Source organism: Streptococcus parasanguinis, from assembly GCF_016648925.1.
Classification (GTDB): Bacteria; Bacillota; Bacilli; order Lactobacillales; family Streptococcaceae; genus Streptococcus.
The window spans coordinates 1-57,671 of sequence record NZ_JACLQX010000009.1 but is presented as its reverse complement, the minus strand read 5'-3'; the positions used below and the strand labels follow the sequence as shown (position 1 = coordinate 57,671).

Annotated in this window: 51 protein-coding genes, 4 pseudogenes and 2 riboswitches (1 of these 57 running past the window's edge); of the genes and pseudogenes, 7 read left to right on the top strand and 48 right to left on the bottom strand. The window is 41.8% G+C overall.

Going from position 1 to position 57,671, the window contains the following annotated elements:
• From H7T97_RS10420 to H7T97_RS04710, 6 genes and pseudogenes are all read right to left on the bottom strand, one after another.
• Positions 1-969, bottom strand: a pseudogene (locus tag H7T97_RS10420) (DNA translocase FtsK) (its annotated part extends 561 nt beyond the left edge of the window); the annotation flags it as partial.
• Positions 970-1,043: 74 nt separating this feature from the next.
• Positions 1,044-1,800: pseudogene (locus tag H7T97_RS10415) on the bottom strand (DNA translocase FtsK); the annotation flags it as partial.
• A gap of 275 nt (positions 1,801-2,075) precedes the next feature.
• Entirely contained in the window at positions 2,076-2,456 is a 381-nt protein-coding gene (locus H7T97_RS04725; RefSeq protein WP_260314067.1) for a hypothetical protein, read from the bottom strand.
• Complete coding sequence (locus tag H7T97_RS04720; protein WP_201089566.1) at positions 2,449-3,315, bottom strand: hypothetical protein; 867 nt, start codon at positions 3,313-3,315, stop codon at positions 2,449-2,451. The genes H7T97_RS04725 and H7T97_RS04720 overlap by 8 nt, the downstream gene beginning before the upstream one ends.
• A 69-nt stretch (positions 3,316-3,384) precedes the next feature.
• Positions 3,385-4,149, bottom strand: coding sequence for a hypothetical protein (locus H7T97_RS04715; protein WP_201089564.1), 765 nt, complete (start codon positions 4,147-4,149; stop codon positions 3,385-3,387).
• Between the two features lie 42 nt (positions 4,150-4,191).
• Positions 4,192-5,097 (bottom strand): hypothetical protein, encoded by a 906-nt coding sequence (locus H7T97_RS04710; RefSeq protein WP_201089562.1) that lies wholly within the window; start codon positions 5,095-5,097, stop codon positions 4,192-4,194.
• A gap of 222 nt (positions 5,098-5,319) precedes the next feature.
• On the opposite strand from H7T97_RS04710, the gene H7T97_RS04705 reads away from it, so the two are divergent.
• Positions 5,320-6,165: a peptidylprolyl isomerase gene (locus H7T97_RS04705; RefSeq protein ID WP_201089560.1), complete on the top strand. Its 846-nt coding sequence runs from the start codon at positions 5,320-5,322 to the stop codon at positions 6,163-6,165.
• 311 nt (positions 6,166-6,476) lie between these two features.
• Here H7T97_RS04705 and H7T97_RS04700 read toward each other — a convergent pair whose 3' ends face one another.
• The 8 genes from H7T97_RS04700 to tmk all read right to left on the bottom strand — a co-directional run bounded on the left by H7T97_RS04700 (position 6,477) and on the right by tmk (position 12,532).
• Positions 6,477-8,018: an ABC-F family ATP-binding cassette domain-containing protein gene (locus H7T97_RS04700; RefSeq protein ID WP_049488524.1), complete on the bottom strand. Its 1,542-nt coding sequence runs from the start codon at positions 8,016-8,018 to the stop codon at positions 6,477-6,479.
• A 362-nt stretch (positions 8,019-8,380) separates the two neighbouring features.
• Positions 8,381-8,734, bottom strand: coding sequence for an arsenate reductase family protein (locus tag H7T97_RS04695; protein ID WP_049523248.1), 354 nt, complete (start codon positions 8,732-8,734; stop codon positions 8,381-8,383).
• Positions 8,735-8,739: 5 nt separating this feature from the next.
• A complete protein-coding gene (locus tag H7T97_RS04690; RefSeq protein WP_049523250.1) occupies positions 8,740-9,231 on the bottom strand; it encodes a methylated-DNA--[protein]-cysteine S-methyltransferase in 492 nt (163 codons plus the stop codon).
• Entirely contained in the window at positions 9,215-9,796 is a 582-nt protein-coding gene (locus H7T97_RS04685; RefSeq protein ID WP_049523252.1) for a GNAT family N-acetyltransferase, read from the bottom strand. The genes H7T97_RS04690 and H7T97_RS04685 overlap by 17 nt, the downstream gene beginning before the upstream one ends.
• Positions 9,797-9,813: 17 nt before the next feature.
• Positions 9,814-10,671, bottom strand: a complete 858-nt coding sequence (gene rsmI, locus H7T97_RS04680; protein ID WP_003005580.1) for a 16S rRNA (cytidine(1402)-2'-O)-methyltransferase — start codon at positions 10,669-10,671, stop codon at positions 9,814-9,816.
• 2 nt (positions 10,672-10,673) lie between these two features.
• A complete protein-coding gene (gene yabA, locus H7T97_RS04675; protein ID WP_003005416.1) occupies positions 10,674-10,994 on the bottom strand; it encodes a DNA replication initiation control protein YabA in 321 nt (106 codons plus the stop codon).
• Between the two features lie 9 nt (positions 10,995-11,003).
• On the bottom strand, positions 11,004-11,897 hold the full coding sequence (locus H7T97_RS04670) for a DNA polymerase III subunit delta' (RefSeq protein ID WP_201089558.1): 894 nt from the start codon (positions 11,895-11,897) through the stop codon (positions 11,004-11,006).
• Entirely contained in the window at positions 11,894-12,532 is a 639-nt protein-coding gene (tmk, locus tag H7T97_RS04665; RefSeq protein ID WP_201089556.1) for a dTMP kinase, read from the bottom strand. Before tmk ends, H7T97_RS04670 begins: the two co-directional genes overlap by 4 nt.
• A gap of 149 nt (positions 12,533-12,681) precedes the next feature.
• On the opposite strand from tmk, the gene H7T97_RS04660 reads away from it, so the two are divergent.
• Complete coding sequence (locus H7T97_RS04660; RefSeq protein ID WP_003008268.1) at positions 12,682-13,569, top strand: YitT family protein; 888 nt, start codon at positions 12,682-12,684, stop codon at positions 13,567-13,569.
• Positions 13,570-13,611: 42 nt separating this feature from the next.
• Here H7T97_RS04660 and H7T97_RS04655 read toward each other — a convergent pair whose 3' ends face one another.
• From H7T97_RS04655 to H7T97_RS04585, 15 genes are all read right to left on the bottom strand, one after another.
• Positions 13,612-14,268: a CBS domain-containing protein gene (locus H7T97_RS04655; RefSeq protein WP_003005183.1), complete on the bottom strand. Its 657-nt coding sequence runs from the start codon at positions 14,266-14,268 to the stop codon at positions 13,612-13,614.
• Between the two features lie 150 nt (positions 14,269-14,418).
• Complete coding sequence (locus H7T97_RS04650) at positions 14,419-15,657, bottom strand: MFS transporter (RefSeq protein ID WP_201089554.1); 1,239 nt, start codon at positions 15,655-15,657, stop codon at positions 14,419-14,421.
• Between the two features lie 213 nt (positions 15,658-15,870).
• A complete protein-coding gene (locus H7T97_RS04645) occupies positions 15,871-16,737 on the bottom strand; it encodes an Rgg/GadR/MutR family transcriptional regulator (RefSeq protein ID WP_049497821.1) in 867 nt (288 codons plus the stop codon).
• Positions 16,738-17,179: 442 nt separating this feature from the next.
• Complete coding sequence (locus H7T97_RS04640; RefSeq protein ID WP_003005434.1) at positions 17,180-17,890, bottom strand: ABC transporter ATP-binding protein; 711 nt, start codon at positions 17,888-17,890, stop codon at positions 17,180-17,182.
• Positions 17,890-18,654 carry an ABC transporter ATP-binding protein gene (locus H7T97_RS04635; protein WP_195487790.1) on the bottom strand — a complete coding sequence of 255 codons (765 nt, stop codon included), beginning with the start codon at positions 18,652-18,654 and terminating at the stop codon, positions 17,890-17,892. Before H7T97_RS04635 ends, H7T97_RS04640 begins: the two co-directional genes overlap by 1 nt.
• Positions 18,654-19,601: a branched-chain amino acid ABC transporter permease gene (locus H7T97_RS04630; protein ID WP_003008278.1), complete on the bottom strand. Its 948-nt coding sequence runs from the start codon at positions 19,599-19,601 to the stop codon at positions 18,654-18,656. The genes H7T97_RS04635 and H7T97_RS04630 overlap by 1 nt, the downstream gene beginning before the upstream one ends.
• A gap of 3 nt (positions 19,602-19,604) precedes the next feature.
• Positions 19,605-20,474 (bottom strand): branched-chain amino acid ABC transporter permease, encoded by an 870-nt coding sequence (locus H7T97_RS04625; RefSeq protein WP_021153669.1) that lies wholly within the window; start codon positions 20,472-20,474, stop codon positions 19,605-19,607.
• A gap of 81 nt (positions 20,475-20,555) precedes the next feature.
• Positions 20,556-21,713 (bottom strand): ABC transporter substrate-binding protein, encoded by a 1,158-nt coding sequence (locus H7T97_RS04620; RefSeq protein ID WP_023918808.1) that lies wholly within the window; start codon positions 21,711-21,713, stop codon positions 20,556-20,558.
• Between the two features lie 108 nt (positions 21,714-21,821).
• Positions 21,822-22,100: a DUF2129 domain-containing protein gene (locus H7T97_RS04615; protein ID WP_023918810.1), complete on the bottom strand. Its 279-nt coding sequence runs from the start codon at positions 22,098-22,100 to the stop codon at positions 21,822-21,824.
• Positions 22,101-22,377: 277 nt separating this feature from the next.
• A complete protein-coding gene (locus H7T97_RS04610; protein WP_070662483.1) occupies positions 22,378-22,968 on the bottom strand; it encodes an ATP-dependent Clp protease proteolytic subunit in 591 nt (196 codons plus the stop codon).
• A 129-nt stretch (positions 22,969-23,097) separates the two neighbouring features.
• Positions 23,098-23,727, bottom strand: a complete 630-nt coding sequence (gene upp, locus H7T97_RS04605; RefSeq protein ID WP_003005574.1) for a uracil phosphoribosyltransferase — start codon at positions 23,725-23,727, stop codon at positions 23,098-23,100.
• Between the two features lie 219 nt (positions 23,728-23,946).
• Complete coding sequence (gene mgtA / locus H7T97_RS04600) at positions 23,947-26,607, bottom strand: magnesium-translocating P-type ATPase (RefSeq protein ID WP_201089552.1); 2,661 nt, start codon at positions 26,605-26,607, stop codon at positions 23,947-23,949.
• Positions 26,608-26,814: 207 nt separating this feature from the next.
• Positions 26,815-26,972: riboswitch (M-box (ykoK) riboswitch) on the bottom strand.
• 35 nt (positions 26,973-27,007) lie between these two features.
• Positions 27,008-28,171 carry a MalY/PatB family protein gene (locus H7T97_RS04595; RefSeq protein WP_201089549.1) on the bottom strand — a complete coding sequence of 388 codons (1,164 nt, stop codon included), beginning with the start codon at positions 28,169-28,171 and terminating at the stop codon, positions 27,008-27,010.
• A gap of 1 nt (position 28,172) precedes the next feature.
• Entirely contained in the window at positions 28,173-29,270 is a 1,098-nt protein-coding gene (locus tag H7T97_RS04590; protein WP_070449302.1) for a cystathionine gamma-synthase, read from the bottom strand.
• A 291-nt stretch (positions 29,271-29,561) separates the two neighbouring features.
• On the bottom strand, positions 29,562-31,190 hold the full coding sequence (locus H7T97_RS04585; RefSeq protein WP_201089548.1) for a putative polysaccharide biosynthesis protein: 1,629 nt from the start codon (positions 31,188-31,190) through the stop codon (positions 29,562-29,564).
• Positions 31,191-31,277: 87 nt separating this feature from the next.
• Between H7T97_RS04585 and H7T97_RS04580 the strand changes: the two genes are divergently transcribed.
• A complete protein-coding gene (locus tag H7T97_RS04580) occupies positions 31,278-32,723 on the top strand; it encodes a UDP-N-acetylmuramoyl-L-alanyl-D-glutamate--L-lysine ligase (RefSeq protein ID WP_201089546.1) in 1,446 nt (481 codons plus the stop codon).
• A gap of 39 nt (positions 32,724-32,762) precedes the next feature.
• Here H7T97_RS04580 and H7T97_RS04575 read toward each other — a convergent pair whose 3' ends face one another.
• The 6 genes and pseudogenes from H7T97_RS04575 to H7T97_RS04550 all read right to left on the bottom strand — a co-directional run.
• Complete coding sequence (locus H7T97_RS04575) at positions 32,763-33,413, bottom strand: DUF1803 domain-containing protein (RefSeq protein ID WP_201089544.1); 651 nt, start codon at positions 33,411-33,413, stop codon at positions 32,763-32,765.
• The gene (locus tag H7T97_RS04570) at positions 33,397-33,909 is read right to left on the bottom strand and encodes a YiiX/YebB-like N1pC/P60 family cysteine hydrolase (protein ID WP_201089542.1); all 513 of its coding nucleotides are present in this window, start codon (positions 33,907-33,909) and stop codon (positions 33,397-33,399) included. The genes H7T97_RS04575 and H7T97_RS04570 overlap by 17 nt, the downstream gene beginning before the upstream one ends.
• 63 nt (positions 33,910-33,972) lie before the next feature.
• Positions 33,973-34,908 carry a manganese-dependent inorganic pyrophosphatase gene (locus H7T97_RS04565; protein WP_003005572.1) on the bottom strand — a complete coding sequence of 312 codons (936 nt, stop codon included), beginning with the start codon at positions 34,906-34,908 and terminating at the stop codon, positions 33,973-33,975.
• A 124-nt stretch (positions 34,909-35,032) separates the two neighbouring features.
• Positions 35,033-35,827 (bottom strand): pyruvate formate-lyase-activating protein, encoded by a 795-nt coding sequence (pflA, locus tag H7T97_RS04560; RefSeq protein ID WP_003005017.1) that lies wholly within the window; start codon positions 35,825-35,827, stop codon positions 35,033-35,035.
• A gap of 214 nt (positions 35,828-36,041) precedes the next feature.
• Positions 36,042-38,354 (bottom strand): endonuclease/exonuclease/phosphatase family protein, encoded by a 2,313-nt coding sequence (locus H7T97_RS04555; RefSeq protein ID WP_201089540.1) that lies wholly within the window; start codon positions 38,352-38,354, stop codon positions 36,042-36,044.
• A gap of 129 nt (positions 38,355-38,483) precedes the next feature.
• Positions 38,484-39,236 (bottom strand): annotated as a pseudogene (locus H7T97_RS04550) (alpha-amylase family glycosyl hydrolase); the annotation flags it as partial.
• Between H7T97_RS04550 and treR the strand changes: the two are divergent.
• Positions 39,222-39,800 (top strand): annotated as a pseudogene (treR, locus tag H7T97_RS04545) (trehalose operon repressor); the annotation flags it as partial. The pseudogenes H7T97_RS04550 and treR overlap by 15 nt on opposite strands.
• A 184-nt stretch (positions 39,801-39,984) precedes the next feature.
• On the opposite strand, the gene H7T97_RS04540 reads toward treR, so the two are convergent.
• The 6 genes from H7T97_RS04540 to H7T97_RS04515 form a co-directional block, all read right to left on the bottom strand.
• Positions 39,985-40,788 (bottom strand): ABC transporter ATP-binding protein, encoded by an 804-nt coding sequence (locus tag H7T97_RS04540; RefSeq protein WP_195424107.1) that lies wholly within the window; start codon positions 40,786-40,788, stop codon positions 39,985-39,987.
• A gap of 9 nt (positions 40,789-40,797) precedes the next feature.
• Positions 40,798-41,691, bottom strand: coding sequence for an ABC transporter permease (locus tag H7T97_RS04535; protein WP_195424105.1), 894 nt, complete (start codon positions 41,689-41,691; stop codon positions 40,798-40,800).
• Between the two features lie 10 nt (positions 41,692-41,701).
• Entirely contained in the window at positions 41,702-42,679 is a 978-nt protein-coding gene (locus H7T97_RS04530; RefSeq protein WP_195424103.1) for an ABC transporter substrate-binding protein, read from the bottom strand.
• Between the two features lie 409 nt (positions 42,680-43,088).
• A complete protein-coding gene (locus H7T97_RS04525; protein WP_070449287.1) occupies positions 43,089-44,438 on the bottom strand; it encodes a hemolysin family protein in 1,350 nt (449 codons plus the stop codon).
• A gap of 115 nt (positions 44,439-44,553) precedes the next feature.
• Positions 44,554-46,035 carry a M protein trans-acting positive regulator PRD domain-containing protein gene (locus H7T97_RS04520; protein WP_201089538.1) on the bottom strand — a complete coding sequence of 494 codons (1,482 nt, stop codon included), beginning with the start codon at positions 46,033-46,035 and terminating at the stop codon, positions 44,554-44,556.
• Between the two features lie 135 nt (positions 46,036-46,170).
• The gene (locus H7T97_RS04515) at positions 46,171-47,298 is read right to left on the bottom strand and encodes an AI-2E family transporter (protein ID WP_003008322.1); all 1,128 of its coding nucleotides are present in this window, start codon (positions 47,296-47,298) and stop codon (positions 46,171-46,173) included.
• A 74-nt stretch (positions 47,299-47,372) separates the two neighbouring features.
• Between H7T97_RS04515 and H7T97_RS04510 the strand changes: the two genes are divergently transcribed.
• The gene (locus tag H7T97_RS04510) at positions 47,373-48,164 is read left to right on the top strand and encodes an ABC transporter ATP-binding protein (protein WP_024054785.1); all 792 of its coding nucleotides are present in this window, start codon (positions 47,373-47,375) and stop codon (positions 48,162-48,164) included.
• Between the two features lie 211 nt (positions 48,165-48,375).
• Here the strand turns inward: H7T97_RS04510 and H7T97_RS04505 are convergent, their stop codons facing one another.
• The 7 genes from H7T97_RS04505 to H7T97_RS04475 form a co-directional block, all read right to left on the bottom strand.
• Positions 48,376-50,430 carry a cation:proton antiporter gene (locus tag H7T97_RS04505; protein ID WP_201089536.1) on the bottom strand — a complete coding sequence of 685 codons (2,055 nt, stop codon included), beginning with the start codon at positions 50,428-50,430 and terminating at the stop codon, positions 48,376-48,378.
• Positions 50,431-50,442: 12 nt separating this feature from the next.
• On the bottom strand, positions 50,443-50,697 hold the full coding sequence (locus tag H7T97_RS04500; protein WP_023918874.1) for a hypothetical protein: 255 nt from the start codon (positions 50,695-50,697) through the stop codon (positions 50,443-50,445).
• Complete coding sequence (mnmM, locus tag H7T97_RS04495; RefSeq protein WP_125826897.1) at positions 50,690-51,247, bottom strand: tRNA 5-(aminomethyl)-2-thiouridylate-methyltransferase MnmM; 558 nt, start codon at positions 51,245-51,247, stop codon at positions 50,690-50,692. Before mnmM ends, H7T97_RS04500 begins: the two co-directional genes overlap by 8 nt.
• Entirely contained in the window at positions 51,231-52,190 is a 960-nt protein-coding gene (gene mnmL / locus H7T97_RS04490; protein ID WP_195623401.1) for a tRNA modification radical SAM protein MnmL/YtqA, read from the bottom strand. Before mnmL ends, mnmM begins: the two co-directional genes overlap by 17 nt.
• Positions 52,191-52,247: 57 nt before the next feature.
• Positions 52,248-52,898, bottom strand: a complete 651-nt coding sequence (locus tag H7T97_RS04485; RefSeq protein ID WP_201089534.1) for a phosphatase PAP2 family protein — start codon at positions 52,896-52,898, stop codon at positions 52,248-52,250.
• Positions 52,888-53,460 (bottom strand): ECF transporter S component, encoded by a 573-nt coding sequence (locus tag H7T97_RS04480; RefSeq protein ID WP_324252899.1) that lies wholly within the window; start codon positions 53,458-53,460, stop codon positions 52,888-52,890. The genes H7T97_RS04485 and H7T97_RS04480 overlap by 11 nt, the downstream gene beginning before the upstream one ends.
• A gap of 202 nt (positions 53,461-53,662) precedes the next feature.
• A riboswitch (FMN riboswitch) is annotated at positions 53,663-53,812 on the bottom strand.
• Positions 53,813-53,892: 80 nt separating this feature from the next.
• Positions 53,893-54,435 carry a tRNA (cytidine(34)-2'-O)-methyltransferase gene (locus tag H7T97_RS04475; RefSeq protein WP_024055209.1) on the bottom strand — a complete coding sequence of 181 codons (543 nt, stop codon included), beginning with the start codon at positions 54,433-54,435 and terminating at the stop codon, positions 53,893-53,895.
• Positions 54,436-54,768: 333 nt separating this feature from the next.
• Here H7T97_RS04475 and trkA point away from each other — a divergent pair, with 333 nt between their 5' ends.
• Together trkA and H7T97_RS04465 are read left to right on the top strand one after the other, a co-directional pair.
• Complete coding sequence (gene trkA, locus H7T97_RS04470) at positions 54,769-56,124, top strand: Trk system potassium transporter TrkA (protein WP_201089532.1); 1,356 nt, start codon at positions 54,769-54,771, stop codon at positions 56,122-56,124.
• Between the two features lie 5 nt (positions 56,125-56,129).
• Positions 56,130-57,569 carry a TrkH family potassium uptake protein gene (locus H7T97_RS04465; RefSeq protein WP_201089530.1) on the top strand — a complete coding sequence of 480 codons (1,440 nt, stop codon included), beginning with the start codon at positions 56,130-56,132 and terminating at the stop codon, positions 57,567-57,569.
• The last annotated feature ends 102 nt before the right edge of the window (positions 57,570-57,671 follow it).

The following is a 57,671-nucleotide window of genomic DNA, read 5'->3' as shown; positions in this document are numbered from 1 at the left end:
AAGACGAATAATGGCATCTTCTACTTCTTTACTTGCGACCATCATCAAGTCTGCCAACTCATCGACAATGACCACAATCAATGGAAGTGGTACTTGCTTCATCTCAGACTGGGCATTGTACTCCGCAACCTTGGCATTAAAGCCAGCAATATTCCGAGCCCCCACTTTCGAGAAGAGCTCATAGCGATTTTCCATCTCATCGACAACCTTCTGCAGGGCTCGACTGGCCTTGCGTGGATTGGTCACCACTGGAATCAAGAGGTGAGGAATATCATTGTAAACAGAAAGCTCCACCATCTTAGGATCGACCATCATAAATTTGACTTCGTCCGGGCGGGCCTTCATCAAGATACTCGAAATAATCCCATTAACCGCTACTGATTTACCAGATCCGGTCGAACCCGCTACCAAGAGGTGGGGCATCCGGGCCAAATCAAAGGTCCGAGCCGAGCCATCTACGGCCTTCCCAAGAGGAATCTCAAGGAGTTTAGCCGGATCTGTTTTGGACTGCTCCCACAATTCACGGAAGGAGACCGTCGCAATCTCTGAGTTGGGCACTTCAATCCCGACCAGAGACTTCCCTGGAATCGGCGCTTCGATCCGCACATCCTTGGCTGCTAGGGCCAAGGCCAAATCATCTGCTAGATTCGAAATGCGGTTGACCCGCACACCGACAGCCGGTTTAACTTCATACTTGGTGACAGAGGGGCCGATTTCCGCTCGCTCCACTGTCGCCTTGATGTTAAAGCTTGCAAAGGTCTCTTCCAAAATGCGGATGTTCTGGCGAACGATGTTTTTCTCTTTGGATTGATTTTTGGGCTTGTCAGGTGCGAAGAGATCAATCGTTGGAAGTTTGTATTGAAGGAGTTCCTTAGGCGTGAAGTCCACCTGAACTTCCTCCCCATCGTCTTCGAATTCATCAGCTACCGGAAGCTCTTCATATTCTTCAGGCTCTTCCGGCCATTCTTCATCTGGCAGGTAGATCTCTGGTGTTACTGGTGCAACAATCTCAGCTTCTGGGAAGGGCTCTGTGAACGGCTCTTCCGCCAACACCTCTCCTGTTTCAGGATCTACAGGGTGCCCTTCCATTGAAAGGGGAGTTGGAAGAACAGCTCTTGCTTCTTCTTGCTCTCTTTCAGCTGCAGCAGCTTCCTCGGCAACTCTTGCTTCTTTTTCAAGGAATTTCTGTTCGCGACGCTCTTTACGTTTTTCCATAGAAGCATGGAAGGCTTCGGACCCCTTTTCAAACAAATCATAGATGGAGTAAGGGCTCATCAAGAGGATCCCCAATCCGATAAAGAGAAGACCGATAAAATAAGAGCCAATATTTGAAAACAGGAAGGAAATCGGAGCATAAAGAAGGGCACCGATCATACCACCACCCGCAAAACTCTCCACCCGCAGATGAATCAAGTCTGCCATGATTCTTGAAAAAGTGACCTTGATTCCATCATTGTCTAAATGAAGGGAGGATACAAAGAAAGCCTGAAACATCAGGAGAACCCCAGCAAAGAAACTTAGGAATCCTGAAATCACCCCTTCGTGTTTATCCAGCCATTTAAAGGCATAAAGGTAGAAAAAGGTCGCTAAAATAGCTAAGTAAGCCAAACTCCCAACAAAGAGTCGGATCAAATTGTAGGCTAAGACCCCTACTGCCCCCAATTTCAAGGCCGCAAAAATTAAGACCAGACTAATCAGAATGGTCGCAATCATGCGATGAATTGCTTTTTTTCTTTCTAATTCTGCTTTGGACAGTCGTCTTGTCGACCGTGTTTTTTTTGATTGATTATTGTTTGCCATAACCTTTATTATATCACATTTTCAAGCTAGTTCTCTAGTAAAATCACTTCCACAAATTTGTAGCAGAAAGCAGAAAAACAGCACCGAGTGGGCACTGTTCTTTAGAGCTGTTTAGAACGATATTCAATGATGTTCAAATTCCAAAATGGATCTTACTCAGATTTTTTATCCTCCGGTGTGATGGTATCTAGAACTTGATCGACTTTTTGCTCTCTTTCCAATTCGTTATCCATTTGAATGATATCGATTTGATCTTGTACATTTGTTTGTTGGACTTAAGGTTTGAATGACGAGGCAAATCCTACTCCAATCACCAAGAGACTCGCTCCAAGGACACAAAGCCTTTTGACATGCCAAGCCATTGGCAAAGGAATTTTCGCTCGGAAACCTGATTTCTTGACCCAATCCGGATGGTCTAACATCACGCGATTTGCTGCTATCAGAGGCTTCATGTAGCCAAAGAGCGCAATGACCGTTGTCAAACCAATACCCCGAAAACGATTCTGATTCGATGGAGAAACATGGTTCACTTCCATCAGAACCATACCCGTAATCACTAAATTAATGACCAGTAATAAGCCCAAAGATCTCCATAGACCTTCTCTACGGTAGCATTTCAATTCATCAAACGACATCTCTTCAAAATGTTTATTCATGTTTCAAGTACTCCTGGTGTTTCTTCAAATACTTTTTGCCATACCATTCTTCCAGCGATTTCCCTTCGAACTCGCGATATTCCTCTGAATATTTATTTCGATAATAACCATACAGTGAATAGGGTAACATCATCACAACTTCCATACTCAAAACAATAATATTTGCAAAAAATACCATTCCTATAAATGAGATGGTTCCTAAAAAATCACCTTTTACTTCTCCAATTTTGGGGAAAAGAAATTTCAGAACCATCCAACCTGCTACAATTATTCCACCTAGTCCAGCAATGACTTCTATGATCTTTTGCTGTCTAGCAGTTACACTAGGATCCTGCACTCCATAAAGACGAATTTTTAGCGATTTCATTCTAAATTGGACAATCATAAACAATATGATTCCGGTAAGAACATAGAAAAAAACCAAACCCAAAATCGTAAGGTATCTACCTATGACGGTGATAAAAAACAAATTCAGAGCAAGCACCATCCAAATCAGATACAGATTCAAATTCAAGATACTAGTATAAGGAATCTTTGCATCATATTTTCTACGCAGATTTTTTCTACAAACAAGAAACCATAAAAACCAACACAAGAAAAACAGCCAGAGTGGATAGAAATTGATCCCCCAGGTTTCAACTGGTGCATCTGGATCAGGGTGATGAGTTTGCGACTCCATTAATGCAGAAAATCCAAACATGAACAGTATCCCCATAAATGAAAATAGTTTCCTCGCAATACTAAATGGCTTTGTGTAGATTTTTCGGCTATTTGTGTCCTTGACCATATAATCGATAAAGCCATCATGACGCAAACGACGGCTCTCATAAAAATTGGCCCTAAAGATTGATTTTTTCATTCTTATCTTCCAATAACTCCTTATATTTTTTCAGGCTCTTTCAATTAATGTCTATTTCGATTGTAGGACTTACAGATGACTGAATTCATCCTTCAAGTATCGTTTAGCCTTTCGAACGATATAGAGCGACTCATCTTCTGAAACCAACTTGCGAAAGAGCTCTTCAGCTCTAGACTGATCTCCTTTGAGAGCAGCATTCAAGGCTTGGTAGTAGATGATTTCCAACTGCTGGTACTTGAAGTCATTGCTTAAGTCTTCGAAATAATCATTGCTTTGGTGCGCAATGGTTAAATCATAAAGAGCGAGACAGACCTCTTTTGTTTTCTCAGCCAGTGTAGGGTCTGTAATGGTCAATTCATTTAACTGAGCCTCTAGCTCTTCTCTAGTCAAATCAGGATCTGTCAGGACAGTCGATCGCATGAGGTAACTCTCAAAAAAGTTCTTATATTTCTGCGGTAGTTCCTTCTGACTAAGTGCCTCCCTAGCTTCCTCTATAACAGCATCGAAATCTCCCATCATAAAAGAATAGGCGACCGATGTTAGCTTCATATCTATCTGTAAAATGGGCTTTTTCACATTCTTGTTCAACTGAAGGTATTGCTGCCAAAAAGCTAAATCTAAGTCTACATGGAGAATGGTGTTACACTTGTTGGTGTAGCTCTTCTTGAGCAAGTGGATGAATAAAAACAAGCCTGCAAGGACCAATAAGAGGCCCGCAGTCTGAAGAAGGGGATCTCTGACCAATAATCCTATACAAACAATCAGAAGCATTGCCAACAAGCCAGCAGATCTAATATAGAGTCTATAGTTTTTGCGCATTTGACCATAATTCATACACATCACTCTTTTCTATTCCTGTTTTCAATGTGGCTAGATTCAATCCTGTAATTCGCCATCTTTTCCATTGTAGTATTGTTTAAACTCTTCATAAGAATGGATTTCATGCTCCTGTCCATCTTTTGAGTAGTAAGCATCTATCTTTACTCCAGAGATTCGATCTTGACCGATATAAGCAAACCAGTGAAGTAGTTGGTCAAAATATTCCGCATTAGACATAGAGTCTTGACGTGGGTATAAGATGTAACCTTCCTTTGAAAGCTTTTCTTTCAATTCAGGATGTTCTTTAAAAATATTTAGATTTACGCTATTCTTATCTCTATACTCATTAAGCTCTATTCTTGACCCAATACGATACCCTGAATTTTTCACTACCAAACCACCTAAATTAGTATAGGAAGTAAGGATTGCGTCAATAGTTGACACTTCTGTATCTATACTTTCGGATTCAATAAATTCATGATGATCTAAATCATAAAATAATTCATATGATTTTTCTGAATCCTTTGACTCATAATAGCGAAACCATACAAGACTTTGACCTTTATTATTTATCACATCGAAATTTTTCGAGTAAGCCTTTGGAAATTTTTTTCGAATATCTTTTATGAAATCAACTTTCGTTTCTGCCATATCTCTACTTATATCATAATATCGAAATCCAGTATATTCTTTCTGTAAATTGTTTTTGTCTTGTTTTTCATTATAATTAAAACTGACCAAATAACGATTCCCTACAAAATAAAAATCTTTAGCTAGAATATACTCGTTATGATCGCCCCAGTATGATACATTCTTAATATCCCCTGCTTCTACATATGTTGAAGCAGATTCAGTTTTCTTGTGATGATTCGATTTTGGATAAATCAATACGAGTACACACCCAAAAATAAGTAGCAAACTAAATATCACTCCTGCCATCTTACTCTTTAAACATTTTTTCATTCTTTTCCTCTACAAAACCTATCGTTTTTTTCTTAAACCAATCAACTTATCTCCCATCATACCGAATTTTCTATCTCAACGCAACTTCCTTTTTAACTAGTGATTTATCAACCCTTGTCAATCTTGAAATAACTCTAGTGAATAGAGATTTCCATCTAAATTTGAAAGTATCGCAAAATTAAGGTACAATAGAGAAAGACAACTATGTTGGAAAGGAAGAATATGAAAAAATTAATCGCACTACTATTATTTTCCGGCTTGGCTTTAACAGCTTGTTCGTCCAATAAGACAGACGCTAACTCTTCAAGCTCAAGCAAAGAAAAGACAGAGCAGACAGCAACTTCTAGCTCTAGTGAAAAAGATCAAAAGAAAATTGAAGAAGATCAAAAGAAATTAGAACAACTGCGCAAAGATTTTAACGACGCCATGACCAATGAAAATGCCGTCTTCCCACAACTTTCAACTGACGTGGCTGAAGACGAAGCGGAGGTTAAAATCACAACGACAGAAGGCGACATCACTGTGAAGCTCTTCCCTAAATATGCCCCACTTGCAGTTGAAAACTTCTTGACCCATGCAAAAGAAGGCTACTACAATGGCTTACTTTTCCATCGTGTCATTAACAACTTTATGATCCAAACTGGGGATCCTAAGGGAGATGGTACTGGTGGTGAATCCATCTGGAAGGGCAAAGACAAATCCAAAGATTCAGGTACTGGTTTTGAGAATGAGTATTCTCCATACCTTTACAACCTTCGTGGAGCCCTAGCCATGGCCAATTCTGGTCCAAATACCAACGGTAGTCAATTCTATATCAACCAAAATAAGGAAGATATTTCTAGCAAGCTCCCGACTGATCGCTTCCCAGCTAAGATTATCGATGCTTATAAAAATGGTGGAAATCCAACCCTTGATGGTGGCAACTACACTGTCTTTGGGCAAGTCATCGATGGCATGGATGTGGTGGATAAAATTGCGTCTGCCGAAACTGATGATAAGGACAAACCAAAAACAGACATCAAGATTGAAAAAATCGAGATTTTAAAAGACTATAATTTCAAAAAATAATGAAAAGAGAACCGCACGGTTCTCTTTTTAAAATATTGATAAACATTTTACATAAAATTACCTAATAGATTCATTGGTAAATAAAATGAATTCTAATTATTTAAGACATTCATCTACTGAAACTTTCCGCTGTGAGAAAAGTGCCTGAAACAATACAGTTTCAGGCACTCGGAATTATTGAGACCTTAGGCTCAATAATTAGTCATGGAACTTCTACGAAGTTCGCTGACGTCCGTCCTCACCTAAGGAAAGTTTCTAAGAAGTATGTAACGTCAATCTAAAAAGAGAACCGCATGGTTCTCTTTTTGTGTTTACGTTAATTCATTAAAGTCCCAGATTTGGTCCATCCAGCCTTCATAGAAGTCTGGCTCGTGGCAAACCATGAGGATCGATCCCTTGTATTCTTTCAGAGCCCGTTTCAATTCATCTTTGGCATCCACATCCAAGTGGTTGGTTGGCTCGTCTAGTACCAAGACATTATTTTCACGATTCATCAAGAGACAGAAGCGTACCTTGGCTTGCTCCCCACCGGATAACACCTGAATTTGGCTCTCGATATGCTTGGTGGTCAAGCCACAGCGGGCAAGGGCTGCACGGACCTCTGCTTGGTTGAGAGCTGGAAAGGCATTCCAGACTGCTTCAAGCGGCGTCTGACGATTGCCTCCTTCGACCTCTTGCTCGAAATAGCCAAGTTCTAGGTAATCTCCACGCTCTACTTCTCCAGCGATCGGTGGGATGATTCCTAGCAAGCTCTTCAAGAGAGTGGTTTTCCCGATCCCATTGGCCCCGATGATGGCAACTTTTTGATTGCGTTCAAAGGTTAGGTTCAAAGGCTTGGTCAAAGGACGGTCATAGCCAATCTGGAGATCCTTGGCCTGGAAGATAAAGCGACCAGGAGTCCGGGCATTTTTAAATTCAAAGGATGGCTTTGGTTTCTCACTTTGCAACTCAATGAGTTCCATCTTGTCCAGCTTCTTCTGACGAGACATGGCCATGTTCCGTGTAGCCACACGCGCCTTATTGCGGGCTACGAAATCTTTCAAATCAGCAATCTCTTTTTGCTGACGCTCATAAGCCGCTTCCAATTGCGATTTCTTCATTTCATAGACTTCAAGGAATTGGTAGTAGTCACCTGAATAGCGGGTTAACTGCTGATTTTCCACATGGTAGACGATATTGATCACATCGTTCAAGAAAGGAATGTCGTGGGAAATGAGGACAAAGGCATTTTCATAATTCTGCAAATAGCGTTTGAGCCAATCGATGTGCTCTGCATCCAAGTAGTTGGTTGGCTCGTCTAGTAGCAAGATATCTGGTTTTTCTAGCAAGAGTTTGGCCAAGAGGACCTTGGTCCGTTGCCCACCTGACAAGGAGGTCACATCCGTGTCCATGCCAAAGTCCATGACCCCAAGAGCACGCGCCACTTCATCGATCTTGGCATCCAAGGTATAAAAATCACGACTTTCTAGACGCTCTTGGAGTTCTCCTACTTCTTCCATCAAAGCATCGACATCGGCTCCCTCTTCCGCCATGGCCATATAGAGGTCATTGATGCGAGCTTCAGCTGTGAACAACTCATCAAAAGCTGTCCGTAAAACATCGCGAACTGTTTGTCCTTCTTCTAATACCGAATGCTGGTCCAGATAACCTGCCGTCACATACTTAGACCACTCCACCTTTCCTTCGTCAGGTTGCATCTTACCAGTCACGATGCTCATGAAGGTCGATTTCCCCTCACCATTGGCCCCGACAAGACCAATATGCTCTCCCTTTAGCAAACGGAAAGACACATCCTCAAAAATCGCCCGGTCCCCAAAACCGTGGCTTAAATTTTTCACTTCTAAAATACTCATGCTTGACTCTCTTTCATTGATTTCACTCGTATGATTATATCATCTTCACTGCAAAATGAAAAGGGAGCCCAACTCCCTTTAGAATATATATAAATAAATTATAAGTAAGATAGGTTACGCGATTTTGTCAAGAAATCAAAATAAGTTCTAACTTATGAATTTCATAAAGAATATACCGAAACTTTCCGCCGTGAGAAAAGCGCTTGAACTATTAAATTTCAAGCGCTCGGGAGTTTTGAGACCTCAGGCTCAAAACTAAGTCATGGAACTTCGTAGAAGTTCGCTGACGTCCGTACTCACCTAAGGAAAGCTTCTGGCATACTTTTATTATAGATCTGAAGAAAATCCAACTCCCTTTTCTTTTACAAACCTAAGTCTGCGTACGGTTTTCGGTAGCCAACTTGAACTACTTTTCCGTCTTTGACAAGCAGAGGGCGTTTGATCAGCATACCATCTGAAGCAAGGAGATCCGCCGCTTCTTTCACTGTCAGTTGATCCACCTTATCTTTCAAACCGAGTTCACGGTATTTCATCCCGCTAGTATTGAAGAAAGACTTGATCGGTAGGCCAGACGCTGCTATCCAGTCTTGCAATTCTTGGCTAGTCGGTGTTTCTGTGACGATGTTTTGGCTTTGAAAGTCATATTGGAGACCGTCCAATTCTGATTTAGCCTTTCGACAAGTCGAACATTTTGGGTATTCAATAAAGGTATACATCGATTTTATTTCTCCTTCCAGGTAATTCCTTCATGGTGTAAGAGCCAGCGTTTGCGATCGAGTCCAGACGCGTAGCCCGTCAGTTGTCCATCTTTTCCCATCACGCGGTGGCAAGGGACTAAGATCGTCAAGGGATTGCGTCCAACAGCCTGTCCCACGGCTTGAGCTGAACCGCAAGAAAGATCCTGGGCCAGCTGGCCATAGGTCTTGGTCTCACCATATGGGATCTCTCGCAATAACTGCCACACCCGCTCTTGAAAGGCTGTCCCTTGCGGTGCTAGTGGAAAGCTGATAGCGATTGGCTCCCCAGCAAAATAGTGATCCAACCACTCCTTCACCTTCTCATGGTAGGGATGGACCTGCTCCAGCGCCCCATAGGGATCAGGCGCCTCCTCTTTCGGATCATAAAAATCAAGTTCTACAAGGCCTTCCTCACTGACAATGATCGAAAGAAGCCCCATAGGGCTTTCATAAAATTGTTTAAGATAGAGAGTCATTGTAGGCCGCTTCTGCTCTTTGATCCCAGCGGTCTTCTTCTGAGACCACTTGGAATAAACTGGTTTCTGCTTTTCGCTTGATCTTTTGATAAGCCAGGCGGACGCCATCAATAGGGACCTTTCCACAATAATGGTAGCCCAATTTTTCAAGTAAATGCTGCATCACCACATTATCCGGGTGCGTATCGCAACGGAAATCTGGCCCTTTTTCCCCTTCGATTAAACCTTGAAGGAAGGTCTGAGCCACCCCTTTGCCAGCAGCTTCTTTGGCTACAGCGACACGGTGAAAAGTGACATACTTATAATTATCATGCTCCCACTTGCCATCGTAAATCTCATTATAGGCCGCTTCATTTCCCTTGTGAACGGCTGCATAGGCGACAACTTCCTGATCTTCAACTGCCACATAGCCACGACTTTCTAGAATATCCTCAAAAATGATCTCTTCATCTGGATAGCCATCCTGCCACTGGTCGACCTGTCTTTGAGCCAGGCTTTCCTTGGCGTCTTGGATGATTTCCATAATTCGCTTAATCTCGTTGGGATAAGCCATTCTAATTTCCATCCTGCTTTCAACCTTTCCTAGTCTTGATGGTAACGAGCATAGAGCTCACTCTTTTGCAGGCCGTATTGTTTTGCGACCTGTTTAATTGCTTGATTTTTCTTCATGCCCTCTTGGACCAAGGTATCGATCTCTTGGATCAAGTCGACCTCTTCTAGGTCTAGCTCTTCTTCCTTGGCTCCTTCGACGATCAAGAGACACTCCCCTTTGAGGGGATTTTCTTCAAGAAATGCGACTAACTCAGAAATACTGCCGCGAGTATATTCCTCGTAGATTTTGGTTAATTCACGAACCAGGACGACAGGACGATCCCCATAGACAGCCAACATATTCTCTAAGGTTGCCTTCACTCGATGGGGAGACTCATAAAAGATCTGAGTCTCAGGATAGGCCACTTTTTCTTGGAAAAAGGCCTTCTGTTGCCCCTCTTTGCGAGGCAGAAATCCATAAAAAATATGAGGTTGAGGGGCTAGACCACTGGCAATCAAACCCGTTATACCCGCACTAGGACCAGGCACAGCTACGACAGGAATCTCTCGTTCAATCGCTGCCTTGACCAAATCATGACCGGGGTCAGAAATACTAGGGAGTCCTGCATCTGAGACTTGTGCCACATCCTTTCCTGATTCTAAATGGGCGATCAGATCTGGAATTTTCTCCATGGCATTGTGCTCATGAAAGCTAGTCTGGGGTGTCGCAATCTCAAAATGCTTGAGCAAGAGGCCTGTATTTCTAGTATCCTCAGCTGCGATCAAGTCGACATCCTTTAAGGTCTGGACCATGCGGTAACTCATATCCTCCCGGTTACCAATCGGTGTTGGAACCAGGTAGAGCACTCCAGTTTTCTTTTCCCCTTTAAAACTTCGTTGGATCTGCATGCTTACTCCCTAAATAACAACTCGTCACAAAACATACACTCTTCATCGTTCTCACGGCGCTGACCGTAGGAATAAGTGCAGATATGAAAACCGTCGTTGTAAATACGTTGCAAATTTTCACGACCATGGTGTTGTGACTTTGCGGATGAAGTCTTCTCAACTTCCCCCAAACGCTCTCTCAATTTATCATTTTCTAAGCGAAGAGCTGTATTTTCTTCGATGACTTGTTTCAAATTTTTCTTGATGGCTTCGACTTCAGCCAAGGTGACCAACAAATTCTGAGAAAAGCCGTCTAAAGCATCAAATAATTCTTTTTTATTCATTCTGACTCCTTAACTTTCTAAGCTCAACACCATATATTCTAGAGCATTTTGAAAAGAAACATTGGCCTTCCACATCCTGCGAGCATGACTCAATTTCTCAAGCAACTGCTGGGATCGACTTAAGCGCAACTGCTCTTCTAAAGCCAACTCCATCAAACGAAAGGCCTGGCTTTGTTTTTCCTTATCATCTGCTAAACTCACCAAGCGTGTCACTTCCAAATAGGCGCGATTCAAATTGGATTGACAACGTTCGATGAACTGATCACAAACTTTTGCCAGTTCAAAAAACGTAGCATTCTTTTTTTGTTGTTCTGCTTCTTCGAGACTAAAACTAAAACGAGCTACTAAATTTGCCTGTGACTTGATCAAGCCTTCTTTTTCTAGCAGTTCCGTTAGGTAGGCTTGCTTTTTAGGAAAATGAACCTGCTGGGCCCGACTCTTGATAGTCGGTAAGATCAAGTTTTCATCGGATGTCAACAAGAAGAGATAGATCTCACTCTGGGGGTCTTCCATGACTTTTAAAAGAGAGTTGGCCGCATTGGTATGCATCTTATCCGCATCTTGGACGATAAAGACCTGCCGACTTCCTTCAAACCCTGATTGAGAAAAGTCTTGAACGAGCGAGCGAATACGGTCCGTCTTAATGATCTGGTTGACCGGACGCACGATCTTTACATCTGAGAATTCTTCTTCTGCAATCAAGCGGCAGGAACGGCATTTGCCACAAGGCCAGACTCCCTGCAAATCTTCGCAAAATTGACTCTGAGCTAGCAAGAGAGCCATCTCAAAACTGGCAAAAGAACCCGTAAAGAGATAAGCATGACTGAGCTGTTTGTGTTCTAAGATCTGGGTGAAGCGCTCCACCAATTCTGGCTGGAGCTGTTGGATCTCTTCTAGCTTCATTTCAATATCCCCAAGCGATTTTCTAAAACAGCCAAGACATCTGCAAAGACTGCTTCAAAGGATTGACTGGCATCGATTTTCACAATGCGCTCTGGTTCCTTTTCATACAAGGCCAAATAACCTTGTCTGACTTTTTGGTGAAGCTCCAAACCTTCCAAATCCAAACGATTGACTTCCCGCTCTTGGTTTTTCGCAATTCGAGCGAGCCCTTCTTCGACATCCAGATCAAAGTAAAGGGTGAGATCTGGTTTAAGACCATCTGTCGCGAATTGATTGAGCCACTCGATATCTTCCACACTCAGGCCGCGGCCATACCCTTGATAAGCCACCGAGCTGTCAATAAAGCGGTCCATCAAGACAACCTTCCCAGCTGAAAGGGCTGGCAAGACACGTTCCACCAAATGCTGGCGGCGACTAGCAATATAGAGCAACAACTCGGTCTTGGCATCCATACTAGTATGGTTTGGATCTAAAATGACTTGGCGGATCTTTTCTGCAATGTCTACACCGCCTGGTTCACGGGTTGTAATAAAAGGAATTCCTTTTTCTTCAAGTAGAGGCAAAACGGCTTCTAGGACCGATGATTTCCCCGCTCCTTCTGGACCTTCAAATGAAATTAATGTACCGTTTACCATAGTATCCTCTTTCTAGTTTTCTTCTTTTTATTTTACCAAAAATAAGGGTAAAAATCTTGTATTTTAGGAGAGAAAATTTTTCAAAGTCATTTTCATTTTTTCACTTTTTTGTTACAATGTTCTTATAAAGTTTTAGGAGACAACCTATCATGTTTAAATTTAAAGATATTCTGGCTATCATCTTGGGGGCCGGCATTTTTTCATTTGGGATCTATTTTTTGGTCATTCCCTTTCACTTCTATGAAGGAGGAGCGACAGGGATTACCTTGATCACCTATTACCTCTTAAAAGTCCCCGTATCCCTGATGAACTTGCTGATCAATATCCCTCTCTTCGTTCTGGCTTGGAAACTGCTGGGCAAAAAATCTCTTTATCTGAGCTTACTTGGGACTTTCTCGGTTTCGGCTTGGATGGCGATTTTTGAAGCCATGCCCCTCAGCCACCACTACCATCACTTTATCTTTACAGCCTTTAAAGGAGATATTCTGCTTGCCTGTATCGCCTCAGGGGTTGTGCTTGGTTTGGGGCTAGGGATCATCTTCAATGCTGGTGGAACTACTGGAGGAACAGATATCCTCGCTCGCATCTTTAACAAATACACTTCCCTCAGTATGGGAAAACTCATGTTGATTGTAGATGCCATTGTTCTGATAACTGTTGTCGTTGTCTTCCAAGATGTCCGTACGGCTATGTATACCCTCTTCTTTATCCTGATTGACACCCTTGTGATCGACTTGATTGGAGAAGGTGGTTTTGCTGGAAAAGGCTTCCTTATCGTCACATCTAAACCAGAAGAAATTGCCCAAAAAGTATCCGACGATCTGGGTCGCGGGATTACCTTTATCCGCGGGATGGGCTATTACAGCCGTAAGGACCTGGATATCGTCTACTGTGTCGTTTCACGGAATGAGATGAAACAAATGAAAGACATCATCAATCAGATCGATCCATTCGCCTTCATCACCATTTCTGAAGCCCATGAAATTCTCGGCGAAGGCTTTACTTTAGATAAAGAAAAACAACCCATTACCCGTTAATAGAAAAAATCAGACTGGATTCTCATCTAGCCTGATTTTTTATTAAATAGCTTTTGCAGTTGTTCGAGTGATTTCATCGACTTTCAAACCGTTAGCTTCAAATTTACTACGGATTCCTTCTAGATCTGTCACCCCATCAATTTGGACTTCGATAACCACACGATCGTCTTTTGTTGGGATATTGACTGTATTGGCGATGTTATATCCTTCTTCTACAATCAAGTGAATGATTTGTTCTAGAACGCCAACCTTATCTTCTGTCACAAAGCGAACACGAACTCCTTCTTCTCCATAACCGGATACTTCAAGGAAAGCACGGAAAATATCACGGTCTGTGATGACACCGGATACTTGGTCATTGTCCACGACTGGAAGAATTCCCACCTTGTTCTTATACATGAGGTAGGTCGCATCTTCTAAGCTGGCAAATTTAGAGACGGTAATGACATCGCGAAGCATGACATCTTTAACCTTAGTCTTGTTCAACAGATAGTTCATCTCGAAAATAGACAAGCTTGTTGCTTTAGATGGACTTGCTTCTGCAATCGTACCTTCTGTCACCAAACCAACCAATTTATCGTTTTCAATGACTGGCAAACGGTGCAAACCTTGTTCGCGCATCAAATCTGCCGCGTGGGCAATTGTAGTATCTGGACTAATGTAAACCACTTTACGTGTCATAAAATCTTTAACAGCCATAACAAGTTCTCCTATGCTTTTATTAGTTTTATTATACTTGATTTTAAGAATGATTTCAAACGCTTTCAGCAGTTTTCTCTTGTTTTCAAAATTTAGAAAAATCAAACACACGTACCTTTTTATGCAACATTTAAATCTTGCAAACTAATCTTAGTCACTAGTAACCGATTTATTAGAAGATAAGGAAAGTACAAATACCACAATGGATAATAATAAGAATACACCCCAAGCAAACTGAGAGTTCCACATAGATAAACTTGTAAACAAAATAGTTGCTATTGGCATTGATAATACTGATATAACCTTAAAAAAACTACTAGTTTGTGCAAGAATATCCGGTGGAAGTTTTGCCATTAAGAGACTATTTAATTTGGGATTTACCTTACTACTAAGATACATCATGAATGCCAACACACTAAAAGAAATTATTTCCAAACCATTTATCCAACCACATATTCCTATTACTATTAATAATCCACTATCTATTTGAAGTATTTTAATAAGTGAAAGTTTAGAAAAATAATCATTAGGGGTCATTCCACCAATTAGGGCTGAAACAAATAATATTGTTTGAAGTAAAAACACCGACTGAGCAAAAGATAAACCAAAAGGAGTTATTTCTGTAAATTTCAAATTGTACATTATTAAAATAGCACTGCCTAGCGAATTTAATCCTAAAATTGAAAAAATCATTAGACCAAAACGTACTTTCTCTTGATATTTAAATATACTTTTACTATTTTTGTAAAGGTTCTTAAGTTGTGAGATAAACCCATTTTCTGGTGAATAATTAACTTCTGGATGTGTCAATTGTCTTTGGATTTTGAGCAATACCATCGATGATAATAAGAAACTAATAGCATTTATCGTAGCTAAAAAGAAGAAATTATTATGAGAAATCGTTAGTAACCAAACTCCCAAAGTTTGACCAGAAATCAAAGTTATTTGACTAATTACTTGATCAAAAGAGTACGCTTCCATCAGGTCTTCTTCGGGAATGTGTGACTGAAACATAGGTAATACTAGGCCTCTTCTGTACTCTGCAATACAATCTGATAGGATGTTTATGAAACATACAATCGAGAAAACTAGCCATGAATTTTCTTTCGATAAGAACGCAACCATAATAAATAATACTGCTTGTATATATCCTAATAATAGCAACCACAATTTCTTATTCTTTGTTTTATCAGCCTGCATTGCAATAAAAAGAGAACAAATCGTTGGAATATATTGTATAAAACTTGCTACACCAACCGCCAATTTACTATTCGCCATACTTGCTGCAAATACTACAAAAACAAGATTATAAATAGTTGATCCTAAATCATCGAAGAAACTAGACAAGACCAGATTCCTAAAAAAAATATTTCTTAAAAAAACTTTCATCTGCTATACCTTTCTAATAGAAACTTGATAGACATAACTTCATTCAAATAAAAAATATTTTTAAGTTTTTCAGAATTACTTTTTCTTTTATATGAATTAACAAAATATCGAAGTATTTAATTGTTATATCTAAATATAGTTTACTACTAAATTTTAAATATTTAACAGAGTTTCAAATATGAAATATCCTGTCTCATACATCTGATCTTTTGCCTAATTTATATGTATCCCAAACTGGTCCAATTTTACCTCTAAAATATTAATCAGTTGACTATCACCAACAACCCGAAGAGACTCTATAAATTGTTTAATTTCCTTTTTAGAATTTTTTGACTTTAAGTAACCATTTACTAATTTTAAAAATTTTAACAACATGATTTCTAGCATATCATATGGGAAAAGAAGCTTTTCTAGCTCGAGTATAAACAATGGAACTTGAGTATCAATTTTTCTTAAAATTAATTCGCCAATTAAATTTATGTACGTTAATTTTAAAGAACTTAAATTGTGTTTAAGAAAATTATAGTCTTTAGTCCTTTCCGCAAGCTGTTCTCCAAAAAATAATAGATCTTCATCTGAAATTAAAGTCATTGTATTTCCAAATACATATAATTCAAACCATGTCCAAGATTCAATTGAAAATAGATAATCTACCAATACTTTTCTATCTTCTATATTTATTTCATAGTTTTGATCTAATGAATGAATCGCATTTTCAATAATAAATGACTGAATTCTTTGATATTGATCCGTCTCTTCACTCTGTAATACTTCAGTTAATAGATACTCTAATCCTTTAATATCCTGTTTCAAAAATAAAGTGGATATCTTCTTACCTAAAATAATATCTTTAGGTAATTCATAATTATTTAATTTATGGCCAAACTCTTCAAAAGTCATGTGGATTGATTCTATCGCTATTAATAATTTATCAGCACTTAACATCGTTTGCCCATTTTCAAATTTAGACAATTGTGCTATGCTTAATCCTTTTCTAGCAACATCCTTTTGTTTTAAGCCTCTGGCAATTCTTAGTTCCTTATATAATTCACCCAATTGAATTTTTCGATCTATATGCATAACTTATAATCCATTTCAGTCATTAGTAATTACGTTTATTTTACCAAATTAATAAAGGAAATTATATATTTTAAATTATTTTACTAAGAAAAAATCTTAGCCAGTAAAAATGAAAAAAGAAAGGTCTTCAGGACCTTTCTTTCGAACATATTCAAACTGTTTTTCCTATAAAATGAGATTAATGTTTCTTCATAATAGAAATTATGCTATTTTTTGAATCATTTGGGAGTATAATGAAACTTTCCGCCGTGAGAAAAGTGCTTGAAACAAGACTGTTTCAAGCACTCGGGAGTTTTGAGACCTTAGGCTCAAAACTAAGTCATGGAACTTCGTAGAAGTTCGCTGACGTCCGCACTCACCTAAGGAAAGTTTCTAAATTTTCTTTGTCATCAATTCGAAGAAAGGTTTAGCTACCTTTCTTTTCTAACATACTTTAAAAATCTTATCCACCAAGGTAGGCCTTGCGGACTTCTTCTGAGGCTAAGAGTTCTTTTCCTGTTCCGGTAAGAACGACTTTCCCTGTTTCCAAAACATAACCGCGGTCTGCGATGGCAAGGGCCTTGTTGGCATTTTGTTCAATCAAGAGAACAGTTGTTCCTTGTTTTTGGATATCTTGGATGATATCAAAGATTTCTTGGATAAAGATTGGGGCCAATCCCATAGAAGGTTCATCCAGGAGCAAAAGTTTTGGCGTCGACATGAGGGCACGACCCATTGCAAGCATTTGTTGCTCCCCACCAGATAGGGTGGCTGCATCTTGGTTCTTCCGTTCTTCCAAACGTGGGAAACGGGAGAAGACTTTCTTCAAGTTAGCTTGATTTTCTTCTCGATCTTTCTTCAAGAAAGCTCCCATTTCCAAGTTTTCCATAACGGTCAAGCCTGGAAAGACGTGACGGCCTTCTGGAACTTGGGAGAGTCCTGCTGCTACAATCTTTTGAGCTGGAACCTTTTGAATCTCCTGACCCAAAAACTCAATTTTCCCAGCACTTGGACGCACCAAACCTGAAATGGTACGAAGAATAGATGTTTTCCCAGCACCGTTAGCACCGATAAGAGAAACAACTTCTCCTTCATTTACCTCGAAACTGACATCACGGACAGCCTGGATCATGCCATAGTGTACAGAAAGATTTTCAACTTTTAACATAGACATTAGGCTTCACCTCCTAGATAGGCTTCGATTACACGTTTGTTGTTCTTGATTTCATCTGGCGTACCATGGGCAATCAAGCGGCCATATTCCAATACATAAATCCGTTCTGTTACTTCCATAACCAAACTCATATCATGCTCGATCAACATGATCGTAATATTAAATTCTTTTTGAATGCGACGGATCAGTTGGGTTAATTCTGATGTTTCTTGAGGGTTCATCCCTGCAGCAGGTTCATCCAAGAAGAGGATTTTTGGCTCTGTAGCAAGGGCACGAACGATCTCCAAGTGACGTTGTTGTCCGTAAGCTAAGTTTTTGGCCAAGGTATCTGCTTCTTTTTCCAAACCAAAAATCGCTAACAATTCAAGGGCTTTTGCTTTCAAAGCTTCTTCATTCTTGTAATAGCTTGGCAAGCGGAAAAGACTCGCAAAGACATGTGGTTTATGGTGATTAGCAAAGGCAATCAAGACATTGTCCAAAACGCTCAAATCTTTAAAGAGACGAATATTTTGGAAAGTACGTCCCAGACCACCTGCAGCGATTTTATAAGGTGCTTTACCATTTAGTAGCTGGCCATCTAAGGTAATGGTCCCTTCACTTGGTTCATATACCCCTGTTAGGAGGTTGAAGAGGGTTGTTTTACCGGCACCGTTGGGTCCGATCAAACCAACCAATTCCCCTTCATTGAGTTCCATGGTCACATCTCCAACGGCTGTCAAACCACCAAAGTTTTTTGTTAAATTTTTTACTTCAAGAAGTGCCATTAGTTAGCCTCCTTTTTTGAGAGTAGTTTTTTCAAGCTGAATTCCCATGTTCCAAGAAGACCACCTGGACGGAAGATCATCACGAGAATCAAAGCCAATGAGTAAATGATCATACGTACACTTGAGAAGTCTTGAAGCACCATATTCAAGATACCCAAGACGATGGCTGCCACAACTGTTCCTGACATTGATCCCAAACCACCAAATACGACAATGATCAAGACATTAATGGTATTGGTGAAAGAGTAATCTTTAGGAACAACAGAGCCGATAAAGCCAGCTTGGAGAGATCCAGCAATCGCCGCTGTGATCGCACCAAATACAAAGGCGATGACTTTGACTTTGGTCGTATTGATCCCAACAGATTCTGCTGCGATTTCATCTTCACGAACAGAAAGGGTAGAGCGTCCAATTGGACTGCGTAAGAAGTTAATCGTAAAGATCGTTGTAATGACAACAAAGAGGTAAACCAATTGCCAAGTTGTAAAGGCTGGCAAACCAAGGATCCCAGCAGCACCATTTGTTAGAGTACCACCATTGACGATCAAGATCCGAATGATTTCAGAAACCCCAAGTGTCGCAATCGCGAGGTAGTCCCCTTTCAAACGAAGGGTTGGAACCCCAACGATCAAGGCAACGACACCAGCAATCAAAGCACCTAAAACCATCGCACCAAAGAAAGCCCCATAGGTTGGTGATTTAGAACCGAGAATAGCTGCAGAGTAGGCACCAATCGCCATAAATCCGGCATGCCCAAGTGAGAATTGACCTGAGAAACCAACAATGAGGTTCAAGCCAACTGCAAGGATAATATTAATTCCGATTTGTTCTAAAATTTGGATATAGAAGAGGTTGAGCACACCCGCTGCAACCAAGACTTGGATCAAGGCAAAACCTGCGACCAAAAGACCAAGCCAGACTAAATTCACTTTTAAATTTTGTTTCATGGCTTACACCTTCTCTTTCACATTTTTACCGAGGATACCTGCTGGACGGATGAGCAAGATCACAATCAAGATGGCATACACAATGGCATCACGGAAGTCTGAAAGACCGATCGCTGTAGCGAAGGTTTCCAACAAACCGATCACAAATCCACCTAGGGCAGCACCTGGAATGATTCCGATTCCTCCAAGAACGGCTGCGACAAAGGCTTTGATCCCTGGTGTCATCCCCATCAAAGGCTCGATCGAGTTGTAATACAAACCAATCAAGACACCACCAGCACCTGCCAAGGCTGATCCCAAAGCAAAGGTAAAGCTGATGGTCCGGTTGACGTTAATCCCCATCAATTGAGCGGCATCACTATCGACAGATACAGCCCGCATGGCTTTCCCCATCTTTGTCTTTTGAATAATAAATTGAAGAGCGACCATCAAGAAAACAGACACTCCCAAGATCATCAACTGAATATTGGAGATTGAAATAGGACCGAAGTTGTAACGAACCGTTTTAATCACTTGCGGGAAGGAACGGGTATTGGCACCGACGAAGAAGACCATCCCATATTCGAGCAAGAAGGAAACCCCGATGGCTGTGATCAAGGCTGCAATCCGAGTCGAATGACGAAGCGGACGATAAGCCAGGTATTCAATTACAACCCCTAAAATAGCTGTCCCAACCATGGCTAGGAGCAAGGCTACAAAGAAGTTCACTTTCCATGAGTTCAATAAGAAATATCCCATAAAGGCACCTACCATGTAGATATCCCCATGGGCAAAGTTGATCAATTTGATAATTCCATACACCATGGTATAACCAAGGGCCAAGAGTGCATAGACACTTCCCAAGATTAGACCGTTCACTAATTGCTGGAGCATTTGAACCATCCTTTCTAACAATAAAGAGCGAGGCCAGGAATTTTCATTCTCCCAGCCTCTTGTACAAACAACAAATGATAATTATGGTTTAACAGACTCAACTGATTTGACTTTACCATCTTTCAAGCCAATCATAAGAGCTGATTTAACCGGGTTGTGGTTCTTGTCAATTGACATTGTACCAGTCACACCTTCCAAGTCTTTCAACTTCGCAAGGTTATCTTTCAATTCGACAGAGTTCTTAGCACCTTTAGATGCTTCTGCAACCATGTAAACTGAATCATAAGCCAAAGCTGCGAACATTGAAGGTTCTTCATTGTATTTCGCTTTGTATGCTTCTACGAATTTCTTGGCTTTATCAGTCATTTCACCTTCAGTAGAGAATCCAGCTACGTAGTAGATATCTGTAGCTGCAGCAGGTGTTGCTTGTTCAACAAATTTAGCATCGCTAAATCCATCCCCACCAATGATTGGTTGTTTGATTCCCATACCACGCGCTTGGTTTACGATCTTACCAGTTTCTGTGTAGTAACCTGGAAGAACAATCGCATCGAAGTCTTTATCTTTGATTTTTGTAAGGGCAGCTTGGAAGTCTGTATCCTTAGATTGGAAGGTTTCTGTTGCTACGATTTCACCTTTGTAAGATTTCTTGAAGGCTTCAGCAATCCCTTTCGCATAGTCAGATGAGTTATCGTAGTATAGAACGACTTTCTTCGCTTTCAAGTTATCAGTTGTGTATTTAGCAATGATTTTTCCTTGGAAGCTATCGATGAAGGTTGCACGGAAAAGGTAATCTTGACCTTTTGTCAAATCATCTTGAGTTGCTGATGGTGTAACCAATGGCACACCTGCTTTACCAGCATTGGCAACCGCTGCTGCAGTAGCACCTGAAGTCGCAGGTCCTACAAGAGCGTTCACTTTTGATTGAGTGACAAGGTTTGTAGTGACTGTAGCTGCTTCAGCTGTTTCAGATTTGTTATCTTTATCTGTGACAACAATCTTCTTACCGTCAGCTCCACCCTTAGCGTTGATTTCATCAACGGCCAATTGAGCACCTTTTTGTTCAGCGCTACCGTAGGCTGCTACTTCACCAGTTTTTTCAAAGTTAAAACCGACTTTTAGTTCTTTGCCGATTTCGTTACCAGTTGTGTTTGAACCTGAAGTAGAAACTTCACCACAAGCAGCAAGAAGAGCGACACTTGCAATGGTTAAAAATGAAAGAGCAAATTTTTTCTTCATTTGTAATGATCTCCTTAAATGAATCTTAAATTAAATACATTAAGAATATACCGAATTATCTGACAATTGTCAATAAAAAAAGCGCAATCCATCAAATGATTGCGTTTTCTAAACTTCTGTGACCACAGATGGGGTCTCCAATCGTTGCAAACTCCCCACAAAATCTGTATCTAAATCTTTGAGATGGCAAGGCAAGACCTTTTTGACATAACGTTCTTTCTTTAAGTCTTCCATGACTTGATCGGCCTTGTCACTGTCTACATACAATTGGACATAACGGCATTTCTTAGAATGGTACAAGACATCTCCGACAGATTGTAATTTTTTCCCGTCTCGATTGTAATACAATTTAACAATCAAGCCTGTTCTTTCTTGTTTCTCAAACATGGTCAATCCCTTTCTCGTTCTGTTACTAGTATATCAAATTTCAAGAAAAAGAACTACTCTTTTATGAGAGCAAAAAAGAGAGTGGGATAGAAATCGGTAATTCGTTAGAATTCGATTTCGTCGTCCCACCTCCGCACAGTTGAGTAGGGCTGTAAAAGCTGATGAAATCAGCGTAGTATAGCCCACTCAACCACTGCGTTTTGCTCGACAATCCAAAAATAATTGAGAGGCTAGGACTTTTGTCCCAGCCTCTTGACGGGCCTTCCTACAGGATGGTTTAACCCAATTTATTATTGGCCATGATTTCATCAATAAAGCCATATTCAAGTGTTTCTTGCGCGCTCATCCAATTGTCACGTTCCGCATCAGCATGCACTTTTTCGATCGGTTGACCTGAATTTTCCGCAAGGATTTTTTCCAAGTTATTCCGTGTTTTGAGCAAGTGTTCTGCTGCGATCGCCATATCGGTTTGTTGGGTACCACCACCAGTACCACCCATTGGTTGGTGAATCATGTACTCGGCATTTGGCAACATGAAGCGTTTGCCCTTCGCACCACTTGAAGCAATGATAGTTCCCATAGATGCTGCCATCCCCATAACAATGGTTTGGACATCTGACTTGATAAAGTTCATAGTATCTACGATGGCAAGACCTGCTGAGACAGAGCCACCTGGGGTATTGATATACATATAGATATCTTTTGTATTATCTTGGGCATCCAAGAAGAGCAATTGAGCGATAATGGAGTTAGCCATTTGGTCCTCAACTGGTCCTGTTACCATGATAATTCGATCTTTCAACAGACGGGAATAAATATCGTAAGAACGTTCTCCACGACTGGTTTGTTCAATAACTACTGGAATCATCTATTCTTCTCCTTTAGTATCCATTCATTCTCACGATTCGTGAGGTTCAAAGTATATGTGCTATTATAAACCAATGGTCAAAAAAGGTCAAATCTTAAGCACCTTTCGAACTTATAATGAATGGTTTCTTTATTTGGTACCGAATAAACGGTCACCTGCATCTCCAAGACCAGGAACAATGTAGCCATGTTCATTCAAATGATCATCGAGGGCTGCTGTAAAGATATCAACATCTGGGTGAGCTTCTTGAAGAGCTTTCACCCCTTCTGGCGCTGATACCAAGCAGACAAACTTGATATGGCTAGCGCCACGTTTTTTCAAGGAATCAATAGCTAGAATAGCAGATCCACCCGTAGCAAGCATCGGGTCTACTACAAAGATACGACGTTGATCAATATCTTCTGGCAATTTCACCAAGTATTCAACTGGTTTCAAGGTTTCTTCATCACGGTACATCCCGATATGGCCAACCTTAGCAGCTGGTACCAAGCTCAATAGACCATCGACCATCCCAATCCCTGCACGAAGAATTGGGACAATAGCCAATTTCTTCCCTGCGATTTGCTTTTGAACGGTTTTAGTAATAGGAGTTTCAATCTCAACATCTTCAAGAGGCAATTCACGCAACACTTCGTAGCCCATCAACATAGCAATTTCATCTACCAATTCACGAAAGGCCTTCGTAGAGGTATCCGTGCGACGGAGAATAGACAATTTGTGTTGAATCAGTGGATGTGTAATAACTTCTAATTTTCCCATTTTGAGATCCTTCTTTCTAAGCTGTTATTATTCAAAAAAGAGCTATGATAAAAGCGGAGTCAAGCTCTACTCTTTCTTTCAGTCCCTCTTTGATACTCACAGCACATGGAAATCTTCATTTCCAACTTTACATTCTTCTTATTATACCAAATTTTACCAAAAAAAGAGAGCCCTTACACTTAATTTTTTAAGTTCGGACTCACTCTTTCTATCAATCAATTACAACCATTCTTTGTACTTCTTAATATAGATACGTTTGACAACCGTCACACTCAGCATATAAAGGACGATAATCGCAAACAATAGAACAAAGTACAATCCATTTAGTTGGCTCAACTTCAAGATAGAAGCCAAAGGACTATATGGAAGGGAGGTTACAAAGAAGGCTGCTGCTAGAGTCGTCACCACGACTGAGAAGGCTGGACGACTTTGGATAAATGGCAGTTTTGGTGAACGCAACATATGGATAACCATGGTTTGAGACCACATGGATTCGATAAACCATCCAGTTTGGAACACCATGATAAAGGCTGCTGCATCTGCTGCTCCATGGTTGTAGCCATGACCTAAAATCATAGGAACAACAAGGAAGTAAAGAAGCATGTAAGTAATAATGTCAAATACAGATGAAATTGGACCGATCCAAGCCATGAAGCGCATGATGGAGTTTGCTTCCCAGATACGAGGTTTCTTGAGGAATTCCTTGTCGACATTGTCAAAAGGAAGGGCGATACAAGAAAGATCATAGATAAGATTGAGCACAATCAAATGAACGGGAGCCATTGGAAGGAAGGGCAAAAAGATGCTGGCAAAGAGCAGAGAGAAGATGTTCCCGAAGTTAGAAGAGACCGTCATCTTGATGTATTTGGTCATATTGGCATAGACCTTGCGGCCTTCAACCAAACCTTTTTCAAGGACCATCAAGTCCTTATCTAGAAGGATGACATCTGCCGTTTCTTTGGCAATATCCACAGCGGTATCCACGGAGATCCCAACGTCTGAGACCTTCATGGATGGAGCATCGTTAATCCCATCTCCCATGTAACCAACCTTGTGGCCATTGTTCTTGAGACAGAGGATGATCCGCGCTTTTTGATCGGGTGATAATTTGGCAAAGACCGTTGTTGTTTCCACAACTTGTGCTAACTCTTGGTCAGTCATCGTATCGATTTCGCTTCCTAAAAGAATCCGCTCGACATCTAGTCCTACTTTTTCACAGACAGCTTGGGTGACCTTTTCATTGTCTCCAGTTAAGATCTTAGTGGTTACCCCATATTCTGCAAGAGCTTTGATCGCTGGAGCTGCAGAAGGTTTTGGTGGATCAAGAAAGGCAAGGTAACCGGTTAGGATCATGTCTCGTTCATCTTCAACACTAAAGATGTCATTTTCGTCCAAGTCGGTTTTGTAGCTGACGCCCAAAACACGAAGACCTTGTTCATTTAACTGAGCAACTTCAGCGAGGACCTCTTGACGGACTTCATCTGTCAGGCGTTTAATCTCACCCTTGTACTCAACATAAGTCGATACAGAAAGCATTTCTTCCAAGGCACCCTTGGTCACCATGCTGACCACACCGTCTTCGTCTTTGACAATGACACTCATGCGACGACGTTCAAAATCAAAGGGCAATTCATCAATCTTATGGAAGGTTTGATCCAGGTCGCGAACAATTTCATGTTTCTTGGCTTCTTTCTGGGTCCGATTGATAATCGCTCGGTCCATCAAATTTTTTAGCCCGGTTTGGAAATAGGAATTCAAGTAAGCCCGGCGAAGGACTGATAGATCCAAATCGCCATGGATATCAAGCGGATACTCCAAAACGATTTCATCTTGGGTCAAGGTTCCTGTCTTATCTGTACACAAAATATCAATAGCCCCGAGGTCTTGAATGGCATTGAGTTTTTTGATAACGACTTTTTCCTTGGCCATGATGATGGATCCCTTAGCAAGACTCGCTGTAATAATCATCGGCAGCATTTCAGGAGTCAAACCAACCCCAACGCTGAGGGCAAAGACACCCGCTTCTAACCAGTCACCGTCTGTGAGGCCATTGATCACAAAGACGACGGGCACCATCACTAACATGAGCCGAATCAAGAGCCAAGAGATGGTATTCATTTCTCTCTCAAATGAGGTTGGTTCGTCATAGGTGTTGATGGTTTGCTCAATAGCGCCCATCATGGTTTCATCCCCCACGACCAAGACCAAGGCTGTCGCCCGCCCTGAGATGACATTGGTCCCCATAAAGGCCAAGCTTTCACTCTCCAAGAGACTATCTAAATTTTGACTGTCGGCTTTTCTGAGACAAACCTTTTCAACAGCATCACTTTCCCCTGTGAGGCCAGATTGTTGGACAAAAAAGTCACGAGAATCAATCAAGACCACATCTGCTGGGATCATATCGCCGGCACTCAGTTTGATCACATCTCCGACAACGATTTCATCGATCGGAATTTCTTGTTCTGATCCATCACGAAGAACGGTCGCTGTATTGACAATCATACGTGATAAGTTGCTGGCAGCTTTGTCGCTCCGCAATTCTTGAATGAAGCGGATCCCACCAGAGATCAAGACCAAGGTCACAATGATGATAGAGGTCGTTGGATCCTGTTCACCTGGTTTTGCTAGCCAGACATTAGTGATGAAGGAAACCAGCGCAATGACCAACAAAATCACCGTAAAAGGATTGATGATCGATTCGTAGATCTTTTTGATCATGGAATCTTCTTGACCTTTTGTGATGACATTTTCGCCATAAGCATCGCGGTTTTCTTCTACTTGATCGTCAACTAGACCAAGGGCACTGGTTTGGTAGTTGGCAAAGGTGCTTTCAAGTGGTTCTTGAAGAGCGTTAATAAGTCTTTCTTTATTTGTTTGCATTGGTATCTCCTTTTTCAATCAGGAGCCAATCACTTTTGGAGTCCCTACGACACAAATCAGCGATTGGCTGGTTCGGTGCGGTTCGGGATGATCGTCGATTTGTATCATAGCTCTCTCCTTTCTCTTTTCTAGGTAAGGCATAAAAAAGAGTCCTACCCTCGATCGGTAGGACTCATGAAACTCGTCATTTATTTTTCAATCAAAACTCTCAAAAAACTGACCGTCCAAGCTTTAGCTCCACAAGGCAATGAAATGAGCTTAGTCTTGACCTTTGCGATCAGGACTGTTGACCAACGAGTAGTGTCTCCACTGCTTTGCGGTAGTCATCCGTATCCTTGTGGTAGCCTCACCTACCGTATTTCGAGTTTATTGTACTCCTTCACTTACAGAAAGTCAACACTTATTTGTGAAAAGTTTCCACCAAGCGTTTGGTAATTTCTTCAATGAGGGTGAAAGGGGCAGCTACATTAAGGCGGGCATGCAAGGTTCCTTCTTTTCCGAAATCTGTTCCACGGTTCAAAATCAATTTGGCTTGGTCATGGATTTTAGCATGCAGCTCATCATCGGTATATGGATAGGCTGAAAAGTCCAACCAAAGAAGATAGGTTCCTTGGGGTTTCATCACTCGGATATGGGTCTTTTCATGCAGTTCATCTATAACATAGTCAATGTGTTTTTCAAAGACTTGTTTGAGCTCAGTCAACCAAGATTTACCATAACGATAAGCCGCTTCTGTTGCAATATAGCCCAAGCCTGAGATTTCATGTTGGTTATTGGCCAATTGTCGTTGTTTAAAAGCCGTACGAAGCTTAGGATTTTCAATGACCACATAGGAATTTTTTGTTCCTGCAATATTGAAGGTCTTGGTTGCACTGGTTAAGATCAAACTGAAGTCTTTAAAGCTGGGATCAACTGTGTTAAAGCTGGTATGACGGTTTCCATACAAGGCCAAATCTTGGTGGATCTCATCTGAAACGAGAAGGACACCATGTTTTTGACAGAGGTGGCCGATTTTTTCCAAGACTTCACGATCCCATACACGTCCTCCAGGATTGTGCGGATTGCACAAAACATAGAGTTTAACGTCTTGCTCCACAATGTCTTTTTCTAGCTGATCAAAATCAATTTGGAAAAGACCGTCTTTTTCGACTAACGAATTTTCGATCAATTTTCGACGATTGAGTTTGACACTTCGGGCAAATGGAGGATAGACCGGTGTATTGATTAAGACCGCATCCCCTTCCTTGGTGAAGGCTTGAATAGCTGTTGAAATAGCTGGAACAACGCCTTCGATAAAGACGACAGCTTCCTTGTCAAAGGAATAGCCATGCTCTTCTTTTTCCCAATCAAGGATAGACTGGTAGAGGCTATCCGATGCATAGGTGTAGCCATAGACCATTTGGTCTGCATAGCCGATAACAGCTTCTCGTACTTCTGGAATGACATTAAAATCCATGTCCGCGATCCAAGCTGGAATGATTTCTGGATCTGTCTCAGTTTCTTTCCACTTGTAGGTATGGTGGGTCAATCGATTCGGTAAAGTCGTGAAATCATATTTGGTCATCTTAAGCCTCCAATGCTTGTTTCAAATCGTCAATCAAATCATCCGCATCTTCGATTCCGATGGACAACCGAAGCAGATCATCTGTCAAACCGTATGAATGGCGAACTTCTGCAGGGATGTCCGCATGAGTCTGAGTGGTAGGATAAGTGATCAAGCTTTCAACTCCGCCAAGGCTTTCTGCAAAGGTAAAGACTTGAAGGGAATTCAACAAGTTAGGAATTTTTTTCTCATCTTGAATTTTAAAGGAGACCATTCCACCTTTTCCAGTGTAGAGGACTTCTTTGACCTGAGGGGAGGTTTTCAAAAACTCGACTACCTTGCGGGCATTCTCAGTGGAGCGCTCCATCCGGATAGAGAGTGTCTTGAGACCACGGATCAACAGATAGCTGTCAAATGGGGAAAGAACAGCACCTGTCGTGTTCAAATTGTAAAAGAGTTTGTCATACAGATCTGCATCATTTGTCACGACAACACCAGCCAAGACATCGTTGTGACCAGCCAGGTACTTGGTTGCTGAATGTAGGACAATATCTGCTCCCTCTTCAATCGGACGTTGATAGATTGGGCTATAGAAAGTATTGTCCACCACGACTTTGGCACCTTTTGCATGGGCCAATTTGGCTAAATGAGCAATATCAAATTCCAACATCAATGGATTGGTTGGTGTTTCAATATAGAGGACATCCACCGGATCATGATCTAGATGGTGGATCAGTTCTTCTTCTGTATTGGCATAGGTGAAAGAGAAACGACCTTCTTGCTCTTGTTGGTTAAACCAGCGGAAAGAACCTCCATACAGGTCACGAACGGCTAAGACTTTTGAACCAACAGGGAAAATGCTAAAAGCAAGCACAATAGCTGACATTCCAGAGCTTGTCGCCAAAGCATAGTCTGCACTTTCGATAGCTGCCAAAGTCTTCTCAGCCGTTGCGCGTGTTGGATTTTTCGTACGGGTATAGTCAAAACCTGTAGACTGACCAAATTCTGGGTGTTGGTAAGTCGTAGAGAAATGCAAAGGAGTCGTCAAAGCTCCCGTTGCTTTATCCGACTTGATTCCTGCCTGTGCCAAGATAGTATTGATATTGCGTTTTTTACTCATATTGCCCTCCGATAAACATTCAATCTAACTGCTTACTATTTTATCACTATTATGAGGAGAGCGGTTTTCCCATTTTCAAGACCTAGCTATAGTTTCAAACTATAAGAAAAGAGAGTGGGACAGAAATCGTTAATTCGTTAGAATTCGATTTCGTCGTCCCACCTCCGCACAGTTGAGTAGGGCTGTAAAAGCTGATGAAATCAGCGTAGTAGAGCCCACTCAACCACTGCGTCTTGCTCGACAATCCAAAAATAATTGAGAGGCTAGGACTTCTGTCCCAGCCTCTCAGGTTTATTTAATCCGAAATTTTTGTCTAAGACGTGCAGCTTGACCTCCGATAAAGCGGTCAAAATACCGTAGCCATAATCCTAAGGCTCCATAGATAACAACTCCTAATCCGCCAATGACGATGATATAAATCATGCTCGATACACGGCCATTTGGTGGAAAAATCCAGCCCAAAATCAAGCCGGCGATCAAGACTCCAAGTAGCATCACCACAGTCAGGATAGAACCAAGTAAGGTCCGCTTGAAGATGATGGTTCGATTAAACTGAGTAATGGTTTGGATCTCCCGATACATGAGAACGATTGGCACCATTAACGCAATGGTCGTTGACAAAAGCGGCCCATAAGAACGAAAGACTAAAATAAATGGAATTTGTAGGACCAATTTCACCACTACTCCATAGAGGAAGTAGCGAATAGCTTTGCGGTTTTGGAAGAGAGCTTGAATCATTGGGGACAAGACTGTGTAAAGACCCAAAATCACCGTCTGCAACATCGCTACGATAAAGAGTCCCAAAGCCAAGCCATCTGGTTGTCCATAAAATACTGTATAAAGTGGTTTTGCGACTGCAACTGCACCAAAGGTAGCTGGAAGCAAGAAAGCTAGCAACATGGTCAAGTTATCCTGTACAAGCTTGCCTGCAGCTTTTAAGTCGCCCTTGACATAATTCTCAGTCAACAGAGGAATCCCAACTCCCCCAATCGAAGTCGCTACTGCGATCAAGATCATGGTGATTTTGTTTGGATTAGCAGAGAAATAACTAAACATGACCAACAGCTGTTTCTGACTATAATCTGTAAACCAAGACATGACATTGATAAAGGTCATCTGGTCGACAATTTGGAAGAGCTGAATGGCGGAACCTGTGATGATAAAAGGAATGGCCTCACGGATAGTATCCATGAGAAGCGCACGAGTATCGATTCCTTCACTTCCCTCTTGCTTTCTCAAAATAGATGAGAGCAAGCCTGTTTTTGCAAGGTAATAAAAGAGAACCAGAAGGCTCGCTCCCATCCCGATAAAGGCAGCAAAGGTCGACTGCGTAACAGCCTGCACATAATCTCCTGAGCCAATCTTCATAATGAAGAAGGTCGTAAGCAACATCCAGATGACCCGGATGACTTGCTCTGCAATCTGGCTAATGGCGTAAGGTTTCATGTTGTTAAAACCTTGGAAAAATCCACGAATGACACTCATCGAAGGAAAGATCAAGACAGCCCAAGAAAGGCTCTGCATGATCGGAATCAACTCTTTTCCCCCACCTGAAAGGCTCGCAAAGACAGGAGATAAAAGATACATGAGAATGGCAAATCCAAGGCCTAGAATTCCCATGAATTTCAAGAAGCCCCGAATCAAAGCAAAGCTATGATCGGCTTGGTCCCGGGTATTGTATTTGGCTACTTGCTTGGCAACAGCTACAGGTACCCCAGCTGTTGAAATCAAGAGAAACCAAGCGTAGATATTGTATCCCATTGTAAAAAGACCATTGGCTTGTGGCCCATATTTTCCCATCCAAATATACCAAGGAATAATATAAGCGGCTCCTAGCAAACGGCTGATAAAATTGCTGGCTGTCATCCAGGCAGTCCCGCGTAGCATCTGGGCTTGCTGGTCATTTTGTTCGTGACTCATAAACGTCCTCTTTCGTTTCTTCTTCTCTTCATTATAAACTTTTCCATGTTACTTGTAAAATTCAGACTTTCGGTTTACAATAGTTTTATGATTACAATTGAACAAACCCTCAACATTTTAAAACATGACCAAAATTTCCGAGAAGTTCTAATGAATGGTGAATACCATTACCATCTAGAAGGAACAAGTTTTGATGCCATTAGCTATGATAGCCGTAAGGTGTCTGCTAGCACCCTCTTTTTTGTCAAAGGGGCCAATTTCAAAAAAGAATACCTGGAACAGGCTATTTCTAATGGGCTCGGCTTTTATGTCTCTGAAAAAGATTATGAAGTTGGTATCCCTGCCATTCTTGTCAATGATATCAAGCAAGCCATGAGCTTAATTGCCATGGAGTTTTATGGGCACCCTGAGAAACAATTAAAATTATTAGCTTTCACAGGGACCAAGGGAAAGACAACAGCGGCCTACTTTGCTTACCATATTTTGGAACAAAGCTACCGACCAGCTATGCTGTCTACCATGAATACGACACTGGATGGTAAAAACTTCTTTAAATCAGCCCTGACAACACCAGAGAGTTTGGATCTTTTTGCTATGATGGCTCAGGCAGTAGCGAATGATCGGACCCACCTCATTATGGAAGTTTCCAGTCAAGCTTATCTGGTGAAACGGGTTTACGGTCTTACTTTTGATGTTGGTGTTTTCCTCAACATCAGCCCTGACCATATTGGACCGATTGAACATCCAACTTTTGAGGATTATTTCTACCACAAACGTCTCCTCATGAAGAATAGCCAAGCTGTTGTCATCAATAGCGATATGGATCATTTCTCTGTCTTGAAAGAACAAGTCGAGGGCCAGGAGCACGACTTCTATGGTAGCCAGTCTGAGTATCAAATTGAAAACTCCAAAGCTTTCAGCTTCTCAGCTACTGGTAAATTAGCTGGAGACTATGATATCCAACTCATTGGTCGCTTCAACCAAGAAAATGCTGTGGCTGCAGGTCTCGCCTGCCTTCGTCTAGGGGCGAGTCTCGAAGACATCCAAAAAGGAATTTCCAAGACGCGCGTTCCTGGCCGAATGGAAGTCTTGACTCAAAAGAATGGGGCCAAGGTCTTCATCGACTATGCCCATAATGGAGATAGCTTGAAAAAACTGCTCTCAGTTGTCGAAACCCATCAAACCGGAACCATTTCGCTGGTCCTTGGATCAACCGGTAATAAAGGAGAGAGCCGCCGCAAGGACTTTGGCTTGCTCTTAGAAGACCATCCTGAGATCCAAGTCTTCCTCACAGCGGATGACCCTAACTATGAAGATCCTTTGGCCATCGCAGAAGAGATTAGCAGTTTTATCACGCGCCCTGTCGAGAAAATCGCAGATCGCGAGCAAGCCATTCAACTGGCTATGGCGACAACCAGCAAGCCTGAAGATGCTGTTATTATCGCTGGAAAAGGAGCAGACTGCTACCAAATCGTCAATGGCGTAAAAGAAGAGTATCCAGGTGACGCCGCCATCGCTGAACGTTATCTATAATCAAAAAAAACAAGGCTAGGAAGTTTTCCTAGCCTCTTTCTATTGTTTGATAAACATCAGTCTTTCCTTATCCAAGTCCACTGCTAATTCATATTTGCCTTCATCATTTTTGCGGATATAACCTAAGACTTCTAAACTATCGACAAAGATGTCCTTGCGCTTTTGCTGGACTTCTTCTTTTTTGAGAAATTTGAGCAAAAAGCTGGTCATATACTTAAGAGCATACTCAGGATTGACATCTCCCAAGATGGCATAGAGCTTTTCTTGATCCTCCGTCAATGGATATTGGTGAGCTACCTTATAAAAGTAATTGGAAAGGGTCTGTGCATGTCGCGCAAAGTCCGTCTCCTCTATGAGAATCGCTGCATTGGTCGTATTGCGGAGTTCCGTTTGGAAGACCTTGGCTTTTAATTCTTGATAAACTGCACTGTCCTCTCGAACAAAGACCTCCTGATCCAAGTCAACAAGATCAGCTGACTTCAAGAAGGGCAGGTTGAGGGTGTAGCGTTTATTTTCTCGAAGGATGAAGCCCACTTTGATATATTCCTCCATCAGCTTATCCACTGGTTGATCTGGAAATTGGGCCTTGATTTGCCGCAGGATCACATCGTCGTGCTGATCCAAAAAGTTGATCAAGTCCTTGAAAAATGGCTGACGTGTCAAACGTGTGGGATTAATGATTGTAATCATCCAAATACCTTTCTTTAAACTGTAGCTGTGGTGATTGGGCTAACTGACTAGGATTGGTCCCAGGCTGATCTAAAGGAACCGCTAGACCAAGCCCTCTGTAGTAATCTTCCCAAAACGAACTAATCTCTTGGTCTCCTTTCCCAAACTTCATGGGAATGGTCTCAAAAATAGGAAGTAGTTCAGCAATGAACTGGGAACAGTAATAACCATCTCCATCCGAGTAAAAGGAAGCATTGTAGGGAGCCCCTAAAAGACTTTCTACCCGCTTTTTGACCTCTGGACAATCAATCGCCACATAGCGATAAAGGTCATAGACTTTCCCAGCTTCAAAGAAGTCCTTAGGGGACTGGGAAAGGACGCCACCTTCTACCGTGGCATGATAAATGGAACCGTCCAAAAAGATGGCCACATGGCTATAGTTTCCAGTAGATGCCTGGATGGCCTGTCCCATTTCTGTATTTTCACTGACAAAAATCAAATCGCCCGTCTCTAACATGATCTTCTCCTAGCAAAAAAGGAGCCGAAACTCCTTTTTAACGATGGGTTCCCCCATTTATCATTATGCATTAAAGCTTTCTGTCAATTGAGGCACCACTTGTTTCTTACGTGAAACAGCACCTGGGAGGAAAGCGTGGTTGTTTTCAAGTTTGAAGTTGAAAGCTGCTTCTACCTTGTCCATGTTGGCACCAAGAGCCAAGATTTCTGAGTTTGAGTTAACGATGTCTGTAATCATCAAAACAAAGTCAGAGTATCCGTTAGCTGCATTTGCTGCTTGGATGGCTGCTTCGATTTCAGCTTGGCGTTCCAAGACTTCCGCAATATCAACTGTGTTCACTTGAGCCACACGAACATTGTTTCCGTTCAATTCAAAAGTCTTGGCATCGATGTCGATCAATTCTTCTGCTGATTTGCTTGCCAAGTTGGTACCAGCCTTGAGCATGGCAAGACCGTATTCTTCCAAGTTGACACCAGCCAATTCAGCCAATTCAGGCGCAATGACTTTATCAGATGGGTGGGTAGTTGGAGATTTCAAAAGAAGAGTATCTGAAATCAAACCTGAAAGCATCAAACCTGCCAATTCTTTTGGCACTGCTACACCGTGTTCTTTGAACATGCGGTAAACGATAGAAGATGCTGATCCTACTGGTTCCAAACGCATGTAAAGTGGGCTAGCAGTTTCAAAGTTAGCCACACGGTGGTGATCCACCACACCGTAAACTTCTACTTCAGCGATATCTGAAACAGATTGTTGGAATTCATTGTGGTCCGTCAAGATAACTTGCTCTGCACCTTCTGCTTTAGCTGATGTGATGACGCGTGGTGCTTCCACACCAAAATAGTCCAATACGAAAGCTGTTTCTTCATTCGGAGTTCCAAGAGCCACTGCTTCTGTATCCAAACCATATGCTTCTTTTGCAAGATAAGCAAAAGCTACAGATGAGCCGATAGCATCTGAGTCAGGATTTTGGTGACCAAAAACGAGAATTTTTGACATGTTTCTACCTCTTTATTTCATTTATAGATTCACTCTATTTTAGCACGTTTTGCCATTTAAAGAAAGGGAATAGTTGTGCATTTCAATAGAAAAGACAGCTGGAAGGCCCAACTGTCTATACTTTTTATCCTTTGACCCGTTTCAGGTAATCTTGGTAACTTTCTGTTTCCATCAAATCTTTTGCATTTTGGACCCGTTCTTTTGTCGGTGGTTTCACACCCTCCAATTTGTACGGAATTCCCAATTCACGCCATTTGAATTCCCCCATCGTATGGTAAGGAAGGATCTCAAATTTATCAACATTTTTAAGGGTTTTAACAAATTTTCCAAGCTCGATCAAGTCGTCATCTCGGTCTGTAAGCCCAGGTACCAAAACGTGACGAATCCAGACTGGTTTTCCAATATCAGATAAGTACTTGGCACAAGCTAAAATCGTTTTATTGGTATGGCTGGTCACAATTTTGTGTCGTTCATCATTGATTTCCTTGATATCCAGAAGCACCAAGTCTGTCACCGCCATCAAGCGGTCGAATTTTTCCAAATAACGAGGTGTATTCCGGAAAGGAAGGGCACAGGTATCCAAGGTACAATGAATGCCCAACTCTTGAGCCTTGGTGAAGAGGGCAATCAAAAAGTCAATCTGCAAGAGGGCTTCTCCACCACTGACAGTGATTCCCCCTTTTTCGCCCCAAAATCCACGATAACGGAGGGCTTCTTCTAGGACATCATCCACGGTCCGTTCACGGGACTTGTTGGTTTCCATTGCCCAAGTATCTGGATTGTGGCAGTATTGACACCGCATTTGACAGCCTTGAAGGAAGACAATAAAGCGGATCCCAGGCCCGTCTACTGCCCCAAAACTTTCTGTTGAGTGTACCATTCCTGTTACTTTTCCATAGTCAACTGTTTCATTTTCCATTGAGGAACCTCTTCTCTTGAAAACGTTTTATGGTTTTATTATAACACGATTCCATCTATTTTAAAGAGTTTAAGCTTCTTTTTGAAAAGAAACTGTTCTTTTCAGTGTTTTTCATTGTCCTAGTACAGTTTCTAATTTGGCACTATCTGTCCTGTATTTTAGGAGAAAAAAAGGAGCCAGCGACTCCTTTTTTAGATCTTTCTTATGAAACACGTTAGTGAGTAGTCCTTTTCTTCTTATACCAGACAAGACTCATCGTAGCTACTGCCACTCCAAAAAGGGCTAGATAGCTTGTTTCTTGTCCAGTTGATGGAAGGATTTTCCGCTTGCCTGGTGTCTTGGTTTGTGTTGTTGCCTCTTCCTTGTCATCTTGCTTCTCATCTTCGTTCTTGCCCTTCTCTTTGCTTTCAGATGTTGAACTCTTTTGTTCATTAGCTTGGGCCTGATGAGGGACTAGTTGAGATCCTGTATTCGATGAAGAAGGGCTAGTTTGATCCGTTGCTTGACCTGTATTTCCTTGTTGATCATCCGTCGGCGTTCCTGGAGTTTGTGCTCCACTAAAGTCGATTTGGACCAAGACAGGATCATGGTCTGATGCACGACCGTGTTCCTTCATAAAGGAAGCATTGATATGGACTGGTTCAAACCTTGCTTTAGCTGCCATGTTGTTTGAGATAAAAATGTTATCCAAAACCTGATTGCTTCCACGGTAGAAATAAGAATAGCGATCGCCTGCATCATGTTGGGCCATTAAGTTTGTTAGTTCGTTGCCAGCAAGGATCTGCGCCGTGGTTGAGAAATCGTAGTCATTAAAATCACCCGTCAAAACAAAGGTGGTCTTCGGATTTTGCTTCAAGCCTTCTTGAACGAATTGATGGATGACACTAGCTTGTGCTTCACGAGTTGGCAAGGTGTGTTCCACTGCTGGTTGGCTTGCCCCATAAATAGCATCATCTCCGATTTTTGATTTCAAGTGATTAGCAATCACCACAACTGGTTGACCTTTGAATTCAAATTCAACAGCTAAGGACTTGCGAGTATGATCAAACGATGGGTCATTAGGGGCAATCCGAGCTGGATTTTTAACCAGGTGTCCCTTGTCAAATTGCGCTGCCTCGTTGCTAGTTGCTGCCTCTTTTTTGGCTAAGGTTACGCGTTCTGGATTGTAGAGGATTCCCAAACGAATATTGGAACCAGGCTTTCCTCCGTCAGCGCCATCTACTGGAGCAACCTCCGTATACTCATAGCTCTTGCCACCCAATTCCTTGATCCGATTGGCTAGTTTGCGTCCACTTTCAACACCACTGGTCGTTCCGTCATCCACACTACCATTATTGTCCTGCACTTCGATCAAAGTAATGATGTCTGGATTGTGAATTTCATGGATAAAGGAATTGGCAATCAGCGTCACCTTATCCTCTGGGGTTTCATTTTTGGCATTGTTGGCCGAGAAATTTTCAATATTGTAGGAAGCGATGGTCAGCTTGTCCTCACTTGGTTGGGTTTGAGCTGCTTGACGCTGCAAACCACCATCTTGGACTGTCAACTGTTGAGTAGGTTCTAACTTATAAAAGCTATTCCGATACGTTACCACTCCTGTTACGTCTTCTGTAAAGTAATCCTTGGCTTTTGCGACAAATTGATTCCCAACATAAATCGGGATCGTCGCTGTATTTTGCGCATGTGGCCGTAGATTCAGACCTCCAATATTGTTTAAAGGAAGACCTGTGAAATCTTCTCCCAAGACATAGATATCTCCTTTGTACTGGGGACCAAGGACATGCGGTTTCTTCACCACCGTGAGCATTCCTTCCAGGCTTTCCCAATAATCGAGGGCATCGGTTTCTGGAGCATAAGCAGTCGGATTAGGCTTCACCTCTGCTGGCATCTCCGCAGTGATATTCACAGCTTCTGGAAGAGGGGCTGACCCATCTTTGGTGATCCAAGTGTCAACCAACATGGTCACCGTTAAACTATTCGTCGGTTCCTTAAAGGTCTTCCCGGCTCCCAAAGTGACTTCCTCCATATAGCCTTCCTTGACGGTACCGGTGATTTTCACCTTATCGCCGACTTTCACCTTGTATTTGGAAACAACATAAATCCCATCTGAAGTACGGCTATTGCCATCCGATTCAATATCTTGGGCATAAAAACCATAGCGGTCTGTCTTAGTCACCACTGCATTTTTGATGGCTACCTTTTGGCCTTCCAGTGGAGAGCGTTGCGCTTCCCCTTGAATGTCCCCGATCTTAACCGTTTTCTCCTCAGCAGCGTCTGAGGAACTGCTAGATGTCTCTTCTTTATCACTCGAAGCTCTCGTCGTAGCGTCTGTAGTTGTTGTTGTAGCAGAAGTCGAACTATTTGTCGAGCTTTCCTCGCTGCTAGTGTTCGTCACAAGCGCTGGCTCTGAAGTCGAAGCTGTGGTCTCGTCTGCAACTACCGTGAGGGCACTGCTAAAGACCCCCAACTGACTAGCCAATAAGGTGGCTACTCCCAGTAGGCGAATCTTTTTACCGTTTTTTCTCATGCGTTTCTCCATCCCTAAAAAGTTTTCCTCTTTTATTATAAGGGAATGACTTTGTATTTTCAAGCGCTTTCAAAAATATTTTTCAAAAAGAAAAACACTTCGACCCAAAAAGATCGAAGTGTGAAATACTTAAACTAATATCGCCAGTGTCTGATATGGTTTCAGAATTACTTTTTCAGAAAGCTCTACCTTCTCATAGTTGGATAAAAGCACGCGCCCTGTTTGGTAGTCTTCTGGAATCGCTACTTCAACTTCACTGCCATAGAAATGATTGAGTACCAAGAGTTTTTGACCATCTAAGTGACGTTCAAAGGCATAGACTTCTTTACTATCCTCCATTGCTGGCAGATAGCTTCCTTCTGAAATGATCCGCATTTCTTTACGCAGGCGAATCAATTCTTTATAAAATATAAAGATTGGTCCATCCATTTCCTTTTCAACATTGATGTCTTTATAGGACTTCCCAACCTTCAACCATGGTGTGCCTGTTGAAAAACCTGCATTTTCATAAGCATCCCATTGCATGGGTGTACGAGAATTATCACGTGATTTGGCTTGAATAATCTTAAAGGCTTGCTCAGGAGACTGACCTTGATCCAAAAGCATCTGGTAAGCATTGATGGACTCGACATCCACATAATCTGCCATCGAATCATAGTCTGGATCAATCATGCCGATCTCTTCGCCCATGTAGATATAAGGTGTACCACGTGACAAGTGAATGCTAGCAGCGAGCATGGTCGCTCCTTCATTGCGGAAGTTCTTGATACCTACAAAGCGATTCAAAGCACGAGGTTGGTCATGATTATTCCAGAAGAGGGCACTCCAACCACCTCGTTCACTCATTTCCTTGCCCCAGGTATGGTAGAGACGCTCAAGCTCTTGCAGGAAGAAGGCTTTATTGAGACTGTTCAAGGAATGGGGTCGCAAGTTTCTAGACAAGCACACTTTGACTTCCCCGTTTCCCAATTAACCAGCTACCAAGAAATCGTCAAAGCTTCTGGTCTTCACTCAGAAACCAATGTCATTCGTTTGGAAAAGATCAGTATCGATGAAAAAGGCGCTAAAAAGACAGGTTTCCCCCTTCACCGATTGGTTTGGAAAGTAACCCGGCAACGGGTGGTGGATGGTGTCGCTTCTGTCTTAGATATTGATTACCTAGACAGAGAGCTCATCCCTGGCCTGACCAAGGAAATTGCCCAGCACTCTATCTACCAATATATAGAAGAAGACCTGAAATTGCAGATTGGCTATGCTAAAAAAGAAATTTTGATTTCACCAATCGATAATCGTGACAAGATCTTACTGGATCTCGGAAAAGACAAACACGTGGTGACAGTCCGTTCCCAAGTTCACCTAGCAGACGGACGGCAATTCCAATTCACAGAAAGCCGGCACAAATTAGACAAGTTCCATTTTGTGGACTATGCAGAGCGGAGGAAATAAAAAAGGCCGGGACAAAAGTCCTAGCCTCTCAATTATTTTTGGATTGTCGAGCAAGACGCAGTGGTTGAGTGGGCTCTACTACGCTGATTTCATCAGCTTTTACAGCCCTACTCAACTGTGCGGAGGTGGGACGACGAAATCGAATTCTAACGAATGACCGATTTCTGTCCCACTCTCTTTTATTTTATCCTAATACCAATTCATCACTAACCAGGGTTTCACCACTGTTTTGTTGGAAGAGGCGCATCAAATCTTCAACCGTTAGGTTTTTCTTTTCTTCTCCTTTGACGTCGACAACGATCTTGCCTTGGTAGAGCATGATCAAGCGGTTGCCGTATTCGATAGCATGGTTCATATCATGCGTAATCATCAAGGTTGTCAAATCATGGCTTTCCACGATCTTTTGTGTCAATTCCATGACCATTTCACTGGTCTTGGGATCAAGCGCTGCGGTATGTTCATCCAGAAGCAAGAGTTTGGGTTTAACCAAGGCTGCCATGACCAAAGTCAAAGCTTGACGTTGCCCACCAGATAGATATTGAGTATCGACTTTGAGACGGTTCTCTAAACCAATGTTCAATTCCTTCAAGGCTTCACGGAAACATTCGCGATCCTTCTCCCGAACTCCCCAGCCCAACCCACGAGATTTTCCACGACGTTGGGCAATGGCCATATTTTCTTCAATGGTCAAACGAGAAGCTGTCCCCATTTTAGGATCTTGGAAGACACGCGCAATATCTTTCGCACGCTTACGAACACTCGTATTTTTGATGGAGTTACCCTCTAGCAAGATATCCCCTTCATCCACGACTAGATTTCCTGCCAAGATGTTCATCAAGGTTGATTTCCCAGCTCCATTTCCACCGATGACCGAAATGAAGTCCCCTTCTTCTACTTGGAGATCCAATCCTTTTAAGACGTGGTTTTCATTAACCGTTCCTGCTTCAAATGTCTTATGAATGCCTTCAATTGATAATAATGTTGCCATACTTTTCTCCTACTTATTTCCTAACTTCAATCCGCGAACACGAAGCCGTTTTTGCGCCTCAGGAGCGAACAAGACAATTGCGAGCAAGATCGCATTGAAGAGACGAACCATATTTTGATCGAGATTTGGGATCTCGTATATATTTAAGATAATCAAACGATAAACAATGGCTCCAACCCCGATTGAAAGCAAGCGCCAACCAATGGTCAATTCGTGGATCAAAACCTCAGCGATAATCACCGCACTCAAGCCAACCACGATCGTCCCTGTCCCAGAAGTCACATCTGAGAAACCATCATTTTGAGCAAACATAGCGCCACAAAGGGCAATCAAGCCATTTGAAATCATGTAGCCCAACATCTTCATGTTGTCCACATTGACCCCATTAGCCTCACTCATCGGAATGTTATCACCTGTCGAGCGCAGAACCAAGCCAAGTTGCGTCTTCATTAAGAGGGTCAACAAGATACATACGATGATCAAGCAGGAAATACTAATCAAAAAGACAGCTTCTTCATTAGAAAGTCCAAATTTCATGACACTCTTGAAAATGGTACCTGCATCTCCAATAGAAAGGTTAGGAACCCCTCCCATAATTTTGATATTGATAGAGTAGAGCCCCGTCAAAGTGACAATCCCTGTCAAGAGGGCTGGAATTTTCATTTTTGTATGGAGAACCCCAGAAACCAAGCCTGCAATCATCCCTGCTAAAAAGCCCAACAAGGTTGCAACCCAAGGGTTTCTTCCCGCTTGAATTTGTGAGGCTACAACTGCTGCCCCAAGTGGAAAGGCTCCTTCTGCCGTCATATCGGCAATATCTAAAATTCGAAATGTTAAGTAAACACCGATCGCCATGATCGACCACAATAAACCTTCTGATAAACTTGATAAAACGAAATTCATCTCAAACCTCCTATTTTTCTACCTTCAACGAGCTAATATCAATTCCAAGCTCTTTAGCCATCTCTTTATTGGTATGCAATTCTAATTTTTCAGGTGTTTCAACTGCGACTTTTCCAGTTTTCTCACCCTTCATGATGCGAACAGCCATCCGAGCAGCTTGTCTTCCCAATTCCTCATAATCGGTACCAAAGTTGTACAAACCACCAGTAGCCACCATCTCAGCAGACCCACCAAAAACTGGCACCTTATGGCTGATAGAAACCTGTTTGACAGTGTCCATTGTAGAAGAGATAATATTGTCCGTCGGAACAAAGACGATATCTGCCTCTGACATGATACTGTCTGCTGCAGCTTTCACATTGTTACTATCAAGAATTGTTTTTTCAACCACTTGATAGCCTTTAGCTTCTAAGATCTTCTTCGCATTGTCTTTTTGGACGACGGAGTTAGGCTCACTTTGCGTATAGAGAATCCCAACTGTTTTCGCCGTTGGAAGCACTTGCTTAATCATGTCTACCTGTGTAGCGATCGCATCTTCTGACTGGTCACTTGTCCCTGTGATATTGCCACCTGGTTCTTTCAAGTTTTTCACCAATTTCGCTGCCAATGGGTCGGTCACAGCTGAGAAGACAATAGGTGTTGATTTAGTGGTATTAGCCAAACTTTGTGCAGAAGGAGTTGCAATCGCAAAGACTAGATCACTTTCTTCTGCCAATTGTTTAGAAATATTTTTCAGATTTCGTTGCTCCCCTTGAGCATTTTGGAAATCGATCTGAATATTTTTCCCATCTACATAGCCCTCTTTCTTCAACTCCTCGATAAAGCCTTTTCGTGTCGCATCGAGCGACTTATGGGTGATGTACTGGGAAATCCCAATTCGAAAGACATTGTCTTTTTTAGTATCTTTTAGGTTATGTAAGGTCACCAATGATGTTAACAGAAGTCCTACAACCAGGACAGGTGCTAGCAATTTTTTCACTACTTTCATTTATTGACTCCTTTTCTGCAAAAAAAACAAAAAATCCGCTTAGATGATACTCTAAACGGATGCTTGAAATTCTCCAACAAGTTACAAAACCTCGGTCCATTTAGATACTAGCTCTATGGACCATCATCAAAAATCTTAGCCACATAGATACAAACAAATTGCTTGGGTTGTTTGCATCCATGAGATCATGTCTACAAACACTATCTAAAGTAGCTAAAGTAAAATTTTTGAGTTGAAATGGCTTGTTGCTTCATGTTTATTTTCTGCTTTCTTTTTTTATGGGTATTATCTTACCTTAATTTTTTTTGGCTGTCAAGACTATTTCAGAAATTTTTGAAATTTTTTGAAAATTCAACTGTTCCTGACAAGAAAAAAAACAGAGGCTGGAACACGTCCAAGCCTCTATTTTTTAATCTTCTTTTGATTTTGTTTCTTCATCTTCCTCGACGATTTCAGAAATTTCAACTTTCACCTTGGTCACACGACCATTTTTTACTTTGTCATTTGTCAAAATGAGGTGTTTCTTTTGACTATCGACTTCACAGCTGAGTCGCTCTTTCAAGGTTGGAATTCGCCCAACCTCTGTCAGATAATACCCTGCAATGGTATCCACATCATCACTTTGCAACTCAACATCAAAATATTCGTTAAAGTCATTTAGTGACATGGCTCCTTGTACGACATAGGTATTGTCCGCAATTTCAAAGACATCAATTTCTGCTTTGTCAGTCTCATCGTCAATTTCACCGACGATTTCTTCCAAGAGGTCTTCAAGAGTAACCAAACCAGACATCCCACCATATTCATCAAGCAGAATAGCCATTTGATTTTGGGTATTGCGCAATTCCTTCAAAAGATCATCCACAAAAATAGTCTCTGGAACAAACAAAGGTTCTTGTAAAATCTTTCTTAAGACAATATTATCAAAGCCATTGATAAATCCTTCGTTCAAGAGACGTTTGGTATGGATGAGACCGATGACATTGTCCTTGTCATCATCATAGACAGGAATCCGTGAAAAGTTTTGCTTAAGGATACTTTCAATGATTTCTTTGGTATCATCATTGATATCAACCATGAAGGCATCCGTCCGTGGCACCATGACTTCACGCGCTACCATTTCATCTAATGAAAAGATCCCTTGGAGCATCTCAATCTCGTCCGCATCTAGTGTTGCTTCACTATTGGTCAGCATATACTCGATTTCATCCCGCGTCATCTTTTCATCCGGATCATCGAATTCCATTGGCGTGATACGGCTCAAAAGGTTGGTCGACGCTGAAAGCAACCAAACAAAGGGGCTAACAATTTTTCCTAATAAAATGACAATCGGAGCCGTTCGAACAGCTAACTCATCTTTCAGGTTCATAGCGATTCGTTTCGGATAGAGTTCCCCAAATACGATCGAAATATAAGTCAAAAACGCTAGAGATAAAAAGCTTCCAGCTGCAACAGCCGTTTTAGTATTGCCCATCCATCCAGCAATGACATGACCAAGGCTATCTGCAAGACTCGCCCCAGATAAGATGGTAATCAAGGTGATCCCCACCTGAATAGTGGATAAAAAATGGTTGGGCTGTTCCAAAACGCTAAGAAGACGAATGTATTTTTTATCCCCTTCTTCTGCTTTTTGCACTACACGAGAACGATTCAACGATACCATTGACATTTCGGTTGCCGAGAAAAAGGCGTTCAATAATGTCAAAACAATCAATAAAATAAATTCCAATAAAATTTCCTGACTGCCAGGGTCTTCCATGGATACTTTCCTCCAGTATATAATATTGTATATTATACCACAAAATATGAGAGCCTGCATTCTTCTATGTCATTTTCTTTTTTCACCATCAAAAAATCAGGACCAGGTCCTGATTTTAGTGCTCTGCACTGGTAAAATCATAAAAGAAGGCATTGAGTTTTTCAACCAGCTCTAGCGATGAGAGACTACTTGTACAGATAAAAGGTTTTTTCTTTAATTCCGGCATCATAAAGTTGGCCACCACGACATCTGCATCTGAAGCTTCAATATCATCCACTGTTAGATTGTACTTGATCATCTGCGTAAATTCAAAGTTATCCGTACAGTAGAAATCTAGAAAATCGATCATGGATTTGGCATGGTGATCGTCAAAACGACTGATAATCAAGACCTTAATAGACTTCCGACGGCGCAACAACTGCGGTAAGAGACGTTCCCAGTGAGTGTAGACCGTGTAGATCATGTGCTTGATGATCTCTTCGTTCAGATCATGCTTCATGGTCTTCATATAAGTAATGATATGCTCCTTCAAATCATCATAGAAGGCTGGGAAGATGCTCATGAAATCTTCGTTGGTATTGGTCTTGGTATCAAATAAGAGGAACTCCGAGAACAATTCCTTCCGACCTAAGTGAGCCGTATTGTGAACGTGCATCAACATCTCATCAAGATTTTCAATGTCTAAATCATAGGTATAGCATAGATCCTTGAACATATCTCTGATGAGCGTCGTTGATTCTTTGGCATAAGGATCCGTTTCTACAGCTTCGATCAAGCTTTCTGGACTGAAATAGAAATTCTCTTGAATAAAGATAATAAAGAACTGTTCCAGCACTTTTTCATTCAACTCGACACCCAACTGCAAGCTAAAGTAGCGCAACATCTCCTCGACATTGGTCACCCCTTGATACTGGTCCTTATACACATCATAGTTCGTTGGCATGTCGATGAAGTAACCTTGCTTAATCCGTGACAAGTAGACTGTCAAGAGAACTTTATAAGACCTGAGTACAGAGAAGGTCAATGGATAGCCATAGAGCTTGAAGAAGAAGGTGATCAAATCGGTCACCGCCTCTTCCTTAAATTCTGGGAAAGGCCACTCCATGTAGTAATAACGCTCTGCAAAATATTGGGCATAAAAGAAACGAACGTCAATCTCATCCCCGACAAGATTCAAGGGTTTCAAATCAATCTTTACATTGTATTTGGTTTGAAGCTTCTGATTAATCGTCCGAATCAAGCGGTAGAAAGATTGGTAACTCAAATCAAACTTTCTGCAAATATATTCATTGGAAACATCCTTGTTGAAAAAGAGATATTCAATCAAAGCAAAGGCTTGTGATTCTTTAAAAAAGTGATGGTAAATCACCTCAAGCCCAACCGAATCCTCATAACTGATCTTGATCCCATTGGTAGATGATTCAATTAAAAAGTCATCAAATGTACTACGAAGATTAGACAAATCTTCTTTTAACGAACGTTCTGTACAATCCAAACGCTTGGCCAACTCTTTCAAGTGGAACCATCTTTTTTCCTTAATCAGGATTTCCAACAATTGCAATTGGCGTCTCTGTTTTTTCGATAAGAGCAGTCTCATCTTTTCCTACCTTTTCATATTTTCTTTCAAAATCACTTATATTTTAACACATTTCATAGCACTTGTTGACTTTTTTCCAGCATTTTTCAAAAAAATGTACAAAAAAGACTCTAAGGCCCATATAGGCGCTAGAGTCTATGATTTATTAATGATACCAAATTCTTCTTTTTTCTTCTGTTCCTTAGCAGCACGGTGGTTATCATAAAGATTCACCAAGAATTTTACAATTTCTTTTCCAATCGAATAGACTGGAATCGCAACGACCATCCCGATAATGCCGTAAATATTACTTGAGAGCAATAAGAGAACCATAATGGTAATCGGGTGAACCTTCATCACGCCTCCAACGATACGCGGATAAAGAATATTCCCATCGATCTGCTGGATAATCAACATGTAAATGACTGCTTTGATCATCATATCCATATCTGTGAAGGCATAGGTGATGATCATCGGAATCAACCCGATGGTTGGTCCTACATATGGAATGAGGTTGGCTAATCCAGAAAAAATGGCAAAGACCAAAGCGTACTTCAATCCAATAAAACTATAGCCAATGTAGGCTAGGGTTCCAATGATAAAGGCATCGATCGAAATCCCACTAATATAGCGAGAGACCGTTTCATTCAAACTAATCAAGAGGCTTGAAATGTGGAGTTTGTCATTGCGTAAAATGGTCCGCTCCAACATCGGTAATAACTTCTTCCCATCGACCAAGAAATAAACCAAGAAGACAGGGGTCATGATCAAGATAAAGACCGTATTGACAATGGTGTTAACCACACTTCCTAAACTGTTGGTCACACTATTCAAGAGATTTTGTAGGATATCCATATAAGAGAGATTCAACTGCTGAATCGTCGACTGGATATTCACATTTTGGAACAAAGGATTGGTCGAGAGTTTTCGAACCAAACTTTGAACTTCCCAGTAAAGTCCTTGAGTTGAATTGATCAAGCTGGTTAACTGATTGATCAAGATAGGGAGCAGATAAAAGATCCCTAAGCCAATGATCCCAAACAAGAGGACTAAGGTGATCAAAATCCCAAACACACGCTTGATTTTTAAGTGTTTTTCCAACAATTCAACAATCGGATTGGTAATGTAATATAAAAAACCTGCAATTAAAAATGGTAAGAGGATGGTATTCAGAACAGATACAAATGGAGAAATTAAAGTCCCCATTGATTTCCAAATATAGAAAATCACCGTCAATAATAAGATCTCACATGTCCAGAATAACAATTTACTATTTCGAAACATTCCTTACCTCCTGTTTTCTATTCTACCATATTTTATGATAGAATAAAGGGGATTTTAATCAAAAGGATGAAGTTATGAATAATTTGATTGAACTACAAGACGTCAATTTGATCCGCAATGGAAAAGCCCTTTTAAAAGAGATTAACTGGCAAGTAAAAGAAAATGAATGTTGGGCGATTTTAGGCTTAAATGGAGCAGGAAAATCGACCCTCCTCAAACTCCTCATGTCTGAATACTGGGCTAGTTCTGGCCAGGTAACGGTCCTTGGAACCCGCTTTGGAGAAGGGGGTATTCCTGAGTTACGTAAGCGTATTGGGATCGTTAGCTCCTTTATTTCAGAAAGACTGCCAGAACATCTTTTGACAGAGCAAATTGTCCTAACTGGTCAATACAAGAGTAGTATCTTATATGCTGCATACGGGGAGGAAGAACTGAACTGGGCACGGGATATGCTAACTTCAATTGGGGCTAGCTCTTTGATCGGCCGCAAATACCGTGAGCTCTCCCAGGGAGAAAAGCAGACCGTTCTCATTGCACGAAGCCTCATGGACCAGCCAGATCTGATCATTTTTGACGAAGCTTCTAGTGGATTGGATCTCTTTGCCAGAGAAAAGCTCCTCCGTCAGATCCATCATATCAAACAACTGGATCACGCGCCTACCATGATCTACGTCACCCACCATGCCGAGGAAATTACAACAGACATGACCCATGTCCTCTTACTCAAACATGGCCAAGTGGTCGAGCAAGGACCAAAGGAAAAGATCCTAACTCCTCATGTCCTTAGCCAATTTTATGAAGCACCAGTATCCCTTATTGATCTTGGTGATGAGCGACTCTTTGTCAAACCAGAAATCGCACACTGAAAAGAAAATGAATAAAGCAAAAAGAGAGTGGGACAGAAATCGGAAATTCGTTAGAATTCGATTTCGTCGTCCCACCTCCGCACAGTTGAGTAGGGCTGTAAAAGCTGATGAAATCAGCGTAGTAGAGTCCACTCAACCACTGCGTCTTGATCGACAATCCAAAAATAATTGAGAGGCTAGGACTTTTGTCCCAGCCTCTTTTACTCTTATCTCAACGATTCCGTGCATACTCGATTAAATCGTATGGAAGCGTATTGGCACTTTCTCTTAGGGAATAGCTTTCTAATTCATTGACATTTTGTCGCATACGGCGCGCTTGCTTGGCGGTAATCAGGTGTTGCGCTTCATATTCAAAAATAATCTTACGCTCCAAATAATAGCCTCTCAACATTTCATCGATATTATTTGGCTTCACGCGATTAATAACACGCTCCACAAAGGCCCCACTCGTAATAATAGCTGTCTCTCTCAGACGAGATTCTTGTAGGAAAGAGATCAAACTGCTCCGATAAATCCCCTTGAGGTCTTCCAAACTTTCGATAATGATTTCCGTATTGGCCAGATAAAGGGCCGCAATCTGGTCATAATCAATGGCCTCTAACTTACTGTCTTCTCGGGTCCACCAGTTTCGCAAGCCAGACCCAAAAGTTAAGATCTCATGAACTAATAAACGCAAGAGACGGAAAGACACCAAGAGGTAATAGGTTAAACGAGACGAAAGATTGCGATTGACACGTTGCTCCATATTGCGAAGATAGCGTTGGTAGACGCGGTAGCCCCGCTCTCGAATCTTCCCTTCTTCATAGGCTTGTTCCAAGCCGTCACTTTCAATACTCAAAATCAGGAGCTTCAACTGTTCCCAGTCCTTTTGAATGAGCCTGTTTTCTTGGCCTAGAATCAAGTTTTCTATGCGACCATGGTAGTTATCAATTGCCGCATACAAGGGCCCCTTGTGCTTGCTATTCTTTAGGTCTGCTTCTAATTCCATGACGACATCATTTAAAATCGCGATCTGCATCAGGTAGTCATTGGTTTCTTCCTTTTCTTCTGATAATTTTGGAAGTACCACTAAGCCAGCAATAAAGCTGACAAGGGTAACTCCTGCCACTAAAAAGAGTAGGATGGGGTATTCTTTTTCGATCTTGGTTGGAATCAAAAGAATCGTCGCAATCGAAACCGTTCCCTTCACACCTGAAAAGGTCAGCAATAAGGCATCTTTTAGATAATTTCTCAACGATTTTTTTAGTCGAGCCGTTCGGAACCAATAAAAGAGGTAAACCATGACAAAACGAATCAAAAAGAGCAAGGCTGTCAACAGAAAGACAGAAAGAACTAAAAGAAGATTATTGTAAATGGGACTACTTAAGATGGGCTTGGAAATCATTTCCAATTCCATTCCTAAGATGACAAAGACCGACCCATTTAAGATAAAGTTGACCGTATTCCAGACAGTATGACTCACAGTATCTACCCGCGCTTCAAGGAGGGTAATGTGCTTAAAGCGACTGGCTTTTAGGATTCCTGACACAACTACTGCAATGATACCAGAGACATGGAGTTCTTCTGCTAGGAAGAAGGTCAACAGTGGGAGACTCAGTTCTAATAACAATTCACTGGCAATATCACTAGCGCGAACACTCAAGAGTAAGGTTTGCAGCCACCGGTTCACAAAGGCCGTCAAGATCCCCACCGCAAATCCTCCTATAATGGAGATTCCTAAGGAAATCCCTGCCTGTCCAAGGGAGAAACTTCCGGTCGCAAGGGCTGCCAAGGCCACTCGAAAGGCAACTAGACCTGAGGCATCATTTAGTAACCCTTCTCCTTTTAAGATATTCGAAACCCGCTTTGGAAAGGTAAAGCGCTCAGACAGGGAAGCAAAGGCTACTAAGTCTGTTGGACCTAGAGCTGCCCCTACGGCCATACAGGCTGCTAAAGGAAGGCTCAGCCACAAGGAGTGAGCTGCCCATCCCAAACTGATGGTTGAGATAAAAATCACTGGAAAAATCAAATAGAGGATGACCCGCCAGTGTTTCAAGACAGAAGTAATATCTGCTTCTTCTGCTTCTCGAAATAAGAGAGGGCCAATGACCAAGGCCAGAAAAAGCTCGGTATCCAGATGAAAATTTTCTTCTGGCACAAAGAGGGCCCAACCAATCCCTAGTAAAATTTGAATCAAGGGCAGAGGAAGGCTCGGCACAAGTTTATTCGTGGCATTTGAGACGATCAAAATCATCGAAAAGATCACTGCATAAAGGAGTAGTTCCATATCACTCCCTCCTTAGCGTTCTTGGCAACAGGTCTCAAATTGCTGTTTTAACTCCGCAATCTTTTGGTCTGTCTTGGTTACATCCTTGTGCTCAATCTTCTTTTGGCACCGTTCCATCTCAAGCGAAACCAATTTCTTTTTTATTTTGAGCATCTTTTTGGTCATATGGGCTTCATCATAAAAACCTATTGCACGCTCGTGGATGGTTGATTCGACAAAATGATGTCTCAATCCTTCGATTTTATTCTTTAAATATTCTTTATCCATGACGGTAGCTTTCTAATTTTTCGATCATGACCAAAAACGGTGGCTGATTCACTTGATTCAGTGTCCGGTAGATGGTCGCTGTATAGTCTTTTTGAGGGAGCTGACTGACAAAGTCCAGCACTGCATCACGCTCGATGTCTCCTCCTTCATGACCATAATAGATCATAATAGCCATTCGCCCACCTTTTTCTAGGCGAGCACAAATTTTCTCCATCGCTTCAATCGTGGTAGCAGGAAGAGTAATGACCGACTTATCTGCAGATGGCAGATACCCCAGATTAAAAATAGCTGCTTTGAGGGTCTCCACATATTGGTCCACATGCTGGTGGCCATCCAAAATCAACCGGACATGTTGAAGACCCAACTTTTCCAATCGTTCTCGGGTATTTACAAGTGCTTGTTCTTGAATATCAAAGGCATAGACCTGGCCTGCAAGTTGGGCTAAAAAGGCCGTATCATGTCCATTTCCCATGGTCGCATCCACCACCACATCTTCTTTGGTGATGACTTCTGCTAAAAATTGATGGGCCATTTCAAGTGGTCGAAGCATCAGCAGTCTCCTTTTCTTCTAGCTTACATCCTTGGGTACTTCCACGCCGACGCATTTCAGTTTCAATGGCGTTTAGGACTTCCCATTTGTTGAGGCTCCACATAGGGCCAATCAACATATCCCTTGGCGCGTCCCCTGTAATCCGGTGGATGACAATGTGTTTGGGGATGATCTCCAACTGGTCACAGATGACCTTGACATACTCCTCCTGGCTCATGAGTTGAAGTCGTCCTTCATGATAGTCCCGTTGCATCCGTGTATTGGTCATCAAATGCAAGAGGTGTAACTTGATGCCATCAATTTCATTATCGGTCACACAACGGCGAACATTTTCCACCATCATCTCATGCGTCTCCCCAGGAAGGCCATTGATCAAATGGGATACGATCTCTGCCTTGGGGACCCGTTTGCGAATACGCTTGACTGTTTCAACATAGAGATCATAACTATGGGCCCGATTGATCAATTCAGAAGTCGCTTCATAAGTCGTCTGAAGCCCCAACTCGATCGTCACATGCATGCGCTCTGTCAGCTCTGCTAGGTAGGCTAAGGTCTCATCTGGTAAACAGTCCGGACGCGTACCAATGTTGATTCCTACCACTCCTGGTTCATTGATGGCCTGTTCATACCGCTCTCGAATGACTTCCACTTTATCGTGGGTATTGGTGAAATTTTGAAAATAGACCAGGTACTTCTTCACATCTGGCCATTTCCGATGCATAAAATCAATCTCTTTGTAAAACTGTTCTCGAATCGGAGCTTCTGGGGCCACAATGGCATCTCCTGAACCCGAGACCGTACAAAAAGTACAGCCACCATGGGCGACTGTTCCGTCTCGATTGGGACAATCAAAGCCTGCATCAATAGGGACTTTAAAAGTCTTTTCTCCAAATAAGGTTCGATAATAATCATTCAAGGTATTGTAGGATTTCATACCCTTCATTATAGCAAAAAAAGAGTCGAACTCAAAACGCGAGTTCAACTCCTAGTTGTTAGATGCTTATTTTTGCTTGCCTGTAAAGCGCCATTGAAATCGCAAGCGATCATACAAGGGATACTCAAACTGTAAGACAGCAAGACCCAAAATCATACTGCCAAGAACGTCTGATGGATAGTGGACCCCAACATAAACGCGGGAAACCACAATGGTCACAATTCCCAGAAGCAGCAAGCCTTGAAGGCAATAGCGGGCTGTTTTATTTTTTACATGTTGGCCGATGATGATGATCAAACTTCCCAAAACAAGGGTAGACGCCAGTGAATGACCACTCGGGAAAGAAAAGCCTTTTTCCTCTACTAGATGAAGAATACTTGGTCTCGATCTCTGGTAGATATTCTTTAGAAGAAGAACCAAAAGACCAGTCAATACCAGATTGCTTCCAAGAAAAAGAGCTTCACTGTACCATTTCTTGTAACCAAAGACCGCTAGCAGAAGACACACCCAGATGACAATGATCTTGGTATCCATGACGTGGGTCACCTTGGTAAAGAAGGCCGTCAGTGCTGCAGGCAGATCGCCTCGAATAGCAGATTGAATGGTGCTATCAAAGCCTGTTAATTGTTGCGGGTAAAAGCGAATCACATACCCGAGAATCACAAAAATGAGAAGGGCGAAGCTTGCCTTCGCCCAATGTTGTTGTTTATTTTTCATATTTTTTCAAAATCGGTTGCAATAAGGTATAGATCAACCCAAATGCGATGGCCCAAATCACCCCTTCGATCAGGTTAAACGGTGCAACCATTGCGGCTAAATAGTGGACAAGCCCTAGTGTTTTCGAAATATCATAGTTCATAAAACGAGCATACAAAGGGATTGCATAGACATAGTTCACCAACACCATCGTGATACTCAAGCTGATCGTTCCAACAATCGTTGCCAGGACAAATCGACCATGGGTCCGTTCTTTGTTCCAAATCCAAGCAAAAGCAAGGACAAAAACAAGAACACCAATGATATTGATTGGTAATCCGATCAAGGTTTCAAGCCCCTTATTATTAAGGGCTAATTTAAGAACAGATCGGATCAAGGTCACCCAAACGGCACTTTTAAAGTCCAACAGGACCAAGGCCAACAAAATGGCGATGATACTCAAATCAATTTTGAAGAAATCTATCAAGAAAGAAAATTGATAGAACATCAAAATAAAAGATAAAGCGGATAAAACAGCCACTAGGGTCAGTTTACGTGTATTTGTCATAACAGGTTCCTCCAATTTTTTAAAAATTAGAGAAGCTGGAAAGACGTCTACTCCATCATTCTACTCTAAACTATTTAAACAAAGCTTAAACTAGAAACTATTCTAGTTACTTTAGCTGGTCTCCATCGAAACATGCCGTTAGTCAGTCTTAGACTCCAAGGTACTATTCCCATGCATCAACTCTAAACAGATCAGAATAGCTGTCAGTCTATTCGTCTCTCGTCTTCTCCCATCCAGACTATACTGTCGGTTGTGGAGTCACACCACATCAGCTTGCGCTCGCGGACTTCTTTTAGAGTATGGAAAAGAACATTTCCTCGTAAAAGTCACCGCCGGTCGGGAATTACACCCTGCCCTGAAGACCCTTTTATGATAACAAAAAAAACTTGCCTAGGCAAGTTTTTGTAACGTCATGGATTACATCGTTCGGGTTTTAATTTTTCGTTCTTATTTGAGCTTGTCGTGCTCATAACGATGGCTCAACTCCAGCCCCTTAAAACCTTGCTGGCGGAGTGCCTCATAGACAATCATACAGACGGTATTGGAGACATTTAAACTACGGACATGCTCATCATTCATCGGAATGCGAATGGCCTTCTCTTCGTGCTGGCGCATAAATTCTTCCGGCAATCCTTTATCCTCGCGTCCAAACAAGAAATAATGGGACTTCCCATCCTGATAAGAAACGTCCGAATAGGTCTGATTTGCAAACTTGGACACTAGGTGTACCTGACCATCGCTCGCTGCTTCCATAAACTCTTCTAGGCTATCATAAAAACGGACATCCAGCTTGTCCCAATAATCGAGTCCTGCTCGCTTCATTTTGCGATCATCGATCGGAAAAGCCATGGGTCGTATGATATGCAAGGGGGAATTGGTCGCCGCACAAGTCCGTGCAATATTTCCCGTATTTTGTGGAATCTGAGGTTGGAACAAGACGATGTGGTTTTGAGCAGCTGACTCTTGGTAGTCCAGTTCTTCAATATTCATACTCGATCTCTTTCTGATAAAAAAATAGCCACACTGCCCGGAGTCAAGCTCAGCAAACAGCGTGGTTACAGCTTCATTAACTTAACTCACAACAGGTTTGAGGTAAATCAACGAAGGTACTTTCTAAGTATAACACTTTTGAAGCTCCTGTCAATAGTTTTTTTAGATTTTTTTAAGAAACTTTACCAAAGTTTTCAATCCCTCCTCGTTCTACTCTTTTGACGATTTTTCCTACTTGTTCTTAGCTTCTCAAAATTCCACCAGAAAATCCTTAAAAAAGATGAATTTTTCTTGAAAATAGAGTATGATAGAAGCATACTCTGGAGGTATTCTATGAAAATTATTGTTGTTGGTGGAGGAAAGGTCGGAACGGCCCTTTGTCGTTCTCTCGTTGCTGAAAACCACGATGTTATTTTGATCGAAAAAGACGAATCCGTTCTTAACCATATTACCAAACGATTTGATATCATTGGAATTTTAGGAAATGGGGCAAATTTCAAGATCTTGGAGCAAGCGGATGTTGAAGACTGCGACATCTTCATTTCCATGACCGAGTACGATGAAGTGAATATGGTCTCTGCTGTTTTGGCTAAAAAAATGGGAGCCAAAGAGACCATCGTTCGGGTACGGAATCCGGAATATTCTAATTCCTACTTCAAGGAAAAAAATATCTTGGGCTTCTCCCTAGTTGTCAATCCGGAATTGCTGACAGCACGTTATATTGCCAATATCATTGACTTCCCAAATGCCCTTTCTGTGGAGCATTTTGCCAATGGTCGGGTAGCCTTGATGGAATTTAAGATCAAGCCAGATAGCAATCTCTGCAATATGAGCCTCTCCCAATTCCGGAAGAAATACGGAAATGTCATTGTTTGCGCAATCGAGCGTGGCAACGAACTCACCATTCCAAACGGGGATTTTGTCTTGCAACCTCAAGACAAGATTTTCGTAACAGGTAACCGGATCGAGGTCGTTCTTTTCCACAACAATGTTCGTCCTCAAGTCATTAAGAGCATGATGATCATTGGTGCTGGGAAAATTGCCTACTACCTACTCAATATTCTTCAAGATGTGCGCCGCAAGATCGATCTCAAGGTTTTAGAAGTCAATCGTGAACGAGCGGAATTCTTTAGCCAGGAATTTCCTGATCTCTATGTCGTCCATGGAGACGGAACTGCTAAAGACATTCTTTTAGAAGAGAGTGCCAATAACTTCGATGCTGTGGCTACTTTGACAGGGGTCGATGAAGAAAACATCATCACCTCCATGTTCTTAAATTCTGTCGGAGTCAAAAAGAACATTACCAAGGTCAACCGAACTAGTCTGTTGGAGATCATTGGCGATCAAGATATGACCAGTATCGTTACGCCAAAACGCATCGCTGTAGATACCATTATGCACTTTATTCGTGGACGCTACAATGCACAGTTCTCAAACCTAGAAGCCTTGCACCATGTCGCAAACGGCCGGATTGAAACCTTGCAGTTCCAAATTAAGGAAGACAATAAACTAACCCAATATCCCCTCTCTGAATTGAAATTGAAAAAAGGCGTCTTGATCGCTGCCATTATTCGAGACGGCAAGGCTATTTTCCCAAATGGAGATGACCGTTTGATGGTAGGAGATCGGATTATCGTAACCACCTTGATTCAAAATGTCACTAAAATCTACGATTTAGTTGAGAGGTAAACCTGATGAATAGAAGCATGATTCGTTACCTCTTGTCCAAGCTCCTCTTAATCGAGGCAGCGCTCCTGATCGTTCCCTTAGTGGTCGCTGCAATCTATCAGGAACCTGCCAAGGTTTTTGTCTCAATTGGGGCAACCATGGCCATCTTACTTGGGCTGGGGCTCCTTGGTAGTTTTCACAAACCAAAGGACTTTCACATCTATGCTAAAGAAGGAGTCCTGATTGTAGCACTCTGTTGGATCCTCTGGTCCTTCTTTGGTGCCCTTCCCTTTGTCTTTTCGGGGCAAATCCCCAACATTATCGACGCCTTTTTTGAAGTCAGCTCTGGCTTTACAACAACAGGGGCAACGATTTTAGATGATGTAGGTGCCCTCAGCCATTCTCTCCTCTTTTGGCGCAGTTTCACCCACTTAATTGGAGGGATGGGAGTATTGGTCTTCGCCCTTGCCATTATGGACAATAATAAGAACAGCCACCTTGAAGTCATGAAGGCGGAGGTTCCTGGTCCAGTGTTTGGCAAGGTCGTTTCCAAATTAAAAAACACAGCTCAAATCCTCTACTTCTTGTACTTGGGCTTGTTCTTCCTTTTTGTGGTTCTTTATTTCCTTGCTGGCATGCCCCTTTATGATAGTTTTGTCATCGCCATGGGGACGGCTGGAACCGGGGGCTTTACCGTTTTTAACGACGGAATTGCCCACTACAATAGTAGTTTAATCACCTATTTGGTCAGTATCGGGGTTTTAGTCTTCGGGGTTAACTTTAACCTCTACTACTTCCTCATGATCCGAAAATTCAAGGCCTTCTTTAAAGATGAGGAATTGCGGACCTACATCACCATCGTCCTCGTGTCCAGTGTCTTGATCGCCTACAATGTCCTTCATCTCTATGCCAATGTCGCTAAGAGTTTTGAGATTTCCTTCTTCCAAGTTTCCAATATCATCACCACTACCGGTTTTGGTTATGGAACGACGGAAAAATGGCCTCTCTTTTCTCAGTTTATCCTCTTGATGCTGATGGTCATCGGTGGTTCTGCTGGATCGACCGCTGGGGGGCTTAAAGTCATTCGGTGCTTGACCTTATGGCGAATCGCAAAAAATCAGGTTCTTTCGACCTTGTCTCCGAATCGCGTTCTGACCTTGCATGTCAATGATACGGTATTGGATAAGGATACACAGCATCAGATCCTCAAGTACTTTACAATATACAGTTTTATCACGATCGGCCTACTCTTTGTAGTCAGTCTAGACAATAATAACTTCATGACGGTTGTCAGCGCTGTCTTTAGTTGTTTCAACAACATTGGACCTATGATTGGAACAGGTCAAACCTTCTCCATCTTTAGTCCGATTTCAAAACTGTTACTTTCCTTAGCCATGATTGCCGGACGGCTTGAAATCTATCCAATGATTCTACTCTTCCTCCCTAAAACATGGTCTAAACGCTGATAGACAACTCTAGTACAAAATCAACGAGAGTGGGACAGAAATCGGTAATTCGTTAGAATTCGATTTCGTCGTCCCACCTCCGCACAGTTGAGTAGGGCTGTA

Excerpts from the sequence above, each read along its gene's own strand:
- mnmL (WP_195623401.1), bottom strand. The coding sequence starts at position 52,190 with ATGAAGGGTATGAAATCCTACAATACCTTGAATGATTATTATCGAACC.
- H7T97_RS04700 (WP_049488524.1), bottom strand. The coding sequence starts at position 8,018 with ATGAGTATTTTAGAAGTGAAAAATTTAAGCCACGGTTTTGGGGACCGG.
- H7T97_RS04635 (WP_195487790.1), bottom strand. The coding sequence starts at position 18,654 with ATGGCACTTCTTGAAGTAAAAAATTTAACAAAAAACTTTGGTGGTTTG.
- H7T97_RS04590 (WP_070449302.1), bottom strand. The coding sequence starts at position 29,270 with ATGAGTAAAAAACGCAATATCAATACTATCTTGGCACAGGCAGGAATC.
- H7T97_RS04710 (WP_201089562.1), bottom strand. The coding sequence starts at position 5,097 with ATGAAAAAATGTTTAAAGAGTAAGATGGCAGGAGTGATATTTAGTTTG.
- H7T97_RS04715 (WP_201089564.1), bottom strand. The coding sequence starts at position 4,149 with ATGAATTATGGTCAAATGCGCAAAAACTATAGACTCTATATTAGATCT.
- H7T97_RS04585 (WP_201089548.1), bottom strand. The coding sequence starts at position 31,190 with ATGAGTCACGAACAAAATGACCAGCAAGCCCAGATGCTACGCGGGACT.
- H7T97_RS04530 (WP_195424103.1), bottom strand. The coding sequence starts at position 42,679 with ATGAAAGTAGTGAAAAAATTGCTAGCACCTGTCCTGGTTGTAGGACTT.
- H7T97_RS04575 (WP_201089544.1), bottom strand. The coding sequence starts at position 33,413 with ATGATTACAATCATTAATCCCACACGTTTGACACGTCAGCCATTTTTC.
- H7T97_RS04535 (WP_195424105.1), bottom strand. The coding sequence starts at position 41,691 with ATGAATTTCGTTTTATCAAGTTTATCAGAAGGTTTATTGTGGTCGATC.
- H7T97_RS04485 (WP_201089534.1), bottom strand. The coding sequence starts at position 52,898 with ATGAAAAATAAACAACAACATTGGGCGAAGGCAAGCTTCGCCCTTCTC.
- mgtA (WP_201089552.1), bottom strand. The coding sequence starts at position 26,607 with ATGCAAACAAATAAAGAAAGACTTATTAACGCTCTTCAAGAACCACTT.
- H7T97_RS04525 (WP_070449287.1), bottom strand. The coding sequence starts at position 44,438 with ATGGAAGACCCTGGCAGTCAGGAAATTTTATTGGAATTTATTTTATTG.
- H7T97_RS04690 (WP_049523250.1), bottom strand. The coding sequence starts at position 9,231 with ATGACTCTCTATCTTAAACAATTTTATGAAAGCCCTATGGGGCTTCTT.
- H7T97_RS04630 (WP_003008278.1), bottom strand. The coding sequence starts at position 19,601 with ATGAAACAAAATTTAAAAGTGAATTTAGTCTGGCTTGGTCTTTTGGTC.
- upp (WP_003005574.1), bottom strand. The coding sequence starts at position 23,727 with ATGGGAAAATTAGAAGTTATTACACATCCACTGATTCAACACAAATTG.
- H7T97_RS04660 (WP_003008268.1), top strand. The coding sequence starts at position 12,682 with ATGTTTAAATTTAAAGATATTCTGGCTATCATCTTGGGGGCCGGCATT.
- yabA (WP_003005416.1), bottom strand. The coding sequence starts at position 10,994 with ATGAATAAAAAAGAATTATTTGATGCTTTAGACGGCTTTTCTCAGAAT.
- H7T97_RS04520 (WP_201089538.1), bottom strand. The coding sequence starts at position 46,035 with ATGAGACTGCTCTTATCGAAAAAACAGAGACGCCAATTGCAATTGTTG.
- H7T97_RS04620 (WP_023918808.1), bottom strand. The coding sequence starts at position 21,713 with ATGAAGAAAAAATTTGCTCTTTCATTTTTAACCATTGCAAGTGTCGCT.
- H7T97_RS04570 (WP_201089542.1), bottom strand. The coding sequence starts at position 33,909 with ATGTTAGAGACGGGCGATTTGATTTTTGTCAGTGAAAATACAGAAATG.
- H7T97_RS04670 (WP_201089558.1), bottom strand. The coding sequence starts at position 11,897 with ATGAAGCTAGAAGAGATCCAACAGCTCCAGCCAGAATTGGTGGAGCGC.
- H7T97_RS04720 (WP_201089566.1), bottom strand. The coding sequence starts at position 3,315 with ATGAAAAAATCAATCTTTAGGGCCAATTTTTATGAGAGCCGTCGTTTG.
- rsmI (WP_003005580.1), bottom strand. The coding sequence starts at position 10,671 with ATGCAGATCCAACGAAGTTTTAAAGGGGAAAAGAAAACTGGAGTGCTC.
- H7T97_RS04580 (WP_201089546.1), top strand. The coding sequence starts at position 31,278 with ATGATTACAATTGAACAAACCCTCAACATTTTAAAACATGACCAAAAT.
- H7T97_RS04540 (WP_195424107.1), bottom strand. The coding sequence starts at position 40,788 with ATGGCAACATTATTATCAATTGAAGGCATTCATAAGACATTTGAAGCA.
- tmk (WP_201089556.1), bottom strand. The coding sequence starts at position 12,532 with ATGGTAAACGGTACATTAATTTCATTTGAAGGTCCAGAAGGAGCGGGG.
- H7T97_RS04610 (WP_070662483.1), bottom strand. The coding sequence starts at position 22,968 with ATGATTCCAGTAGTTATTGAACAAACCAGTCGTGGAGAACGTTCTTAC.
- H7T97_RS04705 (WP_201089560.1), top strand. The coding sequence starts at position 5,320 with ATGAAAAAATTAATCGCACTACTATTATTTTCCGGCTTGGCTTTAACA.
- H7T97_RS04565 (WP_003005572.1), bottom strand. The coding sequence starts at position 34,908 with ATGTCAAAAATTCTCGTTTTTGGTCACCAAAATCCTGACTCAGATGCT.
- H7T97_RS04695 (WP_049523248.1), bottom strand. The coding sequence starts at position 8,734 with ATGTATACCTTTATTGAATACCCAAAATGTTCGACTTGTCGAAAGGCT.
- H7T97_RS04615 (WP_023918810.1), bottom strand. The coding sequence starts at position 22,100 with ATGTTTGAGAAACAAGAAAGAACAGGCTTGATTGTTAAATTGTATTAC.
- H7T97_RS04595 (WP_201089549.1), bottom strand. The coding sequence starts at position 28,171 with ATGACCAAATATGATTTCACGACTTTACCGAATCGATTGACCCACCAT.
- mnmM (WP_125826897.1), bottom strand. The coding sequence starts at position 51,247 with ATGCTTCGACCACTTGAAATGGCCCATCAATTTTTAGCAGAAGTCATC.
- H7T97_RS04475 (WP_024055209.1), bottom strand. The coding sequence starts at position 54,435 with ATGAATATTGAAGAACTGGACTACCAAGAGTCAGCTGCTCAAAACCAC.
- H7T97_RS04645 (WP_049497821.1), bottom strand. The coding sequence starts at position 16,737 with ATGCATATAGATCGAAAAATTCAATTGGGTGAATTATATAAGGAACTA.
- H7T97_RS04500 (WP_023918874.1), bottom strand. The coding sequence starts at position 50,697 with ATGGATAAAGAATATTTAAAGAATAAAATCGAAGGATTGAGACATCAT.
- H7T97_RS04510 (WP_024054785.1), top strand. The coding sequence starts at position 47,373 with ATGAATAATTTGATTGAACTACAAGACGTCAATTTGATCCGCAATGGA.
- H7T97_RS04650 (WP_201089554.1), bottom strand. The coding sequence starts at position 15,657 with ATGAAAGTTTTTTTAAGAAATATTTTTTTTAGGAATCTGGTCTTGTCT.
- H7T97_RS04625 (WP_021153669.1), bottom strand. The coding sequence starts at position 20,474 with ATGCTCCAGCAATTAGTGAACGGTCTAATCTTGGGAAGTGTCTATGCA.
- H7T97_RS04515 (WP_003008322.1), bottom strand. The coding sequence starts at position 47,298 with ATGTTTCGAAATAGTAAATTGTTATTCTGGACATGTGAGATCTTATTA.
- H7T97_RS04640 (WP_003005434.1), bottom strand. The coding sequence starts at position 17,890 with ATGTCTATGTTAAAAGTTGAAAATCTTTCTGTACACTATGGCATGATC.
- H7T97_RS04505 (WP_201089536.1), bottom strand. The coding sequence starts at position 50,430 with ATGGAACTACTCCTTTATGCAGTGATCTTTTCGATGATTTTGATCGTC.
- pflA (WP_003005017.1), bottom strand. The coding sequence starts at position 35,827 with ATGGAAAATGAAACAGTTGACTATGGAAAAGTAACAGGAATGGTACAC.
- H7T97_RS04555 (WP_201089540.1), bottom strand. The coding sequence starts at position 38,354 with ATGAGAAAAAACGGTAAAAAGATTCGCCTACTGGGAGTAGCCACCTTA.
- H7T97_RS04725 (WP_260314067.1), bottom strand. The coding sequence starts at position 2,456 with ATGAATAAACATTTTGAAGAGATGTCGTTTGATGAATTGAAATGCTAC.
- H7T97_RS04465 (WP_201089530.1), top strand. The coding sequence starts at position 56,130 with ATGAATAGAAGCATGATTCGTTACCTCTTGTCCAAGCTCCTCTTAATC.
- H7T97_RS04655 (WP_003005183.1), bottom strand. The coding sequence starts at position 14,268 with ATGGCTGTTAAAGATTTTATGACACGTAAAGTGGTTTACATTAGTCCA.
- trkA (WP_201089532.1), top strand. The coding sequence starts at position 54,769 with ATGAAAATTATTGTTGTTGGTGGAGGAAAGGTCGGAACGGCCCTTTGT.
- H7T97_RS04685 (WP_049523252.1), bottom strand. The coding sequence starts at position 9,796 with ATGGAAATTAGAATGGCTTATCCCAACGAGATTAAGCGAATTATGGAA.